Below are 41,158 nucleotides of genomic sequence, written 5' to 3'. Positions count from 1 at the left end.
AACTTCCCGCACGGCATCGCGCAGGCCCTGTGGGCCGGCAAGCTCTACCACATCGACCTCAACGGCCAGTCCGGCATCAAGTACGACCAGGACCTCCGCTTCGGCGCCGGCGACCTGCGCCAGGCCTTCTGGCTCGTCGACCTCCTGGAGACCTCCGACTACGAAGGCCCGCGCCACTTCGACTTCAAGCCGGTACGCACCGACGGCATCGACGGAGTCTGGGAGTCCGCGAAGAACTGCATGCGCAACTACCTCATCCTCAAGGACCGCGCACTGGCCTTCCGCGCCGACCCGGACGTCCAGGAAGCACTGCACGCCTCCCGCCTCGACGAGCTCGCCCAGCCCACCGCCGAGGACGGCCTCAAGAGCCTGCTCGCCGACACCAGCGCCTACGAGGACTTCGACGTGACCGCCGCCGCCGAACGCTCCATGGCGTTCGAGGCACTCGACCAGCTCGCCATGGACCACCTGCTCGGCGTCCGCTGAGCCCACCGGGAGCCAGCGGTCCGCCGCCGGACACCCCGCCTCGCCCGGTACGGACCTGCCGACCCGTACCGGGGCGTACGAATCTCCTGGTCGGGACAGAGAGGTCCCGCCGGGCCGGCACCCCTCTCATGCAAGGGCACCCACGTGACAGCATCTTCCCCGGACGGCCTGCGCCATCGGCGCCGTCGTCGTAATCGGCGGGTCATCGTCCCGCTCACCGTTGTCTCCGCGATCGTCGCCGGCACAGCTCTCGCGGGTTGTGGCCAGCAGCGGGACGACAATGTGTACACCGTCCTGAACTCGTCGACCGACGACTCGTACCACAACTGGGACGCCGCCACCCTGTCGCGGTGCAGCAAGAAGCTCGGCGTCACCATCGAGCAGCAGAGCGTTCCGGCCGCGCAGGTCATGACGAAGTCCCTGCGGATGGCCTCCTCGAAGTCGCTCCCGGACATCATCCAGTTCGACGGCTCCGAGATGCCGACCTTCGCCGAGACCGGCGGGCTGAAGGACCTCACGAAGCTGGGCGTCTCCACCGACGACATCCCCCAGGGCATCGTCGACTACGGCTCGTACAAGGGCACCTATTACGGCGCGGCGCGCACGGTGAACACCCTCGCGCTGTTCTACAACAAGGACGTCCTGGACAAGGCCGGCCTGGAGGTGCCCACCACCTGGGCCGAGATGCAGGAGAGCGCGAAGAAGCTCACCCGGGGCAGCCGGTACGGCATCGCCCTGAGCGCGGGCGGCGCGGAGGACGGCGTCTACCAGTTCACGCCGTTCATGTGGTCCAACGGCGGAAACGAGACCGACCTCGGCAGCAAGCAGGTCGTCGAGGCGCTGGACTACTGGAAGGCGCTGCTCAAGGACGGCTCGCTGTCCAAGTCCACGGTCAACTGGACGCAGGCGGACGTCAACGACCAGTTCATGGCCGGCAACGCAGCCATGATGATCAACGGTCCCTGGCAGGTCGAGACCCTCAACACCAAGAAGGGGCTCAACTGGGGCATCGCACAGATCCCCGTCCCCGAGACCGGCGACGACTCGGTCGGTCCGCTGGGCGGCGGCATGCTGACCGTCCCGGACATCGATGACACCGCCCGGGAGAAGACCTCCGCCCGCATCATCAACTGCATGACCAGCGAGCAGGAAGAGATCACCTACGCGCTGAACAGCTGGATGATCCCGGCCAACCAGAAAGCCGCCGACACCTGGCGCAAGAAGGTTCCCGAGCTGAGCTCGCTGGCCGACCAGGTGGCCACCGCCCGGTCCCGCACCGCCAAGCTCGGCGCGGGCTGGTCCTCGGTGTCGCTCGCTCTGCAGAGCGCCTTCCAGGCCGCTCTCACCGGCCAGTCCAGCGAGAGCGTCCTCGAGCACGCACAGCAGCGTGTCGAGAGCGGGAACTGAGGTAACTGAACATGTCGACCACCACTGCTCCCGCGCCCGTCGCGCCCGTCGCCACGAGCAAGAAGACTCCTGACCCGCTGAGGGCCAGGCGCCGCAGAAAGCTCTCCCAGTGGGGCTTCCTCGCCCCCGCGGTCGTCTTCATGCTGCTGTTCTTCGGCTACCCGCTCGTCCGTAACGTCGTGATGAGCTTCCAGGACTACTCGCCGTCCACCTTCTTCACCGGTAAGGCCCCGTTCAACGGGTTCGACAACTGGAAGAATGTCTTCGAGAACGACCTGTTCGGCAAGGCTCTCCGGCAGACCATCCTCTTCACCATCGGTTCGCTGATCGGCCAGTTCTGCATCGGTCTGGCGCTGGCGGTGTTCTTCACCAAGCGGTTCCCGCTGGGCGGGGTGCTCCGCTCACTGATCCTGCTGCCGTGGCTGGTCCCGATGGTCGTCTCCGGCATCGTCTGGCGGCGCATCCTCGACCAGGACACCGGTGTCCTCAACTCCTTCCTCGGCGTCTTCGGCCTCGGTGACACCCCCTGGCTGACCAGCACGAGCATGGCCCTGGTCTCCGTCGTCCTGGTCAACATCTGGATCGGCATCCCGTTCAACATGGTGATCCTCTACGGCGGACTCCAAGAGGTCCCCAAGGCGCTGTACGAGGCCGCGGCGCTCGACGGTGCCTCCGCCTGGCGGACCTTCCGGTCCATCACCCTGCCGCTGCTCAAGCCCGTCATCACCGTGGTCCTGGTGCTCGGCTTCATGTCGACCGTCAAAATCCTCGACCTGATCCTGGCCCTCACCGACGGCGGACCCGCCGATTCCACGCAGACCCTGGGCACCCTGACGTACCAGAACTCCTTCGTCTCGCTGGACTTCGGAGCCGGTGCTGTGGTCGGCAACATCCTGATCCTTATCTCCGCCGTCTTCGCGGTGTTCTACCTGCGGGCCAACCGCAACGAGGGGAAGTGACCGGCATGGCGACCATCACCCACACCCCCGCTGTCCCGTCGCAGGCCGGCCGGAACAAGCCGAAGCGCCGCTGGGGCTCCATGATCGCGGGCCTCGTCATCCTCTGCGTGATGCTCTTCCCGCTCTACTGGATGATCAACACCGCGCTGCAGCCCGAGTCCGGGCTGCTGGAAGTGGATGCGATCCCGCACAGCCTGGACCTGTCCGGCTTCAGCTCGGCCCTCAGCGAGCAGGGCACCAATCTGCTGACCTCACTGGCCGTCGCGCTCGGCGCCGTCGTCATCTGTCTGGCCATCTCCGCGCCCGCCGCCTACGCGCTTGCCCAGTTCAAGCTGCCGGGCACCAAGATGATCGTCTTCGGCACGCTCATCACCCAGATGGTCCCGGGCATCGTCATCGCCAACGCCCTCTACAGCGCGTACGTGGACCTCGGTCTGGTCAACTCGTACTTCGGCCTGATGCTGGCGGACGCCTCGCTGGGCATCCCGTTCGCGATCGTGCTGATGCGCTCGTTCATGGTGGCCATCCCGCGCGAGGTCATCGAAGCCGCCGAGGTCGACGGTGCGGGACGCTTCCGTACCTTCGTCCAGGTCGTGCTGCCGATGAGCCGCAACTCGCTGATCACCGCCGGTCTGTTCTCGTTCCTGTACGCGTGGAGCGACTTCATGTTCGCCCTCACGCTGAACACCACCGACGACGTCAAGCCGATCACGCTGGGCATCTACCAGTACATAGGCGCGCACGTCGGTGACTGGGGTTCCGTCATGGCCGCGGCCGTGCTGTCCGCGATCCCCGCGGCGATCCTGCTCGTCCTCGCCCAGAAGTACATCGCTGCCGGTATCTCCGGTGGCTCCGTCAAGTAAGGTCCGTCATGAGTGAGTTCCCCGCCTTCCCACCCGGATTCGTCTTCGGCGCGGCCACGGCCTCGTACCAGATCGAGGGCGCCGCGCAGGAGGACGGCCGCGGCCCCTCCATCTGGGACACCTACAGCCACACGCCGGGTAAGACGGACGGCGGCGACACAGGTGACGTGGCCTGCGACCACTACCACCGCTACCCCGAGGACATCGCGCTCATTCGCGACCTGGGCGTGGATTCGTACCGCTTCTCCGTCGCCTGGCCGCGGATCCAGCCCGACGGCAGCGGGCCGGCCAACCGGAAGGGCCTGGACTTCTACTCCCGGCTCGTCGACTCGCTGCTCGAAGCGGGCATCGAACCGGCCGCCACCCTCTACCACTGGGACCTGCCCCAGGCGCTGGAGGACCGCGGCGGATGGCGGGTGCGGGACACCGCGGAGCGGTTCGGCGAGTACACGTCGATCGTCGCCGAGCACCTCGGCGACCGGGTGCCGCGCTGGATCACGCTCAACGAGCCCTGGTGCAGCGCCTTCCTCGGCTACTCCGTGGGCCGGCACGCGCCGGGTGCCAAGGAGGGCACCGGGGCACTGGCAGCCGCGCATCATCTGCTCGTCGGTCACGGCCTGGCGATGAAGGCGCTGCGCGCCGCGGGGGTCCGCGAGGCGGGGATCACGCTCAACCTGGACCGCAATGTCCCCGCCACCGAATCGGACGCCGATCTTGCCGCCGTCGTCCGTGCCGACACCCAGCACAACCTGGTGTGGACCGAGCCGATCCTCGGGGGCCGCTACCCGGCGACCGATGAGGTGACCTGGGGCGAACTGATCACGGCGCAGGACTTCCGCCGTGAGGGCGACCTGGAGCTGATCTCCCAGCCGCTGGACTTCCTGGGAATCAACTACTACCGGCCCATCGTGGTCGCCGCCGCCCCGTACCGCGAGGCGGACCCGGCGCTCCGGGTTGCCACGGACAACCGGTACACCGAGACGGACTACCCGGGTGTCCGGCACACGGCGATGGGCTGGCCGGTCGTCCCCGAGTCCTTCACCGATCTGCTGACCGCGCTGAAGGAGACGTACGGTGACGCCCTGCCGCCGGTGCACATCACCGAGAACGGCTCCGCCGAGTTCGACACCGTCGACCCGGACGGTGCCGTCCACGACACCGACCGGGTGAGCTACCTGCACAGTCACCTCACGGCCCTGAAGGCGGCGATGGACGCCGGTGTCGACGTACGCGGCTACTACGTCTGGTCGCTGCTGGACAACTTCGAGTGGGCGCTGGGCTATGCGAAGCGGTTCGGGATCATCCGGGTCGACTACGACACCCAGGAGCGGACCCCGAAGGACAGCTACCGCTGGTATCAGCAGCTGATCGCCGCGCACAGGTCGTGAAGGATGTCCTCATGTGCCGGTCAGGCTCTGGTATCCAGCCTGTCCGGCACATGAGGACAGAAACACCGCGCTCTCCGCCCTGCATTCGCCGCCGGGCCCTGGGACACCCGATCGGAGCACCGGTGAACCGGTGAATTCCGAGGTGTCACCGCCAGTCGTACGGGCTGTTCATGGTGGCAGGCTCCACCATCGAGTCAACCGGCCGGGACGGAGAACCGATGGCGCAGGACCTGCAGGAAGCCGCGTCGGCCGAGCCGGTGGCCAACAAGCGCATCAATGCCGGCGTGAGGCTCATGGGCTGGCTGACGACCACGGATCACAAGGTCATCGGCAATCTCTACATGGTCACCGCGTTCGGCTTCTTTCTGCTGGCCGGAGTGATGGCCATGCTGATGCGAGCGGAGCTGGCCCGGCCAGGACTTCAGATCGTCAGCGCAGAACAGTACAATCAGCTGTTCACCATCCACGGCACCGTCATGATGCTGCTGTTCGCCACACCGATGTTCGGCGGCTTCGCGAACGCCATCATGCCGCTGCAGATCGGCGCGCCCGATGTCGCCTTCCCCCGCCTCAACGCCCTCACCTACTGGCTCTTCCTCTTCGGCGGAATCATGGTGGTGTCCGGATTCGTGGTGCCCGGCGGCGCGGCACACTTCGGCTGGTTCGCCTACGCCCCGCTGAACAGTGCCGTCTTCTCGCCCGGCGCCGGCGGAGACCTCTGGACCATGGGCCTCGTGCTGTCGGGGATCAGTACGACCCTGGCATCGGTCAACTTCATCACGACGATCGTCTGTCTGCGCGCCCCGGGTATGACCATGTTCCGGATGCCGATCTTCACCTGGAACGTTCTGTTCACCTCGATCCTCGCGCTGCTCGCGTTCCCGGTGCTCGCTGCCACGCTGCTGGCCCTCGAAGCCGACCGGAAGTTCGGGGCGCATGTGTACGACTCCGCCAACGGCGGGGCGCTGCTGTGGCAGCACCTGTTCTGGTTCTTCGGGCATCCCGAGGTCTACATCGTCGCGTTGCCCTTCTTCGGAGTGGTGAGCGAGATCATTCCCGCGTTCAGCCGGAAGCCGATGTTCGGGTATTTCGGGATGGTGATGGCCACGGTCAGCATCACCATGCTCTCAGCGGTTGTCTGGGCTCATCACATGTTCGCTACGGGAGCCGTTCTCCTGCCGTTCTTCTCGGCCATGTCGTTCCTCATCGCCGTGCCCACCGGTGTCAAGTTCTTCAACTGGATCGGCACCATGTGGCACGGCAGTATCACGTTCGAGACACCCATGCTGTGGGCGATGGGCTTCCTCGTGACCTTTCTCCTCGGCGGCCTCAGTGGGGTGCTGATCGCCTCGCCCCCGCTTGACTTCCACCTCACCGATTCGTACTTCATCGTCGCCCACCTCCATTACGTACTGTTCGGAACAGTGGTCTTCGCGATGTTCGGCGGCTTCTACTTCTGGTGGCCCAAGTTCACCGGACGCATGCTGGACGAGCGCATCGGACGTATCCATTTCTGGACCTTGTTCCTCGGCTTTCAGCTGACCTTCCTCGTCCAGCACTGGCTGGGGGAGGCCGGAATGCCTCGCCGTTACGCCGACTATCTTGCGGCGGACGGCTTCACCTTGCTCAATACGCTCTCGTCCGTCGGCTCCTTTGTGCTGGGCCTGTCGACGCTGCCGTTCCTGTACAACGTGTGGCGCACCAGTCATTACGCACCCAAGGTCGAGGTGGACGACCCGTGGGGGTTCGGCCGTTCCCTGGAGTGGGCGACCTCCTGCCCACCCCCGAGGCACAATTTCCGGGCACTGCCCCGCGTACGTTCCGACTCGCCGGCCTTCGACCTGAACCACCCCCTGACGCCGGAGAAGGTGCTGGGCCCCGGCCGCGGCGGGTCCCACTCCACTTCGGGCGCTGAAGAGGAGTCGGGCGAGTGAAGACCGAGGCCATTCTCTTCGCCGGAGTCGCGGGCTTCTTTCTCGTGACCGATGTTCTCTACGCCGTGTGGTCCCGGGATCCGACAGGCACGGCGGCTCTCACCGTCTCGTCCCTCATGGCCTTGCTGGTCACGTTCTTCTTCGCCACCAACTACCGGAGGAAGGGACTGCGCCCCGAGGACCGCAGGGAGGGGCACATCCATGAGCGGTCCGGTCCGGTGGGCTTCTTTTCTCCGCAGAGCATCTGGCCGTCGCTGACAGCCACGGGGGCGGCCCTGCTCGCTCTCGGTGTGGTGTTCGGTCTGTGGCTCTTCCTGATCGGGCTGGGCGTGGTCCTGGCGGGGGTGTTCGGAATGGTCTTCCAGTACGTGCGTGCGCAGGGCTGAGGGCAGTTCTCAGTCCTCGGGCTCGCGGACCGGATCCGGCGGCGCCGTCCGCTCCGCGATCCGCGACCGTTGCTCGTCCGTGGCGGGCAGTTCCACGCGGTCCCCGTAGTACCAGCCGCTCAGTACGGTCCGAAGCCGTCGCCGACGCGAGATCGAGCCCTCGGCGGGGAGCTCCAAGGGCGTCGGGACGTCACGCATCAGGATGCGGTAGCGGGCTGTCGGGCTCAGGCCACGGTGGCTCTCCGAGAGGTCGCCGTTCACCGACTGGGTCACTTGGCCGGTCTCCTCGCCCTCGGTCAGCCGGCGCCGGTCCCGCATCTGAAGGGCGAGGCAGAGGCATTTGGTCAGCGCGAAGGCCAGCAGCGGCGCGGCGATCAGCGCGATTCTGAGGATCCAGGTCATGGCCTCGACCGAAACCCTGAACGAGAAGGCGACGACGTCGTTGCCGCCGGCGACCAGGAGAACGGCGTAGAAGACGACGGCCGCCACACCGAGCCCCGTACGGGTCGGCCGGTTGCGCGGCCGGTCGCACAGATGGTGCTCCACGCGGTCGCCCGTCACCCACTTCTCGAAGAAGGGATAGAGGAACAGCACGGTGAAGACCACACCTGGCAGCACGATCGTCGGAATGAACACATTCCACATAATGGTGTGGCCGGCGATGTTGGTCTCCCATGGCGGCATCAGCCGGAGCGCGCCCTCCAGGAACCCGACATACCAGTCCGGCTGCGCGTTACCGGACACCTGGTCGGCGCGGTAGGGGCCGTAGTTCCATACGGGGTTGATCTGGGCGAGCCCGCCCAGCAAGGCCAGTACGCCGAACACCATGAAGAAGAAGCCGGTGGTCTTCGCGGTGAAGTGAGGGAACGCCGGTGAGCCGACGGCATTCTTGTTGGTCTTCCCCTGACCCGCCCAGTGGGTGTGTTTGAGATGGACCACCAGGATGAGATGAGCGGTGATCAGCGCCACGATCAGGCCGGGCACGAGCAGGACATGCACGGCGTACAGGCGGGGGATCACCGCATCGCCCGGAAACTGTCCTCCGAAGACGAACAGCTCCAGGTACGTTCCCACGACAGGGATCGACCCCATGATGGTGGCCGCCGTCCTCAGGCCCGTACCGGACAGCAGGTCGTCGGGCAGTGAGTAGCCCGCGAATCCTTCGAGGAGCGCGAGTACGAACAGGGTAACGCCCACGATCCAGTTGGCCTCCCGCGGTTTACGGAAAGCGCCGGTGAAGAAAATCCGCAGCAAATGGACGGCGATCGCGGCGACGAACACCAGTGCCGCCCAATGGTGGATCTGACGGATCAGCAGGCCTCCGCGCACGGCGAAGCTGATGTCGAGGGTGGTGGTGTAGGCCTGCGTCATCCTCACGCCCTGAAGGGGCGCATAGGAGCCGGTGTAGACACTCTCCATCATGCTCGGGTCGAAGAACAGGGTGAGGTACACGCCGGTGAGGACCAGGACCACGAAGGAGTAGAGAGCGATCTCGCCGAGGAGAAAAGACCAGTGGTCGGGAAAGGCCTTGCGCAGCAACTGCCTGGCCAGCTCGCTGACGGGCAGGCGCTCATCCAGCGCAGCGTATCCACTGACCGCCGCCCGCCCGACCTGGTTCTTCGGCTGCGCCTTATGTCTCCGCAGGGACATGCACCACTCTCCCGTCGGTCTCCCTTCCGCCACCCGCCCCTTATTGTTCCGGTTCGCCCTTTACGGGCAACGCATTACTCGAAGGGATTACGCAGAATCGCGGTATCGGCACCTGATCGGCCGACCGGGCCCCGACATGTCGGCTGGGGCCGCGCGGGTGCGTCGGGCCCGCCCCGTCGGCGATGTGCGGGGCCTGCCGCCGCACGGGAGGACGCGCCTCGCCTCGTCGCCCTCGACGCCATGACTCCGTTCGCCCGACCGGCGCTCTCCATAGGCGGTTGGCGGAACCCTGAACGTCGGCGACTCCTCTCACAGCCGGCGCCGTCCCCGCGAACATCCGGTCCGTGACAGATGATGCCCCCGTGACCACTGGGTGAGCCGCCTGCTGTTCGCCGCCCTCCTCCGCACGCCTGGCAGCGCGTGTGCTCCACATGGCCGATCGAAATTGACCATTTTTGCCCGGTACTTGCAGAGTTGCGCCCAGAGCCGGCCTGCTGCCCAGTGCTGTGGAGGACTGATCCATGCCCGACCGACTGGCCGTCGGCCCGCGAGTGACGCAGATGCGGCTCTCCGGTGCCGACGACGCGTACGGCCGCCCGCTTCCCTGGCTGGCGGCCGTCGCCGCCGCTTTTGCTCTCGTCCAGTTGGTGCTGGTGGTGCCCGGCTCGGGACTCGGCTGGGACGAGACCGTCTACGTCAGCCAGGTCAGCCGGGATGTCCCCGCCGCGTTCTTCAGTGCGCCCCGGGCCCGGGGAATTTCGTATCTGGTCGCGCCCGTGGCCGCGTTGACCTCCTCCACTGCTGCGCTGCACGCGTATCTGGCGCTGTGCTCCGCAGGCGGACTCTTCCTCGCCTTGTGGGTCTGGCGTCGTCTCCTGCCACCCGGGGTTCTCGCCGGCGCGGGCGCGATGTTCGCCGGGCTGTGGATCACCCTGTACTACGGCCCGATGGCGATGCCCAACCTGTGGTGCGCCCTGGGGTCGCTGGCCGCCGTGGGCTGCTTCCTACGAGCCGTCAGGGACAGGACGGACGGAATGGCGCTCGTCGGCCTCGCCGCCGGCGTGATCCTGGTCGCCCTCATGCGGCCGCCGGACGCCTGCTACCTGGTCCTGCCTCTGGCCGTGGCAGCACTGGCGGTCCCGGGCTGGCGACGTCCGGCCGTGCTGGTGGTGCTCGTGGTCGCCCTTCTCCTCGGCACCGCACCGTGGATCATCGAAGCCCACCTGCACTACGGCGGCGTTGCCGCCAGGTTGCACCGTGCCAGCGAGATTCAGGGCGGGCTGGGCCGGCATCTCGCCATTGACGATCAGATTCGAGCCCTGGACGGGCGGACCCTGTGCCGCCCGTGCGACGTGCCCTGGAAACACCCGGTCACCGCGGCGTGGTGGTTCGCGCTGCCGCTGCTCACGGCGGGCGGCATCCTCGCCGCCCGCGCGCGCCGCTCTGCCGCCGTCCTCGCGACCCTGGTCGCGGCGTCCATGGCGACGCCCTACCTGTTCATGATCGACTACGCGGCCCCCCGGTTCCTGCTTCCCACCTACGCCCTGCTGGCGATTCCCGTCGCCGAGTGCCTGCGCGGCCTGTTCACCTCCGCCCGCCCCGCATGGCGGCCGACGGTCGCCGTGTTGCTCGCGTTCGCCCTGGCCGGTCACTTCGCCGTCCAGTACTGGGTACTCGGCCATGTCGTCGCCCGCAGCCGCGTGGCGCGGCAGGAGTACACGGCGATCGCCGACCAGCTGCACCTTCTGGGAGTAGGCCCGCCCTGCGTGGTCACCGGTTTCGACGCGGTGCCGATCGGCTACTACGCCGGCTGCGCGTCGCGACAGATCGGCGGCCACGACGCGAGCATCACAACCGACGGCCTGCGCGCGGCAGCGCGTCGCACACCTGTCGCGGTGATCGTGGCTCCCGGGCACAAGCCACCCGCCTACGCCCGTGCCTGGCGGCCCGACTCCCTGCCACCGCTGCGCGGGGACGCAGGCCTCTCCGTCTACGTGTCGCCCGCCGAACAACGGGACCGCACCACGGCAGAAGGGCTGTCCCCCTGACGCAGGCCCCTGGCGCCGGCCTGCACGCGCCCTATGTGCCGTAACAGCGCTCGGTCATGTTCAAACCCGTCCGCGCAGGGCTTCCGCGTCCAGAGCACGCAGCATGCGGGGCGTGTCCACCACAGCCTCTGCCGCAGCCGCCCCGTAGGCACTCGTCCTCCCCACACTCTCCCCCGGCGCATCCGTCTCCGCTCCGCGTCAACCGGAACTCGGTCAGCACCTTGGACGAGCCGCTGACGGGGCGCCGGGTACTGGTGCGCGGCGGTGCCCATGCCGATGCCGCGGCAGCTCGCACCCGCATCGTCTGGGCGGATCCGCGGCAGTCAACCTGACCGCCAGTGTCGCCGACATCGTGCTCCTGCCGGGTGGAGAGAACTACCTGCGACCGCCCGGAACCTCGTGACCCCCGACCGGCCGTCCCGTACGCGCCGTACCTGAACGACATCACCGGCTGCGACTTCCCCGGCCTCGCCCCCCTCTGCTGCGACTGCCCGGCCGCGGCGACCGAGCAGGCCCGGTCGCACTTCCCCGACGACTCAACTCGACTGCCGTCGAGGCGCGTTACTTGCGCCGAGCCGTTGAGCCCCCCCATCCCCTTCGCGGCTGCGAACGCGGTGACACAGCCGCGCCGTTGGCGCCGACGCCCTGGATGTTCCGTCTCCTTTTCCGCGGCACCTCACACCTTTTGATGAATCATTAGAAAGTTTCGGAGATTCGTACCGAACCTCTGGACAGTCCCCCACGCGGCGCCCTAATCTCTCGGCCCACCGAGACATGCGTTTCGTCCCGGTAACACCGCAGCCGATCGGCGTTCCCTCGAACGCACTTCACCTCACGAGTCTTTCCACGTCTCTCCCCCCATGGCCGGGCCACCGCCCGTCGCGAGGCACCGCGCGATCGCTGTCACAGCGGTCGTCGCTCACGCACCGTTTCAGCACCCCGTCGAAACACGGGGAAACCGGCCGGGTCACCGACTCTGCCGTGACCGCAGCGGAAGGGAAGCGACATGAAGATTCTTACGTTCATCGCCACGGCCTCACTGGTGACATCCGGGAGCCTGGTGGCTCTCTCCGGCTCCGCCCAGGCCGCGCTCTACACCACCTGTGTCGGTGACGGCGGGGCCGTGACCGTCAGCAACGACCTGGTCGTACCGGCCGGGAAGTCCTGCACCCTCACCGGCACAAAAGTCAAGGGCACGGTGACGGTCGAGGCCGGAGCCGACCTCGTGGCGGCGGGCGCCACCTTCAACGGCGCGGTCACCGTCGAGGAGAACGCCTATCTCGACCTCACCGACACCACCGTCAAGGGCGCGCTGACCACCAATTCCGCCTTCGGCGCGCACCTGGACAAGAGCAACCTCAAGGAGGTCGACGCCACCGAGGGATTCGTCTACGTGGTCGACTCGACGCTCGGCGGGAACGTCCGCACCGAGGCCGGCGAGCTGTACGTCTCCGGCAGCACCCTCAACGGCTCGCTGACGGGTCACGGAAACCAGTACAGCGACGTGTACGACACCACCGTCAAGGGAGCGCTCACCGTCAACGGGAACACCCTCGGCGGCGTGTTCTGCGCCAGCGAGGTGTACGGCGCCGCGAAGTACGCGGGCAACGCCGACAACCTCCAGCTCGGCGGCGAGGGCCTGATCGGATCCTGCGCGGGCGCCTCGTACTTCGGCGGCAACCTGGCGGTCACCGACAACACCGCGAAGGCCGTACTCGACAACGCGATCGTACGCGGCGGGCTCACCGCGACCGGCAACGACCCCGTCCTGGTCGTGGGCGAGTTGGCGCGAATCCGGGGCGCCGTCACCGGAGAGACCGCCGCCGCCGGCGCGTCGTCCTCCCGCTCGGCCAAGGAGGCGGCGCCCCAGGACCGTGCTGCCGACCTCGCCGGGAAGGCCGCCGCCCGCGCCGCCGCGGCGCGGGCCGACGCCCACGAGGCGGGCAAGTCCCGCCTCTGACGCCGAGCGGCACAGTCAGCGGTACACGCGGCGACACCGGCAGGTGACGGCGGCCGCCCCCGTCGCGAACCTCCGCACCGCGCGGCGGTTCCCCTCCCGTCGCCAACCAACCACCCACCCACCCACGCTCGTTCCGCTGTGTTCCGGAGTCCGTGGATCCGCCATCGCGGCGCGCACTGCCGAGCGGCAGCCCGGCCGCGCGCCCCGATCCGTACCTTCTTCTCCTCATTCCCCAGGAGTGACCGTGAGTCATATTCACAAGTCCTTCGACCGTAGGGACTTCCTGCGCGCCACCGCCGGCACCACCGTGGCCATCGCCGCCGCCTCTGTCACCGGGGCCGCCGCAACCTCCGCCGCCGCCGCGCCGAGCAGTCTGTCCATCCCCAAGGACCGCATCGGCATCCAGCTCTACAGCATCCGCGACAAGGTCAGTGCGCTCGGCTTCGCTGTCGTCCTTCCCGAACTGGCCCGGATCGGCTACAAGGAGATCGAGTTCGCCGGATACACCCAGTCCACCTCCATCCTGGGCCGGCAGATCACTCTCCCGGAGATCCGCAAGCTGCTCGACAACCACGGACTGCGCGCCGTCGGCAGCCACGTCGGCATCGGCAATCTGCGCACCAACCTCCAGGCCGAGCTGGACGCCGCGCAGATCCTCGGGATGCCGCACGTGGGCACCGCCAACGCGCCCTCGAACGTCAACACCGTCGCGGGCTACCGCGCCGCCGCCGACGAGTTCAACGTCTGGGGCGCCGCGGCGACCGCGCGTGGCCTGAAGCTCTACCAGCACAACTACGCAGGCGAGTTCGCGTTCGCCACCGACCAGCCGTCGGTCCGGCTGTACGACGTGTTCCTCAAGAACACCGACCCGCGCCATGTCTATCTGGAGCTGGACATCTACTGGGCGTACGTGGGCCAGTACCGCTGGCCCGGATTCGACCCCGCCGCGTACGTGCGCAACCAGCCCTACCGCTACCCGCTGTTCCACATGAAGGACGGCGACGCCAACGCAGCGAACGCCAACGGCTTCGACATAGTCGAGTTCGGTGCCGGTGACCTTCCGTACGAGAGGTTCGTCCGCGACATCGGGCCGCGCGCCTCACACATCGGCATCTGGGAGCAGGACACCGCCCCCAACACCCAGCCCAATCCGCCGGGTTCGCTCGGCGCGGCGGAGCGCAGCTTCACGGCGCTCAAGGGGCTCCTCGGCTGAGAGGGCCCCGAAGAAGAGAGGCGCCTCCGCGCGGGGGCGCCTCCGTGTCCGCTCCTTACCGCCAGCGATCGAGGAGACGCATCACCGTGCACCGCACCCTGAGACGCCTGATCACGGGGGTCCTGCTCGTGGCACTGCCCGCGCTGGGCGGTATGGCCCTCGCGCCCGCCGCCCAGGCGCACCCGGGCCACGAACACGCCCTGGACTGGTCCAACTACGAGAAAGTCACTCTGACGAAGGACACCGGCGAGCCGATCGATCTCGCCGTACTGCCCGACAACCGCGTTCTGCACACCGCCCGGAACGGCGACGTGCGGCTCACCGACCCCGGCACCGGTGTCACGAAGGTCGTCAACCACGTCGACGTGTACCAGAACTCCGAGATGGGGTTGCAGACAGTCACGCTCGACCCGGACTTCGCCACCAACAAGTGGGTCTACCTGTACTACTCGCCGCCGCTGAACACCCCGGCCGGCTCCGCCCCGCTCCAACTGCCCGCTGGGCAGAACGACTCGTACTGGAAGCAGTGGGAGGGGTACGACACCCTCACCCGATTCAAGTGGACCGGCGACAAGCTCGACCTCTCCACCGCGCAGGAGATCATCCGGGTCGACACCACCCGCGGCCAGTGCTGCCACGTCGCCGGTGACGTGGACTTCGACGGGGAGGGGAACCTCTACCTCGCGACCGGCGGCAACACCCCGGCGTCGGGCCCGAACGTCAACGGCTACACGCCGATCAACGACGCGGCCGGCTACAACCCGGGGCTCGACGAGCGCCGCGGCTCGGGCAACACCAACGACCTGCGGGGCAAGATCCTGCGGATCGACGTCCAGGAGGACGGCAGTTACACCATCCCGGAGGGGAACCTCTTCGAGCCTGGCACGGCCAAGACCCGTCCCGAGATCTTCGTGATGGGCCTGCGCAATCCCTTCCGGCTGGCTGTGGACCGCGAGACCGACGCCGTGATGTGGGGCGACTACGGACCCGACGCCGGTACCGCCGACCCGAACCGCGGGCCGATGGGATACGTCGAGTGGCAGACCACGACCAAGGCCATGAACAGCGGCTGGCCGTTCTGCACGGGTGACAACAGCAAGCCCTACCGGGACTTCGACTTCGCCACCCTCACGCCCGGCCCCGCCTTCGACTGCGCGGCGCCGGTCAACGACTCCCGCTGGAACACCGGCCTGACCGAGCTGCCCGCGCCTGTGCCGGCCACGCTCTGGTACGGCGACCGGGACACCGACCAGCCGTGGCCCGAGCTGACCGCCTTCCGCGGTCCCGGCGGTCCCGGCGGTCAGGCCCCGATGGGCGGTCCGGTCTACCACTACGACGCGGACAACCCCTCACCGGGCAAGTTCCCCGAGTACTGGGACGGCAAGGCGTTCTTCGCGGAGTTCTCCCAGGACTACGTCGCCGCGTTCACGCTCGACGGGCCGGACGGTCCCGTGAGCAAGCTGGAGAACGTCCTGCCCAACAGCGAGCGTTCGCAGAACGGCATCCCGCAGTGGGACAACCCGATGGACCTGGAGTTCGGCCCGGACGGCGCGCTCTACGTCCTCGACTACGGCGACGGCTTCTTCCGGCAGAATCCCGACGCGGGTCTCTACCGGATCGACTACGCCGAGGGCAACAAGGCACCCACCGCCGTGATCAAGGCCGACAAGACGTCCGGCCAGGCCCCGCTGGAGGTCTCGTTCAGCGCCACCGGCTCCAGTGACCCGGAGAACGGCGACCTCACCTACCAGTGGGACCTCGACGGCGACGGCACCTTCGACGCCACCGGGCCCACGGCCAGCCGTACGTATCCGGAGAACGGGCAGTTCCAGGCCCGGCTGAAGGTCTCCGACCCGCAGGGCAAGTTCGGCCTGTCGAGCCGTCAGATCACGGTGGGCAACACGGCGCCGACGGTACGGATCACCTCGCCGCCCGACGGCGGGTTCTTCAACTGGGGCGACGCCGTGCCGTACGGCATAGCCGTCGAGGACCCGGAGGACGGCACCACGCCGGACTGCGCCAAGGCCGCCTGGACCTTCGGTCTCGGGCACAATCAGCACGGGCACCCGGTCAACAGCGGCACCGGCTGCACGGGCGGCGTCGCGACCCCGACCGACGCGGGACACGGTGACACCGAGAACGTCTTCGGCGTCCTTGGGATCACCTACACCGACAAGGGCGCGGGCGGCGTTCCACCGGCGACCGGTGACGCCCAGGTGGTGCTCAACCCGGCCGTCATGCAGGCCGAGCACTACGACTCGGCGGAGGGCGTCACGATCACGGACGACACCACGGCGTCCGGACAGCGCAAGCTGACCTCCTTCGACGCGGGTGACTGGATCGCGTACGACCCGGTGTCGTTCGCCGGGATCACCGGGGTGAAGACCCGTGCCAGTGGCGCCGGCACCCTGGCGCTGCGCTGGGGCGCGGCCGACGCCGAGCCGTTCGCCACCGTGTCGGTTCCGGCCGAAGAGGGCTGGCAGTCCATCACCACCTCGCTTCCGAACGCCCCTTCGGGGAGCAGTGAGGTCTTCGTCACCAGCTCCGGCGGTGTCGAGCTGGACTCGATGACCTTCCAGGGTGCGGGCGTCGCGGACAAGACCGCGCCCAAGGTCAACGCCACGCTCAACCCGCCCCGACCCAACGGTGACGACGGCTGGTACACCAGCAACGTGTCGCTCGCGGTCTCGGCGACCGACAACGGGACGGTCGCCAGCCGTCAGTACTCGGTCGACGGCGGGACGACGTGGCAGTCGGCCAACGCGGCCGTCACCCTGTCCAATGAGGGTGCCACGAACGTCCGTTACCGGGCGACCGACAACGGCGGCAACGTCTCCGAGGTGGGTTCGCTCACCGTACGGATCGACCGCACCGGTCCCACGGTGGCGGTGAACGGTCTCGACGCCGACGGCGTCTACGGGGACTCCAAGCGCCCGACGCCGGTCTTCTCGGCACAGGACGCGGTGTCCGGCGGGGCCACCGTGACGGCCACGCTGGACGGCAAGTCCGTCACCTCCGGCCAGGCGCTGGAGCTGTGGCGGCTGCCGCTCGGGAACCATGACCTCACGGTCAGGGCCCGGGACCAGGCCGGCAACACCAGCACGAAGACGGTGGCCTTCACGACCCGTACCTCCTACGCGGACATCCGCGCGCTGATCACCCAACTGCGGGCCGACGGCCTGATCACGGCGCAGGGACAGCAGCGGCTGACTGTACGGCTCGCCCAGGCCGAGGCGCACGCCGACGCGGGCCGCACCAGTCAGGCCACGGCCGTGCTGGAATCGTTCGCCGGCTACACGTCCGACACCGCCCTGGTGCCGGACAGCGCGGCGGGCGCGGCCCTGGCACGGAGCGCGCGGGCGCTGAAGGGAGGGGCCACCGGCTGACGCCGGGACGGACGCAGCTGCCCCGCTGTCACCGGCGGGGCAGTTCTGTGCCCGGACTCTGTGACAGGGGCCTGCTTCCGGGCGGTGGGGGCCCCGCCGGGGGGAGCTCCGTCAACGATGCGGCAACTTTCGGCGTTCTGTGAAAAAGTTGCCGGAAGCCGCCCGCGCCCCTGCGGCCCCGCGAGCTCGAGCCCTGCCGGGCGATACGGTGCCCGGCCCCGTACCGCCCCCGCGACAACTCCCGAAAGCTGTCCAAGGGCGTCCAGAGGAAGTGAGTCCGTGAACATCCAGTACCGCGTGTTGAGTCTACTGCGTGACAACGGCCCGTTGTCCCGCGCCCAACTCGCGGACCGGCTGGAGGTCCCGCGCCCGCGGCTGCTCGGCGAACTCGACCGCATGGTCGCCGCCGGGCGGGTCCGTGAGGCGGGCCCCGCCGCGTCGCGCGGCGGGCGGCGCTCCACCCTCGTCCAGCTCGACCCCGGTGTGCGCTTCGCCGCCGTCGATCTGGGCGCCAGCTCCGTCGACATCGAGATCACCGACGGCGCGCTCACACCGGTGGCCTCCTGTTCCGAACCGGCAGACATCCGCTCCGGACCGGTCGCCGTGCTCGGGCGCGTCAGTGAACTCCTGCGCGCGATGGCCGACCAGGGGCACTACACGCGGCTCGACGCAATCGGCATCGGCCTGCCGGGGCCGGTCAGCTTCCGGGAGGGCGTACCCGTCTCGCCGCCGATCATGGTGGGCTGGAACCGCTTTCCGGTACGCGACACCCTCGCCCGCGCGCATGGCTGCCCCGTCGTGGTCGACAACGACGTCAACGTGATGTCCCTCGGGGAGCAGCACAGCGGAGTCGCGAGGACCGTCGACCATCTCCTTTTCGTGAAGATCGGCAGCGGTATAGGCTCCGGCATGCAGCACCACGGCCGTATCTACCGGGGCGCGGAGGGGTGCGCCGGCGACATCGGACACGTCCAAGTCGAGGCCGAGGCGGACGGGCCTGTCTGCTCCTGCGGGAACACCGGCTGCCTGGAGGCGTACTTCGGCGGGGTGGCTCTGTCCAGGGACGCCACGGAGGCCGCGAAGTCCGGCCAGTCGCCCGCCCTTGCCGAACGGCTCGCCGAGCGGGGGGTATTGACCGCCCTGGATGTCGCGGAGTGCGCGGACGGCGGCGACAGCACGAGCGTCAACCTGGTCCGGGCCGGCGGCCACCGGGTCGGGCAGGTCCTCGCCACGCTGGTCAGCTTCATGAACCCGTCGATGATCGTGATCGGCGGCGGTCTGACCGGGCTCGGCTATCCCCTGCTCGCCGAGATCCGCAGCGTCGTGTACAAACGCTCACTTCCCCTGGCCACCGGCAATCTGCCGATCGTCATGTCCGAACTCGGCCCCCGCGCGGGGGTCGTGGGCGCCGCGCTCCTGGCAAGCGAACTCGCGTACGGTGAGGCGTCGGTGGCTGGGGACGTCGGGAGAGGAGAGGCCACCGGATAGAGCACTCTCCAGCACTGCGGCCCAGAACCTCGCATCCGCCGTGGTTACCGCACTGGCCGGGGCCCTCATGGTGACTCTCCTCGGATCCGGCGTCGTCCAGGCCCGTCCAACGGTCGGACGTCATCTCAGATCCACCCCAGGACAGGCTGGAACAGGCCGTCCGCAGCACTGCGATGAATGCCCCCCGCCTCCTGTAGGAGGGCGTGAAACGGCTGCTCAGCCAACAGGGCGTGTGGTCCTGGGCGCCATCCTCCTGATTCGACGCGGACGCGTAGACCGCTCGGGCGTAGGCTTCGCTCAGCATGGACGCGGCGGGGGGCGGAGCACATGACGGCTGAGTCAACACAGAGGTGGGGGTCGACCCTCGATTCGGTCGTGGTGTACGCGCAGGGCGCGGTCTGCCGACGCCTGGCCCGGGGCAGCGTGTCGCCTGACGGGCGGGTGCGGGTGACGGGACTGCCCCGCTCGCTGGACCCGGGCTCGCTGCGGACCCGTGTCCTGGGCGCCCCCGGGGTGCGCGTCACCGAGGCCCGGGTGGAAGTCGAGGCCGAGCCGCTCGGCACGGGCACACCCGACGAGTTGCGGCGCGAGGTCGAGCGGCTGAGCGACGAGTACGCGGCGGCGCAGGGACGCCGGGACCGACAGTTGAGCCTGATCGAGGAGGTCAGGGCTCTCCACCCGGTCCCACCTGCCCGCAGGCGCGAGGACCCGCACCGCCGCACCCCGGTCGACGCCTGGCTGGAGCTCGCCGACTTCGTCGACGAGCGGCTGGCGGGACTGCACAACCGCCTCGTCGAGTTGGAGGAGTCACTGCGCAACGTCGAGCACGAGCTCACCGTCGCCGCCGACAGGCTCGCCCGCGCCTCCACCGACGCGCCGTCAGCGCACGTGGAGACCACGGTCTGCGCGGTCCTGACCCTCGACGGCACCGGTGGTGCGGAGGTGGAGCTGGAGCTGGAATACGGGGTGCCGGGCGCCGTCTGGGTGCCGGCCTACCGTCTCACTTACTGTCAGGGCGACGGCAGCGGCTGCCTGGTGCTGCGCGCCTCGGTCGCCCAGCGGACCGGCGAGGACTGGACCGGCGTGCGCATAGCCCTGGCCACCGCCGATCTTCGACGCCGCACCGACCTGCCGAGGCTCCGCTCGATCCGGATCGGACGCAGTCAGCCCGCCCCCGCGCCTTCCGGCTGGCGCGAGCCCCCGGCCGGGCTCGTCGACCTGTTCTGCGGGTACGACGCGGCAGGCCCCGGCCCGGCCACGGCCGCCGCACCCGCGGCTGTCCGGGCCGGCTCCGCGCCCATGGGTGTCGCGGGCGGCTCCGCGTCCGGTCCCGTTCCGCCACCGCCGCCGGCACCGCAAAGCTACGGCGGTCCGCCGGCCGCAGTCCCGGTGCCCGGCGGCGCAGACGGCGCTCCCCCGGAAGTCTTCGGCGGCGGGATGCCCGCCCTCGCGCAGCCGGCCGGGTCGCGACCGGGCGACGGGTCGCGTACCGGCGGCAGGTCCTTCGCGGGTGCCCCCGCCGCCATGGCGCCCGCGGCTCCTGGCCGGGCTGCGCCGCCACCCCCTCCGGCACCGGTAGCCGGTCCGCCGCAGCCGAGCGGCGCCGAGCTCGACTATGCCGCCCTTGTCCTGTGCGGCCCCGACGAGCAGGGCGGTCGCAGAGGCCGGCTGTTTCCCGAGTCTCCCTTCGACCCGGTGGCGGCCGAGTACCGCCGCCGCGCCGAAGCGGTGGCCGCGCTGCCGTTGCCCGGACAGGCCGTACGGCCCCGCGAGTCGGCGGCTTCCTTCGACCACCGCTTCGATGCCACCGCCCGCGCCGACATTCCGTCGGACGGCACCTGGCACACCGTCACCGTCGGCGAGATCCCGGTCGGCCTGCGTACCGAGTACCTCTGCGTGCCGTCCGTTGAGCAGACCGTGTACGCGACGTTGGTGCTCTCCAACGCCACCGACCAGGCACTGCTGGCCGGCCCGGTGGAGGTCACCGTCGACGACGACTTCCTACTGACCGCCGCACTGCCCACGCTTGCCCCCGGCGGTGTCCGCCGGGTGGGGCTCGGGCCGGCCGAGGTCATCCGGGTCACCCACCGTACGAACCTGCACGAGTCGACCTCGGGTCTGCGCAACAACACCACGGTGCTCGACCACCGCGTCCACGTGGAGCTGGCCAACCTGCTCGCGAGGCCCGTCACCGTGGAAGTCCGCGAGCGGGTGCCGGTCACCTCCGAACCGGACGTCCGGATCGAGGAACGGGCGGACTGGACCGTACCCGAGGAAGGCACGGGGCCCGATCGACATGCGCCGGGCACCCGCGTCTGGCGACTGGACCTGCCCGCAGGCGCCACTGCCGCCTTCGACGGCGGCTACGAGATCCGCATCCCGACCGGCAAGGCCCTGGTCGGCGGCAACCGCAGGAGCTGACACACCCCATGTCCACGGCCCCGAAGCCGATCGCCCTCCCCGTCACTGCCGTCACGTGCCTCGAGGATCGCGCCCACATCGAGCGCGCCGTCGTGCTCGACCTGGAGGCCGGGGTCCAGCGGCTGCGTCTCGGGCCGGTCAGTGCGCTGGCCGTCGACCGGACTCTCCATGCCGAGCTGACCGCCGATCACCCCGCGACCGCGCTCGACGTGCGGATCGTCCGCAGCTGGGAGCCGCGCGGGCCGCTGCCGTCCACCGACGACGACTCCGCCCTGCGCCACCGCGTACACACCCTCGAAGAGGAGCGGCTGGCCCTGGGGCGGCGACGCGACCGGCTGCATGCCCGCCTTGACCTGCTCGGCCGCCTCGCCGCCGATCTGCTGCGGGAGATCGGCGAAGGCGCCGGCTCCGGGGAGACCGAACGGCCCCGCTGGGCCCGCGAACTGGACCGGGTGGACGACGAACGCGACGTGCACGGCGAACAACTCCGCACCGTGGAGGCCCGGCTGGCCGCCCTCGCTGTCGAACTCGGAGAAGCCCAGCGGGCCATGCGTCTCTCCGAGGAGGAGTCCGCCGAGCTGATCGGCCATATCGAGTTGACCGTGGAGACCGCGGTCGCCGGGCCGGTCGGGCTGCGCCTGAGCCACCTCACCCCGTGTGCGCTGTGGCGGCCCGCCTACCGGGCCGTGCTCGGCGGGGACTCCCTGACACTGGAGACCGACGCGATGGTCTGGCAGCGCACCGGTGAGGACTGGTCGGACGTACGGCTGACATTGTCGACGGCCCGCTCGGCGCTGGCCACCGATCCGCCACGGCTGGGCGAGGACCGGCTGACGCTCAAGGACCGCTCCGCAGCGGAGCGCCGCACGGTCGACGTCGAGCTGCGCGAGGAGGAGATCGGAGCCCTCGGCCCGGCCCCGGTGCTCGGGCTGCCGGGGGTGGACGACGGCGGCGAGGCGCGGGTGTTGAGATCCCCCGCGCCGGTCTCGGTGCCCGGTGACGGCCGCGCCCACCGAGTGCTGCTCTCCGCATTCACCACGGCCGCGCCCAGTGAGTACGCCTGCTCACCGGAGTTGTCCCCCCTGGTCACCCAGGTGGTGCGGTTCGACAACGTGTCCGGCCACGCGCTGCTCGCCGGGCCCGTGGACCTGGTCCGCGGCAGCGGATTCAGCGGCCGCGGCACGCTGGACCTCACTGCCCCCGGCGCCCCCGTTGAGCTGGCCTTCGGCAGCTGCGACGACTACAGGGTGGTCCGGCATGCCGAGGAGTCCCGCGACTCCGCCGGTATCACCCAGCGGACCGTGGTCACCCGCACGGTCCGGCTGCACCTGTCCCGGTTCTCCGCCCCCGGGGAGCACGACGAGCGGGTGGTCGTCCTTCGGGAGCGGATCCCGGTCTCCGAGGTCTCGGCGGTGGAGATACGCCTGCACAAGGATTCATGCTCCCCGGCGCCCGACGTGGTCGACGCCGAGGGCATCGCCCGCTGGGACGTCACCCTCCCGCCCGGCAGCCGCCGTACGGTCACCCTGGTCTACGAGCTGTCGGCGAGCGCCAAAGTCACCGGGCTCTGAGTTCGGAGGGCCGCTGCACGCCCGCTGGTGCAGGCCTGGTCTTGGCTCCCGCCCCAGCCGGCAAAGCCCACCCATCCGCCGCTCTCGCCGCGCCCACGCGTCAGCGCCTATCGGACCAAGATCCGGACCATCCATGGACCAGTTACGCCTTCAGCCACGGTGATTCCCTCCGTTTGCGCACGTGCCAATACGCCGGCTGTACCTCACAACGGGCACGGCGAGTCCGTCTTCGCCTTCGACGACAAGATCTGCCCCAGCTGCCGACCGGGGTGGGGCGAAGAGCCTTCCACCGACCTGCCCGGCCTGACCTGGTTCACCACCCTCGGCTACGGAGCCCGGCTGCTCAGCGGCCTGCTGTCCCGGCCCGCAGCTTGGCGATGCTGGTCGGCCTGGTCACCGCCACCATGCTCACGATGGGCCGGCTGCTGCCGGCCGGCGCCTGACCGCCCCGCGTTCCGCACCGCTTTGCGCTCGGCAAGCCCCATCGCCCCCGGGGCGCGCATCATCAAAGGAGGGGAGACCATCGACGAGGAGTGGCGATGAGGTTGTCGTTCCTTGAACCCCTCTACGCGGAGCCGGGCCCGTTCGCCTCCGTGTACCTGGACACCTCCCGAGACGTCGAGCATCCCGAGCGAGCGATCGCCCTGCGCTGGCGGCGGCTGCGCGAGAGTCTGTCCCGTCAGGGCTCGGACCGGGCGCTGCTGAACGTACTGGAGGAGGTGGTCGGCGCCGACACAGAGGTGCCGGGGGTGCACGGTCAGGCCATCTTCGCCGCCCACGGCACGCTCGTCCTGGACGGGGAGCTGCCCAGGCCGCCCGAACACGACTCCGCGCGCTACAGCACCCTGCCGGACGCGATGCCCCTGGTCACCCAGCACGTTCCGGAGATCCCCTACATGGCCGTAGTCGTCCACTACGGCGGCCTTCCGACCGCCGAGACCCACGGCTGGGTAACTCTGGAGGCGGAGACCGGCACCTGGCCCGCGTCCACCGTCACCCCGGGTGAGCGGCTGCACCGCAGGGTCGCGGTGGCGACCTGGCATCGTACCTCCCTCCGGCTCGGCCACCGGCTGGACGAACGGGCGCGGCGCGCCCATGCCGACGCCGTCGTCGTGGGCGGGGACGAGTGGGCGTGCAACGTACTGATCCGCCGCCTGCCGCACACCCTGCGGGACAAGGTCGTACGCGTGGGCGGCCGGACCCCCACCGACACCGGACGCGCCCTCTTGGAGCCGCAGCTCGACAGCGTCTTCCGCGGCCGCATGGCCGCGCACGACCGGGAACTCGTGGACATCTTCATCGGCCGACGTGCCCTGGACGGACCCATGACGGAGGGGCTGGCCGCCACCGTCGCCGCCCTCCAGCGCGGCCAGGTCGCGGCACTGCTGCTGAACCGGCCGCCAGGGTCTTCGCTGCGGCTCTGGGTGGGCTCCCAGCCCACCCAGCTCGCCCTGACCGAGGCGGAGCTGATGTCCTTCGGCGTGCGGGCCCCGCGCGAGGAACGCGCCGACGAGGCCCTCGTCCGGGCCCTCGTCGGCACCGGTGCCGAGCTGGTCGTCGTACCGGAGAGCGAGCTGAGGCTGCACGAGGGCGTGGGCGCCCTGCTGCGGTACACCGACCCGGGGACCCCGTCCTGACGCCGGCGCGCTGCGCCCCCCGGATCACGGGTCGCCCCGTGCGCCCGACCGCCCCGGATCGCGCCGCGCGCGGAACGTGCCGACACTGGGCTGGAGCGGCAGCGCGGCGGATGAGCGGCGGATGGGGCACATGGACAGGAGCAGGAGCGGCGCGGAGGAGACGGACGTCTCGATCACCCCGCCCAAGACCTGGGCGGCAGGCGTGCCGGCGGTGGCCAACGCGCTGCGGTACTCCCTGGAACAGACGACGGTCCGCCGTACGGCGCTGACGCTGCTCAACCTCAAGCAGCCCAAGGGCTTCGACTGCCCGGGCTGCGCCTGGCCGGAACCGGACCCCGCTCACCGGCACCGCAACGAGTACTGCGAGAGCGGCGCCAAGCACGTGAGCGACAAGGTGACGTCACGACGGATCACGGCCGGGTTCTTCCGGGAGCACTCGGTCTCCGAGCTGGCCGAACGATCCGCCCGGTGGCTCAACCAGCAGGGCCGGCTCACCGAGCCGATGGCCAAGCGGCCCGGCTCGGACCACTACGAACCCATCGGCTGGGACGCGGCCCCGCGGTCCGATGGGCCATGAAGGGACCCCCGAGGACCTGGTCCGCGCGGCCCACGCCGTGGGCGTGACCGACGACCGTCTCCTGGAGGCCGTACGGAGCATCCCCCGGGCGGATTTCGTCCCCGCGGACGAGGTGGCATCCGCGTACCGGGACACGCCCGTTCCGCTCCCCCACGGCCAGGTGACCACCCAGCCCTCGCTGATCGCCATGATGGTCTCCGCTCTCGGCCTCACCGGAGACGAACAGGTCCTGGAGGTCGGGACCGGATACGGCTGGCAGACCGCGCTGCTGGCCCGCTTGGCCGCGTACGTCGTCAGCATCGAGCGCTGGCCCGACCTGGTCGACGAGGCCCGCCTGCGGCTGGCCGGGCAGGGCGTCGGCAATGCCGAGGTCGTACTCGGCGACGGGACCCTCGGGATGCCGACCCGTGCCCCGTACGACGCCGTCATCGTCTGCGCCGCCTTCCCGCGAGTGCCTGAGCCGCTCGTGGATCAGCTCCGCACCGGTGGCCGGCTCGTCCAGCCGATCGGGCAGGGCGGGCAGGAGCGCGTCGAGCTGTACGAGCGGCGGGCCCGTGGCCTGGTGCACCGCAGGACGGTCATCGCGGCCCGGTTCGTCCGGCTGTACGGCGCCCATGGCTACGAGCAGCGGTGACGCGTCAGCGCTGATAGGTCCCGACCAGGGTGCCGGAGGCCAGCTCCCTGCCCTTCAGGGCACGGTGCACGTCTTCGGCGCCCGGGTGGTCGTGCAGCGGCAGCGGCTCGAACAGGGCGTACAGGCGGAAGAAGTAGCGGTGCGGCCCGTGCCCCGCTGGAGGCATCGGCCCTCCCCAGCCCACGCGGCCGAAGCCGTTGGGCCACGGCAGGCCCCCCTGAGGCTTCTGGCCCTCCGCCGCCCCGGTGGTCCTCGGATCGATGCCGGTCACCAGCCAGTGCAGGAAGGTCGTCCCCGGCGCGTCCGGGTCCTCGCACAGGAGCACCAGCTCCGTGGCCTCGTGGGGCACCCCCGACCAGGTCAGGGGCGGTGAGATGTTCTCACCCTCCCCGCTGTACCGACGAGGGATCACCGTTTTGTCGTCGAACGCGGTGCTGCTGAGTTCAATTCCGCTCATGCGCGCCGCCATACCCGCAACGGCGGCACCGGCACCGGTCCGCACCCCAAATCCCCCGTTCGGCCGAGCCCACCCGGGCCGCCTCCGGAAGCGGGGGTGAAGATGGCAGTGTGCCGACAAGGATCCTGCTCGAGGGCCGCCCTGGCTCGGGCAAGACGACCGCCCTCCGTCGACTGGCCGCGCTGCTGCCCACTCACGCGGCCACCGGCTTCACTACGGAGGAGATCCGGCAATCCGGCGCCCGCGTCGGTTTCGCCCTGGAGACCCTGGCAGGCCGGCGGGAGGTGCTCGCCCATGTCGACCTGCCCGGTCCGCCACGGGTAGGGAAATACGGCGTCGACCTGGGCGTCATGGAAGGACTGGCGCTGCCGTCGCTTCGGTCGGCAGCAACCGAGGAGGCAACAGGGCGGCTGGTGCTCATCGACGAGCTGGGGCGGATGGAACTGGCGTGCACGGCGTTCCGGCACGCGGTCGACGCGCTGTTCGTCACAGAGGTCGACGTCGTCGCCACGGTCCACACGCACCGCGATCCGTTCACCGACGCCCTCAAGCGGCGCACCGACATCGAGGTCGTCCAGCTCACTCCGGCAAACCGGGACGTCCTGCCGGGGGAGCTCGCGGCCCGGCTGCAGCAGCCCCGGACGCACGGGAGGCCTCCCTCTCACGGATGAGAGACCGGCCTCCGACCTGCTGAAAGCAGAGTCGGGGCGACAGGATGCGAAGTCGCCCGGTCGGTGCGACCGGCGGCGCCCACTACCAAGGGTCAGCGCCTGCCCACCGAGTACGCGGCCGGCACCGCCTCCACCACCCGGTTCGGCACCCGTCCCTCCTCGGCCGCCCTGCTGTGCCGCCCGGCACCCCAGGGGGCGTCTCAAGGACGGCGGCGATGCCCTGCGCCAGGTATGGGATCCGGTGCCCGGAGACACCCGCGATGTTGATGCGCCCCGAGTTCGTGCCGTAGATGCCGAACTGCCCGCGCAGCCGGCGCATCTGGTCCGGCATGAGCGGCAGCATCGAGAACATGCCCTTCTGCCGTACGAGCGACGTCGCCTGCTCCTCGTGGCCGAGCGCGCGGAGATGGGCGACCAGGTCCGCGCGGTTGGCCGTGATCCGATGGCGCATGCCATCGAGTTCCCCCAGCCACGCGGGCGCGGGAACTCGACGGCCGTCGGGGTGCACCACCGCGGGCGGGTAGTGGCCGGCGGAGGCCGGCGTGCAGCATCGCTCGACCGGGTCGTAGACCGCGTACAGGCAGGTGGTCCCGGTGACGGTGCCGCCGGTCGGCGGGGAGCCGGAGGAACCGTCCTCTCTCCGCGCCGGCGGGTCGGTAGGACCGAACTCGCCCCGCCCCACGCGATGTGATCCGCCACCAAGATCCGGACCACCCACGGACCAGACCCGTCACGTCATTCAACCCGCAGCTCCGGCACGGTGGTTGGGCCGCACGGTCGGGAGCCTGGGGGTGCCAGGAAGGCCCCGGACGATCCTCTCCGGACGATCCTCTATCGCCGGGCGCGCAGTGCCTCCCACTGCGCTGCGGCGCCGTCCAGCAGCATCTCCAGGGCGGTGGGATAGGCGCTGTCGACCATGCGGGTCGCCAGGAGGGGCGCCGCCTCGGCGATCCGGGGGTGTGTGGTGCGCGGCAGGCGGGCGTACGTCGAGCGCCACATGTCCTCGTCGGCTCTGAGACTTTCGCGTGGCAGAGCCAGCGAGGCGGCGTCGAGCGCGGCGAAGGCCAGGGTCTGGTCGATGAAGGCCTGGTAGATCCGTACCGTGTCCGGCAAGGGGAACCCCGCCGTGCGAAGTACGTCAAGGATGGCCTCGTCGGCCGCCAGCTCGTGGGCCCGGCCGGTGACCCGGTTCGCTGTCAGCAGTGCCGCCTGCGGATGCCCGACGTATACGGCGTGGATGCGCAACCCGAGGCCGCGCAGATCCGACCGCCACTCCCCCGTGGGCCGCCAGCCCTGCAGGGCCTGCCCGATGAGGGCGTCGCCGATGGCAAGGGTCAGATCGTCCATGCCGCGGAAGTACCGGTAGAGGGTGCTGGGGTCGGCGTCCAGGGCCAGGCCGAGACGGCGGGCGGTGAGTCCCGCGCTGCCGTGCTCACGCAGCATCCGCAGGGCGGTCTCGAGAATCAGTTGCTCGGACAGCACGGTGCCGCTCCTGGTGGGACGGCGGCGCCGCCGTTTCTCCTCGGGCACCACAGCTTTCGCCACCGCCGCCTCCTCACCCCCGGTCCTTATGCCAACACCATTGACCTTATCCGAGCACGCGGCGTTGGATCTCCCGGCAGGGGCGGCCGCACCTCCGGTCCGCGCGGTCACGCCCCGTCTCCAGAGAGGAAGTCCGTGTCATGCGTGTTCTGCTTGTGGGAGCCGGCGGTGTGGGCACCGCGATCACCCGGATCGCGGCCCGGCGCCCGTTCTTCGACGAGATGGTCGTGGCCGACTACGACCTGAGCCGGGCCGAGGCGGCGGTCGCTGCCCTCGCGGGTGCCGCGGGCCGCTTCCGTGCCGAGCACGTCGACGCGTCCGATCAGGCGGCGGTGACGGCGCTGCTGACGCGGCACGGGTGCGACGTCCTGCTCAATGCCACCGACCCTCGGTTCGTGATGCCCCTCTTCCAGGCGGCGCTCGCGGCCGGCGCAACCTACCTCGACATGGCGATGTCTCTGTCGCGCCCGCACTCCGATCGCCCGTACGAGGAGTGCGGGGTCATGCTCGGCGACACGCAGTTCGCGCAGGCCGCCGACTGGGAGAAGGCGGGCGCGCTGGCCCTCATCGGCATGGGTGTGGAGCCGGGGCTGTCCGATGTCTTCGCGCGGTACGCAGCCGACGAACTCTTCGACGAGATCGACGAGATCGGCATCCGCGACGGCGCGAACCTCACCGTCGACGGCTACGAGTTCGCGCCTTCCTTCAGCATCTGGACCACCATCGAGGAGTGCCTCAATCCGCCGGTCGTCTACGAGGCGGACCGCGGCTGGTTCACCACCGCGCCCTTCAGCGAGCCGGAGGTGTTCGACTTCCCCGAGGGCATCGGCCCGGTCGAGTGCGTGAATGTGGAGCACGAGGAGGTGCTGCTTGTCCCCCGTTGGATCGACGCACAGCGCGTGACCTTCAAGTACGGCCTGGGCGAGGAGTTCATCCAGACCCTCAGGACGCTGCATCTCCTCGGCCTGGACCGCACCGACCCGGTGACCGTGCCGAGCGCTGCGGGCCCGGTGGGTGTGTCGCCCCGCGACGTCGTGGCCGCCTGCCTGCCGGACCCGGCGACGCTGGGCGAGCGCATGCACGGCAAGACCTGCGCGGGCACCTGGGTGCGCGGTACCAAGGACGGTGCGCCGCGCGAGGTCTACCTCTACCACGTGGTCGACAACCAGTGGTCGATGGCCGAGTACGGCTCCCAGGCGGTGGTGTGGCAGACGGCCGTCAACCCGGTCGTCGCCCTCGAACTCCTGGCCACGGGCGCGTGGACCGGCTCGGGAGTCCTCGGCCCGGAGGCCTTCCCCGCCCGCCCCTTCCTGGACCTGCTCAGCGCGTATGGCTCTCCGTGGGGCATGCGGGAGCAGTGACCGTCCTGGGCTCACCGGGGAATCCGACCTCCTTCCTGGTGAGAGCGAGCGTCGGACCGCCGATCCCCTCGCCGCTCTCGGGGTACTCCCAGTTGACGGCGTCGGCCAGGAGCACCGGCAGTTCCTCGCCAGCGAGGGTGCGCTTCGACGGCCCGTGGGACTGGCATCCCTTCGACGGCGCCGAGCCCCACGAGCCTGCCTGGCCGCTCACCCTCCTCACCCGCCACCCCCGCGTCAACGCGACGACCGCAGAAGCGGAGGTCACCGTCGCCGATGCGACGAATACCCGCCCACACGGAGGGATGCTCCCGCTGGGGCGCCGTCGCCCGGGCGAACCCTCCGCCGCGCGGTCGCCCCCCGCTTCTACCGCCGTCGTGAACTCTGGCGAGCAGAAAGCCGACGGGAGTGCGGCTTGCAGCAGCCCCCTCTCCCACATCCACACGACCGTCGCCACATGACCGTCACGGAGCTGGAACTGCCCCTGCCCCACGACGACGTCGGCTCCGCACCGTCGCACTTCGTGCGGCCGGAATTCGGCCCTGCAGTCGTGGCCGCATCAGAACTACCCGAGAAACGACAAGCGAACCTGACGGTTGGGATTATCCCGATTCGTATCCGCCAACCTCCGTTAAGACAACCGTCATCGTACGTGCCGCCTTCGATCGAAGCGATGCTGCGGCAACGCACACCCCACGGAAGCGCCGGACCGTACCCTCACCACCAGCACGCACGGCTGCGCAACCCGAGTCAGTCCTTGTCTGGGGGCTTTCCCCTCCCGCCAGGTCCTGCGAACATCTTGTCTCGTTCGCATACCTCTGGGGGGTTGTATGACGTCCACGCAGAACAACGATCAACGGCTTCTGGACCGCATCCTGGACGATCAACACCTGCGACTGGCACCGCAGAAGGGACGAGACGACTTCTTCATCTTCTTCGCGGCCGACAAGGCGCTGCAGGACTGGGATCTCGACAACGACGAGATCCTCGACGGCATCGTCGATGGTGCGCACGACTGCGGAATCGACGGGATCTGGTCCTTCGTCGACGGCCGTACATCACGGCCGACGCCCGCCAGTTCCTGACGTCACGTGCAGGCATGATTGAGCTGGTGCTGCTCCAGGCGAAGACGTCGCCCGGTTATCAGGAAACGGTCTTCGAGAAGCCGCATTTTCATCTGCCCACACTGCTCGACATGAGCCGCGACGAGGACGAACTGACCGCCCACACCAATGCAAAGCTTCTTGAGCGCACGCGACGGTTCCTACACGTCCTCGAAGACCTGGCGTCATCGTTCCCGCAGGTTCACGTCAAAGTCATCTATGCCAGCAAGGCCGCCGAGGGGCCGCACCCCAACGTCAAGGCCAAAGGAGACCGGCTCCGCCGGGAACTCGCGAAGATTACGTCGGACACCGAGGCGACGATCGAGTACCTCAACGCTGCCGACCTACGGGAGCGAACTGCTCGGGGCGCCAAGGCGGTCGCGCAGCTCGTGTTCTCCGAAACGCCGATGAGCACGTCGCTCGGCGAAGGCTACGTGTGCCTGGCCAGGCTGGACGAGTACTACAAGTTCATCACCTCCGAGAATCAAGCACTCCGACTGGAGTTGTTCGAGTCGAATGTGCGCGACTACGCCGGTTCCACCTCGGTCAACAATGCGATCAGTGGGACTCTGAAATCGGGAACCGGCGAGGACTTCTGGTGGTTCAACAACGGCGTCACCTGAACCAATACGCTGAGGACCGGCCACTCCTCGGAGAAACAATCGAGAACTGGCTTTATCCCCTGGCAGGGATGTCAGCCTACGCACTCACCCGGCTGCGTCAGCCGACCCACCGCGACCTGCTCAACATCGACCTCGTCCACCTCGACACCGAGCTCATGGACCGACTGGTCGGGGTGCTCGACCAGAACTTCAAGTCCGCGCTGCGCAACAACAAGGCCGGAGGCGTCGACAGGATTGCCCGAAGCACGGAGTTCACCAACCGGCTCCGACAATCCGTCATCTCCCAAAGTCGTTTTCACATCGAGCACTAACGGGCCTTGACCCAAGGCCGGGCTGTCCAGCAGAGCGCGCCACCGGCGGAAGAGCGGGTGCAGCTCCTCCTGATCGTAGTAGGGCATCAGGTGGTTGCGGAGGATGTCCTTGTGCTGACCGGGCCCCGCGTCAGGCAGGCCGTCGGCCTTGAACAGGGTGTGGGCGACGTCGACCCGGAAGCCGTCGACACCGCGATCCAGCCAGTAGGTCAGGATCCGCTCGAAGTCGGCGACGACCTCCGGATCACGCCAGTTCAGGTCCGGCTGCTCCGGGGCGTGCAGGTGCAGGTACCACTCCCCTGGGTTGCCGTCCTGGTCGGCGACCCGGGTCCATGCCGGTCCGCCGAAGGCCGACTGCCAGTCATTCGGCGGCAACGTGCCGTCCGCGCCGCGGCCCGAGCGGAAGATGTACCGCTGCCTGGCCGGTGAGCCCGGCGCGGCGGCGACGGCCCCCTCGAACCACGGGTGGTGGTGGGAGGTGTGATTGGGCACCAGGTCCACGAGGACCTTGATGCCCAGGGCGTGGGCCCGCTTCACCAGGGCGTCGAAGTCAGCCCTGGTGCCGAGGTCCGGGGTGACGTCGGTGTGGTCGGCGATGTCGTAGCCGCCGTCCGCCAGCGGCGAGGGGTAGAACGGTGTGATCCACACCGCGTCCAGGCCCAGCCGGCCCAGGTGCTCGAGGCGTTCCGTGGCGCCGGCCAGGTCGCCCACGCCGTCGCCGTCGCTGTCGGCGAAGGAGCGCGGATAGATCTCGTAGCACACCGCGTCCCGCCACCACGCGGTGTCCCGGCCCACCGGCCCGGGACGACGGAACCGGTGCCCCGGTCTCCGGGCGTGGTCATGCGGCCTCTCCCCGGGTCGACGGCGCCGGGATGGTGACGGGCACGGTGCGACCGGTCTCCGCGGAGCGGGTAGCCGCCTCGGCCACCGCGACCGTGGCCAGGCCGGCCTGGGCGTCGGCCACCGGGGTGCCGCCGTGTGCCGCACAGAGCAGCAGGTCGGTGAAGGCCGCCCGCACGCTCTCGGCGTAGACGTACGGCTTGCGCGCCTCGCCCCCGAGGTCGATGACGAGGTCGACCCGGTGCGGGACGGTGCGCCGGACGCCACGGCCGCAGGCCGGGCGGTCCGAGCCGGCGTCACGGGTCACCGAGACCGTGACGCGGTCCTCGCCGTGCGGGCGCAGGCCCGGGACCTGGAGGAGCATGGCGGCCCGTTCGGGCAGCCGCTCCCAGCGGGCGGCGCCCACCTCGTCGGTCCACGCGGTGAGGGTGGCGTACGTGGGGATCCAGCCGCTCACCCGGACTTCGGCAAAGCCGTAGTCCAGCCGCATCAACTGCCGTTCGGCGCGGTGCGCGTGGGTGAAGGAGTGGGTGTGGGTGGCAACCGCCCCGCCAGGGTGGACGGCGGTGGCCACCACGATGTCCACTGGCCCGCCGGGTCGCCGCACCGCGGTTCCCTGGACCTCCACCGGGTCACTGCCCATCAGGGCCCTGGCCGCGTCGAAGAAGTGCACTCCGTGCTCGATGTGGATGCCGCCGCTGTGCTTCGGGTCCCAGAACCAGTGGTCCGGGCCCAGGTCCTCGTCGGAGGCGTCGTTCTCGAAGGCGAACCGCCGCAGCGCGTCCAGCAGCCCTTCCTCGCCGAGCCGTTGCAGCATCCGCAGGATCGGGTTGTAGCGCAGCACGTGGTCGACGACGAGTACGCCGGGAGCGCGGTCGGCCTCCTCCTTGACGCGGGCGGCGTCCGCCAGGGTCACGGCCATCGGCTTCTCGCAGAAGACGTGCTTGCCCGCGCGCAGGGCGGTGATGGCCGCGTCCGCGTGAGCGGCCGGCGGGGTGGCCAGGGCCACCCCGTCGACGTCCGGGAGCGCGACGGCCTCTTCAACGGTGGCGCAGACGGCCGCGCCGTGCCGCTCGGCGAGCGCGCGGGCGCGCTCGCCGTCGTGGTCGGCGCAGGCGACGATGCGCAGGCCGGGGATGTCCCTTGCCGCGTCCAGCACGTAGGCGCCGAAGCTGCCGCAGCCGATGAGCGCCAGCCCGAAGTCGCGGCCGGCCTCCGGTGCGGTGGTCACTCGGCGCGGTCCAGACGTGCGACGCCGATGTGCGCGTCGGCCATGCCGTAGAAGACGTACCGCACGCCGTCGATCTCCTCGATGGCGGTCGGGAAGACGACGTTGGGCACGGTGCCGGAGCGCTCCTCCTCGGTCTCCGGGGACATCAGCGGCTCGGCGGTACGGGCGAGAACCCGGGCCGGGTCGGCGGGGTCGAGTATCATCGCGCCGGCCGCGTAGTGGACCGTCTGCACCTGGGCGAACGGATCACCGATGGTGCCGGAGACACCGTGGTGGATGAGCAGCCAGCCCTCTTCGACGCGGATCGGGGCCGGGCCGGCGCCGATCTTGAGCTCCTCCCAGGGGTGCTCGGAGAGAGCGACCAGGCGGTGGTGACGGGGCCGGGTCAGCGCGCGGATGTCCTGCTTGACCTCGTCGACCGGGACGTAGGAGATCCAGATGCCGGGGCGCTCGTCGGTCACGCCGGCGGGCAGGTGCACGCCCTCGCCGGGGCGGAACCAGCCCAGGTCCCACATCGGACGGTGCAGCATGGCGTAGTACATCTCGCCGTCCGGGCCCGGCACCGGCTCGGGGAAGTGCACGACGTCCTTGTTAGGGAAGAGGTTGAGGTCGGTGTCCAGGTCGGGCTGGTACTCGAACTGGATCGGGCCGAGGCGCTCCCAGTTCACCAGGTCCTCGGAGACGGCGAGCGCCGGTTTGGGGCCGAGCGGGCCGTACGCCACGTAGGACATGACGTGCCGGCCGAGGTCCTCGATCCAGGTGGTGCGCGGGTCCTCGACACCGGCGTTGTTCTTGCCGCGTTCCCAGCCCTCGTCGGGAGCGAGGACCACGCCACGGCGCTCGACACCGGTGGGCACGCCGTCCTCGACGGTCACCTCGGCGAGCCCGACCCGGGAGACGTTGCCCTCCGCGACCAGCCGCGGCAGCAGGTGGAGCGTGCCGTCGGGGGTGCGGCCGGAGGCGGGATTGAGGACACCCTCCGCCTCGTTGGCCTCGCCGGGCAGCGGGGACATCACGACGCCGACCCGGGTGAGGCGGTAGGGGATGGGGATGGTGGTGCTGTGGGTCACGGGGGATCAGCCCTTCGTTGCTGAGTCGATGTCGGTGGAGGTGAAGCGGTGCTGGAACACGACGTAGAGCGCCACCGCGGGCGCCGCCAGCACGAATGCCCCGGCGAGGATGGCCCCGAACGGATTGGCGGCGGCCGAGGATACGGTGCTGATGTAGTTGGCCAGGGAGACTGCCAGCGGCTGCATGTCCTGCTGCTTGGTGACGAGGAACGGCCAGAGGAATTCGTTCCAGGGCCCGGTGAAGCTGAGCAGCACCACCGAGTACAGGGCCGGTTTGCACAGCGGCAGCGCGATGCGGAACAGGATCTGCAACTCGCTGGCCCCGTCGATACGGGCCGCCTCGAACATGGCCGGCGGCAGCTGCAGGAAGAACTGCCGGAAGATGAAGACAGCGCTGGTGTTGATCGCGAAGGGCAGGATCATGCCCAGATACGAGTCGGACAGGCCGTAGCTCCGCACGATCAGCACATACAGCGGGATAATCAGCAGCTGGAAGGGGACGACCTGAACCAGCAATACCAGGGCGAAGGTGGTGCCCCGGCCCCGGAAGTGCAGGCGTGCCAGCGCGTATCCGGCGAGGAGTCCGAAGACCGTGGTGCAGACGATCACACCACCGGTGAAGATTCCGGAATTCACCAGCGAGCGCCCCAGCGAGATCGCGGAGTTGATCGCGGCGTAGTTGCGCAGGCTCAGGTTCCCCGGATTGGGGAACGCCCCGGCCGGGCTGGAGTCGGGCTCCTCCTGCAAGGAGCCGATGATCATGTAGTAGAAGGGGAAGAGGAAGGCGACAGCCCCGATGATCAGCGCCAGCTTCGACCACAGCGACCTGGATCCGGATCTCGCGGCGTGAGGGGTGCGCCGGTGATTCCTCAAGGATGAGGGTGTGATGCCGGCAGTCATCTCAGTCCCTCTCCAGGAATCGACGGTATACGAGCGAAATAGCCGTGACCAGCACGACGAGGATCACGCCGATAGCGGCGGCCTCGTCAGGGTGCCCCTGTTGGAGACCCCGCTGGTACATCAGCAGTACCGGAGAGGTCGTCGCACCGTCGGGCCCGCCACCGCTGGTGAGCAGGTAGGGCTCGGTGAACAGGTTGGCTCCCGTGATCGTGGCCAGGATCAGGACCAGAAGCGTGGCGGGACGTACCGTCGGGACCGTGATCGACCAGAACGTCCGGAGCCGGCCGGCACCGTCGAGCGACGCCGACTCATACAGCTCGTTGGGCACGTTCTGCAGCGCCGACAGGTACAGCACCACGAAGAAGCCCAGCTGTTTCCAGGCGACGAAGACCGCCACGGTCGGCATCGCCAGATGCGAGTTGACCAGCCACGAGGGGTCCGGAGCCAGTGGCCCGAGTGCCTGGTTCACCAAACCGTTGGAGTTGAACAGGAAGATCCACACACCCACGACCGCGACACTCGCCGTGACATAAGGGATGTAGTACGCAGTCCGGAAGAAGGAGCGGAACCGCAGCTTCTTGTTCAGCGCACTGGCGAGGACCAGCGAGCCCACCACCGTCAGCGGCACGTTGATGACGAGGAAGATGGCGATGTTGAGGAAGGAGCGCCAGACGGCGGGGTCGGTGAGCACCGCGGTGTAGTTGTCCAGCCCGACGAAGGGTCGGTCGACCTGCACGCCTGGGGCGGTGAAGAAATAGTCGTGGAAGGACAACCACACGGCGAAGCCGAGCGGATAGACGAAGATCAGGGCCAGGTACAGCACATACGGCGAGACGAACAGCATCCCGATGGGCTGGTGCCCGCCGAGCCGCAGCCGCCATCGGCGCGGTCGCCCGGCTGCCGGCCCTCGGGCCCCGGGCGCGGCGCGCCCGGGACCGTGGGTGTCATGAGTGGTGTAGGACATGGCTGCGAATCACTGGTCCTGTGCCAGCTTGTCCACCTTGGCCGCGGCGTCTTTCAGGGCGCCGTTGAGGTCGCCCTTGCCGAAAATGACGGCCTTGGTGTAGGCGTCCCGGAAGGTCTGCCAGATCTCGACCGAGTTCGGCACGTTCGGCGCCTCGATGGTGTGCTCGGCCTGCTGCGCGAAGAGCGTGTAGTCCTTGTGGGAAGCGAAGTAGGACGGGTAGGCGGACGTCAGCTTCTGGCGCATCGGCATCTGGCCGGTCGCCTCCAGGAGCTGGGCGTCCTGATCCATGCTGGTGGCGAACTTCATGACGTCCCAGGCGGTCGCCCGGTTCTTGGAGGACGTGAACATGCCGATGGACTTCTCGTCGCTGAAGGTGCCCTTGCTGGCCGCGCCGTCCGCGGTCGGTACGGGTACGGCGCCCCAGTTGACCTTGTCGCCGTAGACGGAGACCGCCCAGGGGCCGACGGTGGCCATCGCGGCCTTGCCCTCAGCGAAGGAGTCGCCGTTGAAGCTCTCCTTGGGGGCCAGGCCCTCGGAGTACATGGTCTTCCACAACTGGGCGGCCTTGATGCCCTCGGGTGAGGCGAACTGGGCCTTGCCGTCCTGGACGAGCTGCTTGCCGGTCTGCGACGCGAACATCGGGTAGAAGTCGAACCAGGACTGGTAGAACTCGGACGTCGGCGCGGGCCAGATGGCGGACTTGGCCACCCCGCTCTTGACCAGCTTGCGCGAGGTGTCCAGGAAGTCCTTGTAGCTGGCCAGCTTGGGGTGCTCGGCGTCCAGCCCCGCCTTCTTGAAGAGGTCCTTGTTGTAGAAGATCATCACGGGGTTGCTCTTCCACGGCATCTGGTAGTACTTACCGTCCGGGGAGGCGTACTGCGAGAGCCGGTCGCCGACTCGGGACTGCAGATACTCCTCGGCGTCGGGGAAGTCGTTCAGCGGGACCAGGCCGCCCTGCTTCTGGAAGCCGGGCACCGCCGCCGGGGCGGTGTTGAGGATCAGGTCGGGCGCGTTGCCCCCGGTGATCGCCGCGCCGATCACCTCCTCGGAGCTCTTGCCCGCAGGTATCTCCTGCGCGGTGATCTTCTCCTTGGGGTGGCCGGCGTTCCAGGCAGCCACCATCTTCTTGCCCCACGCGACTTCCTGCGCGTTGTTGGAGTACCAGATCTTGATCGGGCCTCGCGCGTCGTTCGCGGAGGCACCGGAGTTCGATTCGCCGCCGCCGCCGCACGCGGCCAAAGTCATAGCGGCGATCGGCAGGATCGCCACGAGAGCCTTCTTCATCGGAGGTTCCGTTTCTCGCTGGGTGGAATGGTCGGCGGGTACGACGTCACTGAGTGCTCGTCGGCCGCCTTCCTGGAGGGGGAGGAAAGTCGGGGGACCGCCGTTGCGCGGTCATCGGGTGGCCCGGACAGGGATGGGCCCGGTCGAGCCGCGTATCACCAGCGTGGCCGGGTCCAGCTCCACGTCGGCTGTGGTGCCTCGCTCTATGACCTCGACCAGCGCCTGGGCAGCGGCCTGCCCCCACGAGACCGGGTTGGCGCGGCAGGTCGTCAGCGGCGGGCTGGTCCAGGAGGCCAGGGGGACGTCGTCGAAGCCCACCACCGAGAGGTCGTCGGGCAGCCGCAGGCCGGCGTCCTGAGCGACCGCCATGCCGGCCGTGGCAGACAGGTCGTTCCCGTACACGATGGCGGTGGGGGGAGTGGTCCGGGTCAGCAGGGTCCGGGTCGCCCGTGCGCCGCCCTCGGCCGTGAACCCTCCAGGCAGTAACGGCCCGCAGATCAGGCCGGCTTCGGTGAGCGCGTCCGCCCATGCCTGGCGCCGGCGCCGTGCGTGCACGAACTCTTCGGGGCCGGCCACGTAGGCGATGTCCCGGTGCCCCAGTTCCACCAGGTGGCGCACGGCGTTGCGGACCACGGGGCGGTCGTCGAGGTTCACCGTCGGCAAGCGGGTGCCTCCCTCGATCGCGCCCACGGCGACCGCGGGCAGACCGAGCTCCGTCACCAGTTCGGGCCGCGGATCGTCGAGGCGCAGATCGGTGAGGAAAACACCGTCGACCCTACGGTCAGCGGCGAGCCTGCGGTAGGTCTCCACTTCGTCGGCGGGGCGGCTCATCTGCAGCATCAGCCCGTCGCCGGTCTCGGAGATCACCGACTCGATGCCCGCCATGAACGCCGGATAGAAGGGGTCGGTGCCGATGAGCTCCGGGCTCAGGACCAGCCCGACGGCGTGGGCCCTGCCGGTTGACAGCGCTCGCGCACTGCGGCTCGGCGTCCACCTCAGCTTCTCGGCCGCCTCCCTGACACGCTGCTGAGTGGCGACGGCAACACCAGGCCGGTCATTGAGGACGAAGGAAACCGTAGCGCGGGAAACCCCGGCCAGCGTCGCCACATCCGCGATCGTGGGGCGGCGGGACATACGCGACTCCTGTCGTCTCTTGGCGGGCGAACCCATGATCACTGCAGGTTCCGCCAGGTTCCGGACGCGCCGGTCGGCGTTGCGAGGCAACACCGCCCATAGCACCGGAAATGCCGCGCGCACATCGCCGGTAACGGCGTTCAGCGACTGCATGACCAGGACTTGAACCGGTTTAAACGCTTCACAGCTTGAGCTTCACCCTTGAACAAGTCAAGGCGCCCCAGATGGTACGGCCGCTTAATCCGCTAAGTTTCATTGTTCCGATTTGTCATCCTTGCGTGGAAAAGGGCGTCGCCTCAGGAGGTGCGCTGCGGGCCACGCGTCGTCGAGGCGTTCCGCCCCTCGCCCGCCGACGACCAACGGCGAGCGCAACGAGCAGCGCCATGGAGGGTGTTGTCGGCCGCACGCTCACCGTTCCGCAGTCCCACGAAGGTCCAGCACCACCGCGGCTGCGTGGGCCGGCTCGCCACCGTGACGAGTCGGTTCGGTGGATCGGTGCTGGAGCAAGTTCAATTGGCCAGTTGAGTGGGACCCACTCGACGGCTGGTCGGCTGGAGTCAGGCACATGTTCCGCGATGCGATAAGCCGGTTGGTCAGTTCTGCCGTGGCCAGGTACCACCAGAAGATCCAGTCGAGGAACGCTTCGTCGTACTCGCCGCGTTGGTCGGCCCGGCGCTGGCGGCATCGACGGGGGTGTAGGCGTCCGCGCCGTAGGCCCACGCGCCGCGGCGGGGTTTGAGGGCCATCACGAACGGCATGTCGAGCTCCCTGCGAAAGCCGTCCTGGTCGCCGTCGGCGCAGTCGGCGGCCACCGCTCGGAAGGTCACCCCGGCGGCCTTCGCCGAGCGGGCCAGTTCCGCGGCGATCTGCAGTTTCGTGCGGAAGCCGGGGTCGTTGCTGCCCTTGGGGAAGTGACGGGCCGGACTGTAAGGCACGGCGTGAAGCGGGTAGTAGAGGTTCTCATCAGCCCAGCAGGTGGTCACGGTGACGATGCCGTTGTCGGTCTTGCCCAGCCGTCCCAGCCACTGGCGGCCGATGTGCGCGGTCGCGGTCCCGTCCTTACGGTCACCTGAGTCGTCAATCACCAGCACCCCGCCCGGGTGCGGCGCGGTCGCAGGATCCGCCAGCAGCAGCTCCAGTCGCCGGGCATTGACTTGCTCGTGGTCCCAGGTCGACTCGGACAGGAAGAACTGCAGCCGCTGTACCGAGGGGTGCTGGGCCCCGACCACGGGCTCGGCGCCGGCCAGGCAGGTCAGCGTCTTGTTGCGGTCCCGCGGCAGCAGTGGCCCGGTCAGGTACTCGCGGAAACCCCGGCGCTGTGCCAACGTGGACAGCAGGTCATCAAAGCGTGCGGCGTAGGCTTCCAGCGGGCTCGCAGAGCGGGCGGACACGGCAAACGACGGGTCATCACAGCCCCCAGGTAGTGAGGCGACGTTCCTCTGCTACCGGCCTACCGCCGCCCTGACCCGTCGTCAACAAACCACCGCTAGTGTTCTGCGCCGGGAATTCGATCAAGATATGAAGCGAGGCGTTGAAGGATCTCGTCGGCGTCCTTCGTCCAGACGAAGGGCTTCGGGTTGTCGTTCCACTGGGCGGTCCAGGCTCGGATGTCCCGTTCCAGGGCCTGGAGGTTCTTGTGGACTCCGCGCCGTATCTTCT

At 69.3% G+C, this 41,158-nt stretch carries 30 protein-coding genes and 6 pseudogenes; 22 read left to right on the top strand and 14 right to left on the bottom strand.

The window, feature by feature from the left end; translation table 11 throughout:
* From ABZV38_RS29480 to ABZV38_RS29450, 7 genes and pseudogenes are all read left to right on the top strand, one after another.
* Nucleotides 1-486 (top strand): annotated as a pseudogene (locus ABZV38_RS29480) (xylose isomerase); the annotation flags it as partial.
* A gap of 144 nt (nucleotides 487-630) precedes the next feature.
* Complete coding sequence (locus ABZV38_RS29475; RefSeq protein WP_356331481.1) at nucleotides 631-1,893, top strand: sugar ABC transporter substrate-binding protein; 1,263 nt, start codon at nucleotides 631-633, stop codon at nucleotides 1,891-1,893.
* A gap of 11 nt (nucleotides 1,894-1,904) precedes the next feature.
* Nucleotides 1,905-2,852: a sugar ABC transporter permease gene (locus ABZV38_RS29470; protein ID WP_356331480.1), complete on the top strand. Its 948-nt coding sequence runs from the start codon at nucleotides 1,905-1,907 to the stop codon at nucleotides 2,850-2,852.
* A gap of 5 nt (nucleotides 2,853-2,857) precedes the next feature.
* Nucleotides 2,858-3,715 carry a carbohydrate ABC transporter permease gene (locus ABZV38_RS29465; protein WP_356331479.1) on the top strand — a complete coding sequence of 286 codons (858 nt, stop codon included), beginning with the start codon at nucleotides 2,858-2,860 and terminating at the stop codon, nucleotides 3,713-3,715.
* Nucleotides 3,716-3,723: 8 nt separating this feature from the next.
* Entirely contained in the window at nucleotides 3,724-5,103 is a 1,380-nt protein-coding gene (locus ABZV38_RS29460) for a GH1 family beta-glucosidase (RefSeq protein WP_356331478.1), read from the top strand.
* Between the two features lie 293 nt (nucleotides 5,104-5,396).
* On the top strand, nucleotides 5,397-7,037 hold the full coding sequence (gene ctaD / locus ABZV38_RS29455) for a cytochrome c oxidase subunit I (protein ID WP_356331483.1): 1,641 nt from the start codon (nucleotides 5,397-5,399) through the stop codon (nucleotides 7,035-7,037).
* Nucleotides 7,034-7,423: a cytochrome c oxidase subunit 4 gene (locus ABZV38_RS29450; protein WP_356331477.1), complete on the top strand. Its 390-nt coding sequence runs from the start codon at nucleotides 7,034-7,036 to the stop codon at nucleotides 7,421-7,423. Before ctaD ends, ABZV38_RS29450 begins: the two co-directional genes overlap by 4 nt.
* Before the next feature lie 9 nt (nucleotides 7,424-7,432).
* On the opposite strand, the gene ABZV38_RS29445 is transcribed toward ABZV38_RS29450, so the two are convergent.
* Nucleotides 7,433-9,073: a cytochrome bc complex cytochrome b subunit gene (locus ABZV38_RS29445; RefSeq protein WP_356331476.1), complete on the bottom strand. Its 1,641-nt coding sequence runs from the start codon at nucleotides 9,071-9,073 to the stop codon at nucleotides 7,433-7,435.
* Between the two features lie 560 nt (nucleotides 9,074-9,633).
* Between ABZV38_RS29445 and ABZV38_RS29440 the strand changes: the two genes are divergently transcribed.
* The 11 genes and pseudogenes from ABZV38_RS29440 (at nucleotide 9,634) to ABZV38_RS29390 (ending at nucleotide 26,008) form a co-directional block, all read left to right on the top strand.
* A complete protein-coding gene (locus tag ABZV38_RS29440; RefSeq protein ID WP_356331482.1) occupies nucleotides 9,634-11,121 on the top strand; it encodes a hypothetical protein in 1,488 nt (495 codons plus the stop codon).
* A gap of 1,006 nt (nucleotides 11,122-12,127) precedes the next feature.
* On the top strand, nucleotides 12,128-13,081 hold the full coding sequence (locus tag ABZV38_RS29435; RefSeq protein WP_356331475.1) for a hypothetical protein: 954 nt from the start codon (nucleotides 12,128-12,130) through the stop codon (nucleotides 13,079-13,081).
* Between the two features lie 244 nt (nucleotides 13,082-13,325).
* On the top strand, nucleotides 13,326-14,294 hold the full coding sequence (locus tag ABZV38_RS29430) for a sugar phosphate isomerase/epimerase (protein ID WP_356331474.1): 969 nt from the start codon (nucleotides 13,326-13,328) through the stop codon (nucleotides 14,292-14,294).
* Nucleotides 14,295-14,380: 86 nt separating this feature from the next.
* A complete protein-coding gene (locus ABZV38_RS29425; protein WP_356331473.1) occupies nucleotides 14,381-17,680 on the top strand; it encodes a PQQ-dependent sugar dehydrogenase in 3,300 nt (1,099 codons plus the stop codon).
* A gap of 279 nt (nucleotides 17,681-17,959) precedes the next feature.
* Nucleotides 17,960-19,168: an ROK family transcriptional regulator gene (locus ABZV38_RS29420; protein WP_356331472.1), complete on the top strand. Its 1,209-nt coding sequence runs from the start codon at nucleotides 17,960-17,962 to the stop codon at nucleotides 19,166-19,168.
* Between the two features lie 327 nt (nucleotides 19,169-19,495).
* Nucleotides 19,496-21,589: a DUF4139 domain-containing protein gene (locus ABZV38_RS29415; RefSeq protein WP_356331471.1), complete on the top strand. Its 2,094-nt coding sequence runs from the start codon at nucleotides 19,496-19,498 to the stop codon at nucleotides 21,587-21,589.
* Nucleotides 21,590-21,597: 8 nt separating this feature from the next.
* Nucleotides 21,598-23,160, top strand: coding sequence for a DUF4139 domain-containing protein (locus ABZV38_RS29410; protein ID WP_356331470.1), 1,563 nt, complete (start codon nucleotides 21,598-21,600; stop codon nucleotides 23,158-23,160).
* A gap of 303 nt (nucleotides 23,161-23,463) precedes the next feature.
* Nucleotides 23,464-23,603, top strand: a pseudogene (locus tag ABZV38_RS29405) (amino acid transporter); the annotation flags it as partial.
* A gap of 96 nt (nucleotides 23,604-23,699) precedes the next feature.
* On the top strand, nucleotides 23,700-24,797 hold the full coding sequence (locus tag ABZV38_RS29400) for a hypothetical protein (protein ID WP_356331469.1): 1,098 nt from the start codon (nucleotides 23,700-23,702) through the stop codon (nucleotides 24,795-24,797).
* Between the two features lie 130 nt (nucleotides 24,798-24,927).
* A pseudogene (locus ABZV38_RS29395) lies at nucleotides 24,928-25,353 on the top strand (hypothetical protein); the annotation flags it as partial.
* A 10-nt stretch (nucleotides 25,354-25,363) separates the two neighbouring features.
* Nucleotides 25,364-26,008, top strand: coding sequence for a protein-L-isoaspartate(D-aspartate) O-methyltransferase (locus tag ABZV38_RS29390; protein WP_356331468.1), 645 nt, complete (start codon nucleotides 25,364-25,366; stop codon nucleotides 26,006-26,008).
* Between the two features lie 4 nt (nucleotides 26,009-26,012).
* Here the strand turns inward: ABZV38_RS29390 and ABZV38_RS29385 are convergent, their stop codons facing one another.
* Entirely contained in the window at nucleotides 26,013-26,465 is a 453-nt protein-coding gene (locus ABZV38_RS29385) for a YbhB/YbcL family Raf kinase inhibitor-like protein (RefSeq protein ID WP_356331467.1), read from the bottom strand.
* A gap of 110 nt (nucleotides 26,466-26,575) precedes the next feature.
* On the opposite strand from ABZV38_RS29385, the gene ABZV38_RS29380 reads away from it, so the two are divergent.
* The gene (locus ABZV38_RS29380; RefSeq protein WP_356331466.1) at nucleotides 26,576-27,136 is read left to right on the top strand and encodes a nucleoside-triphosphatase; all 561 of its coding nucleotides are present in this window, start codon (nucleotides 26,576-26,578) and stop codon (nucleotides 27,134-27,136) included.
* An 82-nt stretch (nucleotides 27,137-27,218) separates the two neighbouring features.
* Here ABZV38_RS29380 and ABZV38_RS29375 read toward each other — a convergent pair whose 3' ends face one another.
* Together ABZV38_RS29375 and ABZV38_RS29370 are read right to left on the bottom strand one after the other, a co-directional pair.
* The gene (locus ABZV38_RS29375) at nucleotides 27,219-27,818 is read right to left on the bottom strand and encodes an aminotransferase class I/II-fold pyridoxal phosphate-dependent enzyme (protein WP_356331465.1); all 600 of its coding nucleotides are present in this window, start codon (nucleotides 27,816-27,818) and stop codon (nucleotides 27,219-27,221) included.
* Between the two features lie 149 nt (nucleotides 27,819-27,967).
* Nucleotides 27,968-28,681: a helix-turn-helix domain-containing protein gene (locus ABZV38_RS29370; protein ID WP_030979718.1), complete on the bottom strand. Its 714-nt coding sequence runs from the start codon at nucleotides 28,679-28,681 to the stop codon at nucleotides 27,968-27,970.
* A gap of 137 nt (nucleotides 28,682-28,818) precedes the next feature.
* On the opposite strand from ABZV38_RS29370, the gene ABZV38_RS29365 reads away from it, so the two are divergent.
* Nucleotides 28,819-30,039: a saccharopine dehydrogenase C-terminal domain-containing protein gene (locus ABZV38_RS29365; protein WP_356331464.1), complete on the top strand. Its 1,221-nt coding sequence runs from the start codon at nucleotides 28,819-28,821 to the stop codon at nucleotides 30,037-30,039.
* Here the strand turns inward: ABZV38_RS29365 and ABZV38_RS29360 are convergent.
* Entirely contained in the window at nucleotides 29,999-30,250 is a 252-nt protein-coding gene (locus tag ABZV38_RS29360) for a hypothetical protein (protein WP_356331463.1), read from the bottom strand. The two genes, ABZV38_RS29365 and ABZV38_RS29360, sit on opposite strands and share 41 nt — an antisense overlap.
* A 616-nt stretch (nucleotides 30,251-30,866) precedes the next feature.
* Here ABZV38_RS29360 and ABZV38_RS29355 point away from each other — a divergent pair.
* Together ABZV38_RS29355 and ABZV38_RS29350 are read left to right on the top strand one after the other, a co-directional pair.
* Nucleotides 30,867-31,121 (top strand): hypothetical protein, encoded by a 255-nt coding sequence (locus tag ABZV38_RS29355; protein ID WP_356331462.1) that lies wholly within the window; start codon nucleotides 30,867-30,869, stop codon nucleotides 31,119-31,121.
* A gap of 14 nt (nucleotides 31,122-31,135) precedes the next feature.
* Nucleotides 31,136-31,762 carry an AIPR family protein gene (locus ABZV38_RS29350; protein ID WP_356331461.1) on the top strand — a complete coding sequence of 209 codons (627 nt, stop codon included), beginning with the start codon at nucleotides 31,136-31,138 and terminating at the stop codon, nucleotides 31,760-31,762.
* Between the two features lie 332 nt (nucleotides 31,763-32,094).
* On the opposite strand, the pseudogene ABZV38_RS29345 reads toward ABZV38_RS29350, so the two are convergent.
* The 9 genes and pseudogenes from ABZV38_RS29345 to ABZV38_RS29305 form a co-directional block, all read right to left on the bottom strand.
* Nucleotides 32,095-32,868: pseudogene (locus tag ABZV38_RS29345) on the bottom strand (alpha-amylase family glycosyl hydrolase); the annotation flags it as partial.
* A gap of 43 nt (nucleotides 32,869-32,911) precedes the next feature.
* On the bottom strand, nucleotides 32,912-34,144 hold the full coding sequence (locus tag ABZV38_RS29340) for a Gfo/Idh/MocA family oxidoreductase (protein ID WP_356331460.1): 1,233 nt from the start codon (nucleotides 34,142-34,144) through the stop codon (nucleotides 32,912-32,914).
* On the bottom strand, nucleotides 34,141-35,214 hold the full coding sequence (locus ABZV38_RS29335; RefSeq protein WP_356331459.1) for a glycosidase: 1,074 nt from the start codon (nucleotides 35,212-35,214) through the stop codon (nucleotides 34,141-34,143). The genes ABZV38_RS29340 and ABZV38_RS29335 overlap by 4 nt, the downstream gene beginning before the upstream one ends.
* A 6-nt stretch (nucleotides 35,215-35,220) precedes the next feature.
* Nucleotides 35,221-36,087 carry a carbohydrate ABC transporter permease gene (locus tag ABZV38_RS29330; protein ID WP_356331458.1) on the bottom strand — a complete coding sequence of 289 codons (867 nt, stop codon included), beginning with the start codon at nucleotides 36,085-36,087 and terminating at the stop codon, nucleotides 35,221-35,223.
* Nucleotides 36,088-36,115: 28 nt separating this feature from the next.
* A complete protein-coding gene (locus ABZV38_RS29325; RefSeq protein WP_356331457.1) occupies nucleotides 36,116-37,078 on the bottom strand; it encodes a sugar ABC transporter permease in 963 nt (320 codons plus the stop codon).
* Nucleotides 37,079-37,087: 9 nt separating this feature from the next.
* On the bottom strand, nucleotides 37,088-38,365 hold the full coding sequence (locus tag ABZV38_RS29320) for an extracellular solute-binding protein (RefSeq protein ID WP_356331456.1): 1,278 nt from the start codon (nucleotides 38,363-38,365) through the stop codon (nucleotides 37,088-37,090).
* 111 nt (nucleotides 38,366-38,476) lie between these two features.
* A complete protein-coding gene (locus ABZV38_RS29315) occupies nucleotides 38,477-39,499 on the bottom strand; it encodes a LacI family DNA-binding transcriptional regulator (protein WP_356331455.1) in 1,023 nt (340 codons plus the stop codon).
* Nucleotides 39,500-40,242: 743 nt separating this feature from the next.
* Nucleotides 40,243-40,890, bottom strand: a pseudogene (locus tag ABZV38_RS29310) (transposase); the annotation flags it as partial.
* Nucleotides 40,891-40,985: 95 nt separating this feature from the next.
* A pseudogene (locus tag ABZV38_RS29305) lies at nucleotides 40,986-41,158 on the bottom strand (IS630 family transposase); the annotation flags it as partial.

Origin of the sequence: Streptomyces sp. NPDC005181, from assembly GCF_040608395.1 — a bacterium.
GTDB lineage: Bacteria > Actinomycetota > Actinomycetes > Streptomycetales > Streptomycetaceae > Streptomyces.
Note: the sequence above shows the minus strand (reverse complement) of the source record. Positions and strands in the feature narration are given on the sequence as shown.

What these genes read in the sequence shown, in the direction of transcription:
- ABZV38_RS29470 (WP_356331480.1), top strand. Translation starts at nt 1,905, where the DNA reads ATGTCGACCACCACTGCTCCCGCGCCCGTCGCGCCCGTCGCCACGAGC.
- ABZV38_RS29465 (WP_356331479.1), top strand. Translation starts at nt 2,858, where the DNA reads ATGGCGACCATCACCCACACCCCCGCTGTCCCGTCGCAGGCCGGCCGG.
- ABZV38_RS29460 (WP_356331478.1), top strand. Translation starts at nt 3,724, where the DNA reads ATGAGTGAGTTCCCCGCCTTCCCACCCGGATTCGTCTTCGGCGCGGCC.
- ctaD (WP_356331483.1), top strand. Translation starts at nt 5,397, where the DNA reads ATGGGCTGGCTGACGACCACGGATCACAAGGTCATCGGCAATCTCTAC.
- ABZV38_RS29445 (WP_356331476.1), bottom strand. Translation starts at nt 9,073, where the DNA reads ATGTCCCTGCGGAGACATAAGGCGCAGCCGAAGAACCAGGTCGGGCGG.
- ABZV38_RS29440 (WP_356331482.1), top strand. Translation starts at nt 9,634, where the DNA reads ATGCGGCTCTCCGGTGCCGACGACGCGTACGGCCGCCCGCTTCCCTGG.
- ABZV38_RS29435 (WP_356331475.1), top strand. Translation starts at nt 12,128, where the DNA reads ATGAAGATTCTTACGTTCATCGCCACGGCCTCACTGGTGACATCCGGG.
- ABZV38_RS29415 (WP_356331471.1), top strand. Translation starts at nt 19,496, where the DNA reads ATGACGGCTGAGTCAACACAGAGGTGGGGGTCGACCCTCGATTCGGTC.
- ABZV38_RS29410 (WP_356331470.1), top strand. Translation starts at nt 21,598, where the DNA reads ATGTCCACGGCCCCGAAGCCGATCGCCCTCCCCGTCACTGCCGTCACG.
- ABZV38_RS29400 (WP_356331469.1), top strand. Translation starts at nt 23,700, where the DNA reads ATGAGGTTGTCGTTCCTTGAACCCCTCTACGCGGAGCCGGGCCCGTTC.
- ABZV38_RS29390 (WP_356331468.1), top strand. Translation starts at nt 25,364, where the DNA reads ATGGGCCATGAAGGGACCCCCGAGGACCTGGTCCGCGCGGCCCACGCC.
- ABZV38_RS29385 (WP_356331467.1), bottom strand. Translation starts at nt 26,465, where the DNA reads ATGAGCGGAATTGAACTCAGCAGCACCGCGTTCGACGACAAAACGGTG.
- ABZV38_RS29365 (WP_356331464.1), top strand. Translation starts at nt 28,819, where the DNA reads ATGCGTGTTCTGCTTGTGGGAGCCGGCGGTGTGGGCACCGCGATCACC.
- ABZV38_RS29355 (WP_356331462.1), top strand. Translation starts at nt 30,867, where the DNA reads ATGACGTCCACGCAGAACAACGATCAACGGCTTCTGGACCGCATCCTG.
- ABZV38_RS29350 (WP_356331461.1), top strand. Translation starts at nt 31,136, where the DNA reads ATGATTGAGCTGGTGCTGCTCCAGGCGAAGACGTCGCCCGGTTATCAG.
- ABZV38_RS29325 (WP_356331457.1), bottom strand. Translation starts at nt 37,078, where the DNA reads ATGTCCTACACCACTCATGACACCCACGGTCCCGGGCGCGCCGCGCCC.
- ABZV38_RS29320 (WP_356331456.1), bottom strand. Translation starts at nt 38,365, where the DNA reads ATGAAGAAGGCTCTCGTGGCGATCCTGCCGATCGCCGCTATGACTTTG.
- ABZV38_RS29315 (WP_356331455.1), bottom strand. Translation starts at nt 39,499, where the DNA reads ATGTCCCGCCGCCCCACGATCGCGGATGTGGCGACGCTGGCCGGGGTT.